This window comes from Mycobacterium sp. NGS48 (assembly GCF_059812585.1).
In genome coordinates, this window is sequence record NZ_JCALCY010000016.1 from 1 (window position 1) to 57671 (window position 57671).

Below are 57671 nucleotides of genomic sequence, written 5' to 3' on the forward strand. Positions count from 1 at the left end.
CGGAGAGCGGTATCAGCAGCGGGTTGCTCGGCGCGGTGGGCGCCGGAGCGGCGACCGCGGGTATGCCCGGTTGCACGCCGTGCGGAACCGGTAGGCCGCCCGGAGCCAGCGACGCCAGGTCGCCGGGCAGCGACACTTGCTGCGGCAGCGGCACCGGAAGGAACGGCACCTGCGGCATATCCAGCTGCGCCGTCGGCATCAGCTGCGCAGGGCCGGCCGGGGCCGCGGGCGCCGCCGGCGTGAGCCCCGGGATGCCGGTGGACACCCCGGGGTTGGTCGGAGCGGCCGCCGGGGCGCTCGTGGTTGCACCGGGCAGAAGCGAGCTCGCGCCCGGGACGGTCGACGCCGCATTGGGCGCGCCGCCGGGCTGCTGCGGGGCCCTGATCGTGGCGCCGGCCAGCGGCGGCGGGGTAGACGGCGCGGGCGGCGTGGCCCCGAGTGCCGTCGCGAGGCTCTGCAGCATCTGCGGTGCGTGGGTTGCCGTGTTGACGAGCTGTTCCCCAATGTTGGGAGCCGGCACTGGCAGCGCCGGGTCGGCGTGGGCGACACCGCCGGCCAGCAACGCGGCTGACCCGCCGGCTACGACGGCGGTCGCGCGTAACAACGTCCAAATGGTCATGGTTCTCCCTGGTTTCGACGACTGGTCGACCCGATCGTTCGCGTGATGCCAAAGTGACTCAAGTGACACGTGTGGCATTTATTCGATCGTTACGCACCCGAGTGGTTGCGGTTATCCGGCCAGACGGCGCTGACCGTTGGATAGCGCCATCGCTAGAGTCGGGCGAATAGACACGACCCCGGCCGCCCCGGCGGCACCGACCATCCGCCGGCGCGCGATCTCGTTGAACGCTGCCGCGCCGGCGCTGTTGTTCTTGAGTGTCGCCGCGCGGCTGGCCTGGACCTACTTGGTGCCCAACGGCGCCAACTTCGTCGACCTGCACGTCTACATCGGCGGCGCAGCCGCCATCGACCATCCCGGCACGCTGTACAGCTACGTCTACGCCGACCAGACCCCGGATTTCCCGCTGCCGTTCACCTACCCACCATTCGCCGCGGTCGTCTTCTATCCGCTGCACCTGATGCCGTTCGGGCTGGTGGCGTTCTGCTGGCAGGTCGGCACTATGGCCGCGCTCTACGGCGTAGTACGGATCAGCCAACGACTGCTCGGCGGGGCGGCCGGTGAAGGGCATCGTGTCGCGATGTGCTGGACCGCCGTCGCCATCTGGATCGAACCGTTGCGCAGCACCTTCGACTACGGGCAGATCAATGTGTTGCTGGTGCTGGCCGGCCTGTTCGCGGTCTACACCACCCGGTGGTGGCTGTCGGGTCTGCTTGTCGGTGTGGCGGCGGGCGTGAAGCTGACCCCGGCGATCACCGGTCTGTACTTCGTCGGAGTCCGGCGGTGGGGCGCCGCGGTGTTCTCAGCGGTCGTGTTTGTGGCCACCGTCGCGGTGTCGTGGCTGGTCGTCGGCGATCAAACCCGCTACTACTTCACCGTGCTGCTGCGCGATACCAGGCGGGTTGGTCCGGTTGCGACGTCGTTCAATCAATCGTGGCGCGGGGCCATCTCACGCCTTGTCGGCCACGACGCCGGCTACGGCCCGCTGGTGTTGGTCGGGCTTGCGGTCACCGCCCTGCTGGTCATCCTGGCCTGGCGAGCGCTGAACGACGACCGGCTCGGCCGGCTGCTGGTGGTCGAGTTGTTCGGGTTGCTGCTCTCGCCGATTTCCTGGACTCATCACTGGGTGTGGTTGGTGCCGTTGATGATCTGGCTTCTGCACGGACCGCTGTCCGGCCAGCGCGGCGCGCGGATCCTCGGATGGGGCTGGCTGGTGCTGACCCTGATCGGCGTGCCCTGGCTGCTGAGCTTCGCCCAGCCGACGATCTGGCAAAGCGACCGGCCCTGGTATCTGGCCTGGGCCGGGCTGGTCTACATCGTCGCCACGCTGGCGACGCTGGCGTGGATCGCGGCGACCGGCCGCCGACGCGAGCGTCACGCCAGCGTGACGCTCGGCGAGCCGGGGCGGGTTACTCCCCGATGATCCCGTTGATGTCGCGCGCCATCGCGATGTCGTTCTCGGTAATCCCGCCCTCGGAATGCGTCACCAAGGCGAAAGTCACCGTACGCCAACGGATATCGATATCCGGATGATGATCTTTGGACTCGGCGTGCTCGGCGACCCGGCGTACGGCGTCGATACCGGCGAGAAACGCCGGAAACTTGATCGACCGACGCAGGGCACCGTCGGAACGCTGCCATCCGTTGAGTTCGGGCAGTTCGGCGTCGACTTGCTCATCGGTTAACACAGCCATACTTACCGAAGGTATACCGTCACTCGCGATGTCGAACCAGATCGTGGTCGCCGGCGCCATCGTCTCGGATGCGGTGCTGCTGGTGGCCCAGCGCTGTCGGCCGCCGGAACTGGCCGGGCGGTGGGAGTTGCCCGGCGGCAAGGTGACGGACGGAGAAACCGAGCCCGACGCGCTGGCCCGTGAGTTGGCCGAGGAATTGGGCGTCGACGCTGACGCTGTCGCGGTCGGCGAACGCCTGGGCGCCGACATTGCCCTGAACGCCACGACGACGCTGCGGGCGTATCGGGTGGTTCTGCTGCGCGGTGAACCCCACCCGCACGACCATCGCGCGCTGCGTTGGGTGACCGCAGCCGAGCTGCACGACATCGACTGGGTCCCCGCCGATCGGCAATGGTTGCCCGCACTGATTCGGGCGCTCGTCGCGCACTGAAGGGGTTTGGCTCAGCTCGGCAAGAGCCTGCTCGAAACGCGCACAGCGGTTTGCCAGGAAAGCCACAGAACTGTCGTAGGAACGCGTCGTAATCGGCTTTTTACAAAGCTAAACGGGATATTAACCTTCGCCTGCCATGCTGCTGCCAGCCCGAATGGTTTGGTGTAACCCGTGGATACGGCGTTTTCGATCGGCAACGGTGCACACCAGGCCGGCCACCCAGCATCGCCTATCAACAGCCCGCCGGTTGTCGGCGTGCTCGGCGTGCCCGCGAGCACTTATGCTTGTGAGCGGTTGCTGCCCAGCGCGTGGGCCGCCGATGGTGATGGCCTCGTCGGGGCTGGTCAAACAGGTCGGCGCGATCGCCGTCGGGGCGCTGGCCAATCCCAAATACGCGGCGCTGGGGCTGCACGCATACGGCACTGATGAGGAGGTCTTCGCGTTGACTGTGACGCCGCGTGTCGGAGGTCGGATCGAGGAGTTGTTGGAGCGCAGCGGTCGCTTCTTCACTCCCGGCGACTACTCCGCGGACCTGCGCACGGTCACCCGGCGGGGCGGCCGGGAGGCCGACGTGTTTTACCGCGATCGGTGGAGCCACGACAAGGTGGTGCGTTCGACGCACGGGGTCAACTGCACCGGGTCGTGCTCGTGGAAGATCTACGTCAAAGACGGCATCATCACCTGGGAAACGCAGCAGACGGACTATCCGTCGGTGGGGCCCGATCGGCCGGAGTATGAGCCCCGCGGCTGTCCCCGCGGCGCCTCGTTCTCCTGGTACAGCTATTCCCCGACCCGGGTGCGCTACCCGTATGCGCGCGGTGTGCTGGTCGAGATGTTCCGGGAGGCCAAGGCCCGGCTGGGCGACCCGGTACTTGCCTGGGCGGACATCCAGGCCGATCCCGAGCGCCGTCGCCGCTACCAGCAGGCCCGCGGCAAGGGCGGGTTAGTTCGGGTCAGCTGGGCTGAAGCCACCGAAATGATCGCTGCGGCCCACGTACACACCATCAAGGAATACGGTCCCGACCGCGTCGCCGGGTTCTCACCGATCCCGGCGATGTCGATGGTGTCGTTCGCCGCGGGATCGCGGTTCGTCGAGCTGCTCGGTGGCGTGATGACGTCGTTTTACGACTGGTACGCCGACCTTCCGGTGGCTTCGCCGCAGGTGTTCGGCGACCAGACCGACGTGCCGGAATCCGGGGACTGGTGGGATGCGGCGTATCTGGTGATGTGGGGCTCCAACGTCCCGATCACCCGCACCCCGGATGCGCACTGGATGGCCGAGGCCCGCTACCGCGGCGCCAAAGTGGTAACCGTCAGCCCCGACTACGCGGACAACACCAAATTCGCCGACGAGTGGATGCCGTGCGCTGCAGGCACCGACGCGGCGCTGGCGATGGCGATGGGCCACGTGATCCTGTCGGAATGCTATGTGCAAAAACAGGTTCCGTTCTTCATCGACTATTCGCGCCGCTACACCGACTTGCCGTTCTTGATCAAGCTGGAAGAGCGCGGCGACACGCTGGTGCCGGGCAAGAACCTGACGGCCGCCGACATCGGCCAGCACGGCGAAAACTCAACGTTCAAACCGGTTTTGCTCGACGAGGTCACCGACACCGTGGTCGTGCCGCACGGGTCGCTGGGTTTCCGCTATGGCGAAGAGGGCGTCGGCAAGTGGAATCTCGACCTCGGTGACGTGGTGCCGGCTCTGAGCGTGGATCGTGCGCACGCCCTGAACGGTGATCGCACCAGCGCTCTGGTGTCACTGCCCAGTTTCGACACCAACGACGGCCACGGTGAGATGGTGGCGCGCGGCGTGCCGGTGCGACGGGTGGGACAACACTTGGTGTGCACGGTCTTCGACCTGATGCTGGCGCACTACGCGGTGGCACGACCCGGGCTGCCGGGAGAATGGCCGACCGGCTACGACGACGCCACGATCCAGAACACGCCGGCGTGGCAGGAGCCGATCACCGGAGTGTCGGCCGCGCAGGCTATTCGGGTTGCCCGTGAATTCGCGCGCAGCGCAGAGGAATCCGGCGGGCGGTCGATGATCATCATGGGCGGCGGCATCTGTCACTGGTTCCACAGTGACGCCATCTACCGCGCGGTGCTGGCACTGCTGATGCTGACGGGGTCGATGGGCCGCAACGGCGGCGGGTGGGCGCACTACGTCGGCCAGGAGAAGGTCCGGCCGCTCACCGGCTGGCAGACCATGGCGATGGCCACCGACTGGTCGCGTCCGCCGCGGCAGGTGCCCGGCGCCTCGTACTGGTATGCCCACACCGACCAGTGGCGCTACGACCATTACGGCGCCGACAAACTGTCCAGCCCGGTGGGCCGGGGTCGGTTCGCCGACAAGCACACGATGGACGTGCTGAGCTCGGCGACGGCGATGGGCTGGAGTCCGTTCTACCCGCAGTTCGACCGCTCCAGCCTCGACGTCGCCGACGAAGCGCGGGCAGCCGGCCAAGATCCCGGCGAGTACGTGGCCGAGCAGTTGGCTGCGCGAAAGCTCAAGCTCTCGGTCACCGACCCGGACAATCCGGTCAACTGGCCACGGGTGCTTACCGTGTGGCGCGCCAACCTGATTGGCTCCTCGGGTAAGGGCGGCGAGTATTTCCTGCGCCACCTGCTGGGTACCGACTCCAACGTGCAGGCCGATCCGCCCAGCGACGACATCCCCGAGGGCAAGCTCGACCTGATGATGTCGATCGACTTCCGGATGACCTCGACAACGCTGGTCTCCGACGTGGTGCTGCCGGCGGCCACCTGGTACGAGAAGGCCGACATATCCAGCACCGACATGCACCCCTATGTGCACGCATTCAGCGCCGCGGTCGACCCACCGTGGGAAACCCGCAGCGACTACGACGCTTTCGGCGCCATCGCCCGCAGCCTCAGCACGCTGGCCAAGCGCCATCTGGGCACCCGCAGTGACGTGGTGCTCACCGCACTGCAGCACGACACCGCCGACGCGATGGCCTATCCCGATGGCACCGAACGTGATTGGCTGCAAACCGGCGAGACGCCGGTGCCAGGCAAGACCATGGGCAAGCTCACCGTGGTGGAGCGCGACTACACCGCGATCTACGACAAGTGGATGACGCTGGGTCCGCTGGTCGACAAGTTCGGCTTGACGGTGAAGGGATACACCGTGCACCCCTTCGAGGAGGTCAGGCAACTGGCCGCCAAGTTCGGGGTGATGAATTCCGGTGCGGGAGCGGGCCGTCCGGCTATCACTAAGGCCGATCGGATGGTCGACGTGATACTCGCGCTGTCCGGAACGTCCAATGGCCGGCTCGCCGTCGAGGGTTTCCGGGAACTGGAGAAGCGCACCGGCCAGCAGTTGGCCCACTTGGCTGAGGGCAGCGAAGAGCGCCGTATCACCTACGCCGACACCCAGGCCCGTCCCGTCCCGGTGATCACCAGCCCGGAGTGGTCCGGGAGCGAGACCGGCGGCCGCCGCTACGCACCGTTCACGATCAACATCGAACACCTCAAGCCGTTCCATACCCTGACCGGGCGGATGCACTTCTATCTCGCGCACGACTGGATTGAGGAGTTGGGGGAGCATTTGCCGGTCTACCGCCCGCCGCTGGACATGGCCCGGCTGTTCGACGCTCCCGAGCTCGGCCCGACAGGTGATGGAATCGGCCTGACGGTGCGGTATCTGACCCCCCACTCCAAGTGGTCGTTCCATTCCACCTATCAGGACAACCTGTACATGCTGTCGCTGTCGCGCGGTGGCCCCACCATGTGGATGAGTCCGGCCGACGCAGCCAAAATCAGTGTGCGAGACAATGATTGGGTCGAGGCGGTCAATGCCAACGGTGTCTTCGTGTGCCGTGCGATCGTGTCGCACCGGATGCCTGACGGCGTGGTGTTCGTCTACCACGTGCAGGAACGCACCGTCGACGTTCCGCGCACCGAGACCACCGGCAAGCGTGGTGGTAACCACAACGCGCTGACCCGGGTGCGGATCAAGGCGAGTCATCTGGCCGGCGGGTACGGCCAGCATGCGTTCGCGTTCAACTACCTGGGCCCGACCGGCAACCAGCGCGACGAGGTGACCGTGGTGCGCCGCCGCAGCCAGGAGGTGAAGTACCAGTGAAGGTAATGGCGCAGATGGCGATGGTGATGAACCTCGATAAATGCATTGGCTGCCATACCTGTTCGGTGACCTGCAAGCAGGCCTGGACGAACCGCTCCGGCACCGAATACGTCTGGTTCAACAATGTCGAAACCCGCCCCGGGGTCGGCTATCCCCGCACCTATGAGGATCAGGATCGCTGGCGCGGCGGCTGGATACGTGACAAGAAGGGCCGGCTGCGGCTGCGCGACGGCGGCCGCATTCACAAACTGTTGCGGATTTTTGCCAACCCGAAACTGCCCGGCATCGGCGACTACTACGAGCCGTGGACCTACGACTACGAGAACCTGACGTCGGCGCCGCTGGGCGACACGTTCCCGGTTGCGCAACCGCGCAGCCAGATCAGCGGCAAGCCGATGAAGATCGAGTGGGGGGTCAACTGGGACGACAACCTCGCCGGCTCAACGGAAACACTGCGCGATGACCCGGTGCTGAAGAAGGTCAGTGACGAGATCAAGCTCAAGCTCGAAGAAACCTTCATGTTCTACCTACCGCGGATCTGCGAGCACTGCCTCAATCCGTCCTGCGTGGCATCCTGCCCATCGGGCGCGATGTACAAGCGCAGCGAGGATGGCATTGTGCTGGTCGACCAGGACCGCTGCCGTGGCTGGCGGATGTGCGTGTCGGGATGCCCTTACAAGAAGGTGTATTTCAACCACAAGACCGGCAAGGCCGAAAAGTGCACCTTCTGCTATCCGCGCATCGAAGTCGGCTTGCCGACGATCTGCTCAGAGACCTGCGTGGGGCGGCTGCGCTATCTGGGGCTGGTGCTCTACGACGCCGACCGGGTGCTGGAGGCGGCGTCGGTGGAACGGGACACCGACCTCTATGAGGCGCAGCGCCGAATCCTGCTGGACCCCAACGATCCCGAGGTGATCACCGCGGCGCGCGGCGAAGGCATATCCGACGAGTGGATCGAGGCCGCCCAGCGGTCGCCGATCTACGCGCTGATCAACACCTACAAGGTGGCGCTGCCGCTGCATCCGGAATACCGCACCATGCCGATGGTTTGGTACATCCCGCCGCTGTCTCCGGTGGTCGACGCCGTCAGCCGAGACGGGCACGACGGCGAAGACGTCGGCAACCTGTTCGGCGCCATCGAAGCGCTGCGCATCCCGATTCAGTACCTGGCCGAGCTGTTCACCGCCGGTGACACGCAAGTCGTCGACGAGGTGCTGCAGCGGTTGGCCGCGATGCGCTCCTATATGCGCGACATCAATCTCGGACGCGAGACCCAGCCGCACATCCCGGCGGCGGTCGGGTTGAGCGAGGAACAGATGTACGAGATGTACCGGCTGTTGGCCATCGCGAAATACGAAGAGCGGTACGTGATCCCGACCGCCTACACCGGCGAGATCCCCGCAGCGGCAGCCGACATGGACTGCTCACTATCGGGCGACGGCGGCCCTGGCATGTACGAGTCGGGTCCGTTCGCCAACCCCACCGAGGGCCCGGTGCCGGTCGCGGTGGAATCCTTTCACGCGATGCAGAAGCGCACGCCGGACGGCAACGGCAAACGTGCTTCGCGGGTGAATTTGTTGGACTGGGATGGCGGAGACGTGCCGTCGGGGATGTTCCCGGAAGAGCAGAAGCAATGAAACTGCTGACCAGATCGCGCGGTCCGGCTCTGGCCGATCGATTGGTCTGGCAGGCGGCCTCCCTGCTGCTGGCCTACCCCGATGAACAGCGCGACGAGCGCCTCGACACCGCGGAGGCACTGCTCGCCCATGTCGACGGGACCGCGGCGCAGCTACTGGGTCGCACCGTCGCGGCGTTGCGAGCCACCGATCCGTTGGCCGCCGCCACCGAGTACGTCGAAACCTTCGATATGCGGCGCCGCTCGACAATGTATCTGACGTACTGGACCGCCGGGGACACCCGCAACCGCGGCCGCGAAATGCTGGCATTCGCCAGCGCCTACCGGGAGTCGGGGGTGGAGCCGCCGCGCAGTGAGGCCCCCGACCACTTGCCGGTCGTGCTCGAGTTCGCCGCCACCGTCGACCCCGAAGTGGGCCGCCGGCTGCTGATCGAGCACCGGATACCGATCGACGTGCTGTTGGGTGCGTTGAACCGGGCGCAGTCACCGTATGCGCACGCCGTCTCTGCGGTGTGTGAGACGCTGCCGCCGGTGACCGACCAAGAAGTGCAGCGGGCTCACCGGCTGGCCGAAGCGGGGCCGCCCGCCGAATCTGTTGGGCTGCAACCATTCACATTGACCGTGCCACCGCGACGCGAAGGAGGCGGCTGAGTTGGACCGCGCCGCAATTTTCTGGGACATCTCGCCGTACGTCACATTGGCGATCCTGATCGTCGGCACCTGGTGGCGCTATCGCTACGACAAGTTCGGCTGGACGTCCCGCTCGTCACAGCTCTACGAGTCGCGGCTGCTGCAGATCGCCAGCCCGATCTTTCATTTCGGCATCCTGACGGTTTTCGCCGGGCACGTCATCGGTTTGGTCGTCCCACCGACGGCCACCAAATGGTTGGGAGTCGGCGAGGAGACCTACCACGTCCAGGCGGTCGTGTTCGGGCTCATCGCCGGTCTTTCGACGCTGGCCGGGATCGGGTTGCTCATCTACCGCCGCGCGACCCGCGGGCCGGTGCGGATGGCCACCGCCCGCAGCGACAAAGTGATGTATGTGGTGCTGATGCTGGCGCTCGTCGTCGGCTTGTACTGCACCTTGCAGGGCACCGGGATCGAAGGCCACGCCCACGTGTACCACTACCGCAATACCGTCGGCGTGTGGTTCCGCGGCATCTTCATTTTCCGGCCGGGCGGGGAAAACATGGTCGGCGCGCCGCTGGACTACCAATTGCACGCGGCCATCGGGATGGTGCTGTTCTGCTTGTGGCCGTTCACCCGATTGGTGCACGCATTCAGCGCACCGATCGGATATTTGTTCCGGCCCTACGTCGTCTACCGCAGCCGTGACGCGGTTCGCAGCCGCGAAACGGGGGACAAGAACCAGCTGGTGGGGTCGGCACCCCGTCGTCGCGGCTGGTAGGCCGGCGATCGTCATATCGTGGCAGACATGGATCTGCCCGATGACGTCTACGCGCGGTTGTTGCGGCTGCGGACCGATCTGCGCCGCTTCGAGCGGTGGAGCGCCGAGCAGGCCCGGGCCGCCGGTCTGACACCCATGCAGCACCAGTTGCTGCTGGCGATCCGCGGCCACGCCGACCGGCGTGGACCCACGATCGGCGAAGTCGCGGACTACCTGCTGCTGCGCCACCACAGCACCGGCGAACTGACCCAACGAGCCGAGGCCGCGGGGTTGGTCCGGCGCGTCCGCGACAGCGACGATCACCGGGTGATCCGACTACAGCTCACCGCCGCGGGCTCCGGTCGGCTGGATGCGCTGACCGCGATACACCTCGAAGAGCTGGAACGGCTCAGCCTCGCATCGCTGGGGCGGTAACGCCGGAGGTGTGGTGGTTCTCACTCGCGCCGACGGGCGCGCCGGTAGACCTTCTGCAGCTTCTTGCCCCGAGTTCCGTCCTGACGCGCCTTACGCACCGCGTGAATCACCACCGGACACCGCTGACACCGCGGCGAGCTGCGGCAACACTTCTTCTTCGGCTTGGCATCGGCGAGCTTGCTGAGCTTCACAGTGGGTGGCGGTCCTGCTGAGTCACAGTGGGCGAGTTTCGCGAACTGGCCTCCACACTGCCAGAATCACCCGGTGCAGTTCCGTAACGTCGCCATCGTCGCCCACGTCGACCACGGCAAAACCACGCTGGTCGACGCGATGCTGCGGCAGTCCGGAGCGCTGCACGAGCGCGGTGGGGCCACCGAGCGGGTCCTGGACACCGGCGACCTGGAGCGGGAAAAGGGCATCACGATTCTGGCCAAGAACACCGCCGTGCACCGCCATCACAGCGACGGCAGCGTCACCGTGATCAATGTCATCGACACGCCGGGCCACGCGGACTTCGGCGGCGAGGTCGAACGCGGGCTGTCGATGGTCGACGGCGTGTTGCTGTTGGTCGACGCGTCGGAGGGGCCGCTGCCGCAGACCCGCTTCGTGCTGCGCAAGGCGCTGGCCGCGCACCTGCCGGTGATCCTCGTCGTCAACAAAACCGACCGGCCCGACGCACGCATCGCGGAGGTCGTCGACGCCAGCCACGACCTGCTGCTCGACGTCGCAGCCGATCTGGACGACGAAGCCGCCAAGGCCGCCGAAGAAGCACTCGGGTTGCCCACGCTGTATGCGTCCGGCCGCGCCGGGGTGGCCAGCACGGTCCAACCCGACGACGGCCAGGTGCCCGACGGCGACAACCTCGACCCGTTGTTCGACGTCCTGCTGCAACACATTCCACCGCCCACCGGCAACCCGGATGCGCCGCTGCAGGCGCTGGTCACCAACTTGGACGCCTCGGCGTTCCTGGGCCGGCTCGCGCTGATCCGGATCTACAACGGCCGGTTGCGCAAAGGCCAGCAGGTGGCGTGGCTGCGCGAGGTCGGCCCCAGCGCCGCGAAGATCACCGAGCTGCTGGCCACCGAGGGCGTCGAGCGTTCACCGACCGAGGAGGCCATCGCCGGCGATATTGTCGCGGTTGCCGGCATCCCGGAGATCATGATCGGCGACACTCTCGCCGACCCCGCGGATCCTGTTGCGCTGCCGCGGATTACCGTCGACGAGCCGGCGATCTCGGTGACCGTCGGCACCAACACCTCGCCGTTGGCGGGCAAGGTGGCCGGGCACAAGTTGACCGCGCGGATGGTCAAATCGCGGTTGGACACCGAGTTGGTCGGCAATGTGTCGATCCGGGTGCTCGACATCGGCCGGCCCGATGCCTGGGAGGTGCAGGGCCGCGGCGAATTGGCGCTGGCGGTGCTGGTCGAGCAGATGCGCCGGGAGGGTTTCGAGCTGACCGTCGGCAAGCCGCAGGTGGTGACCAAGACCATCGACGGCAAACTGCACGAGCCGTTCGAGGCGCTCACCATCGACTGCCCCGAGGAGTACGTCGGCGCGATCACCCAGCTGATGGCGGCCCGCAAGGGGCGGATGGTCGAGATGGCCAACCACGCCACCGGTTGGGTGCGAATGGATTTCGTGGTCCCCAGCCGGGGGCTGATCGGGTGGCGTACCGACTTCCTGACCGAGACCCGTGGCACCGGTATCGGCAACGCGGTGTTCGACGGCTACAAGCCGTGGGCCGGTGAGATCCGGTCCCGGCACACCGGCTCGCTGGTATCCGACCGGTCGGGTGCGATCACACCGTTCGCGTTGATTCAGCTGGCCGATCGCGGACAGTTCTTCGTTGAGCCCGGACAAGACACCTACGAGGGCATGGTTGTCGGCATCAATCCGCGCGCCGAGGATCTCGACATCAACGTCACCCGGGAGAAGAAGCTCACCAACATGCGTTCGTCGACGGCCGACGTGATCGAGACGCTGGCCAAGCCGATCGAACTCGACCTCGAGCAGGCCATGGAATTCTGTGCGACCGACGAGTGCGTCGAGGTGACACCGGAGGTGTTGCGGGTGCGCAAGGTGGAACTCGACGCCACCACCCGGGCCCGCAGCCGCGCGCGGGCCAAGGCCCGGGCCTGAGTGCCGGCAATGATGCCCGCCGAGCGTAACGCTACGGCGAGAAATCGGCCGCAATCCCGCAGTGGCGTTACGCTCGCCGTCGACCGGACCCGGCAAGTAACCCCCGATACCCTGTTGGGCGTGCCGAAACCAGCCCGCCGCGCCCGCTTGGCGATCGCCGCGCTGGTCGTGGTGCTGGCCAGCTGCACCGTCAGCCCGCCGCCGGCGCCGCAGAGCACCGAGACGTCGAAGAGCGCACTGCCCCCGCCGCCGCGCATCACGCAGATCATCATGGGTATCGACTCGATCGGCGCGGGGTTCAACCCGCATCTGCTGTCGGATCTGTCGGCGGTCAACGCCGCGATCAGCGCACTGGTGCTGCCCAGCGCGTTTCGGCCGGTGCCCGACCCCAACACCCCCACGGGGTCGCGCTGGGAGATGGATCCGACGCTGCTGGTGTCAGCCGAGGTGACCAGCGAAGACCCGTTCACCGTCACCTACAAGATCCGGCCGGAGGCACAGTGGACCGATAACGCGCCGATTGCCGCCGACGACTTCTGGTACCTGTGGCGGCAGATGGTCGGCCAGCCCGGTGTGGTGGATCCAGCCGGCTACGACCTGATCACCGGTGTGCAGTCGATCTACGGCGGCAAGCAGGCCGTCGTCACGTTCGCCCAGCCCTATCCGGGGTGGCGGGAGTTGTTCAACGACATCCTGCCCGCCCACATCGTCAAGGATGTGCCGGGCGGCTTTCCGGCCGGGCTGGTGCGTGCGTTGCCGGTCACCGGCGGCCAATTCCGGGTGGAAACCATCGACCCGCAGCGCGACGAGATCCTGCTCGCCCGCAACGACCGCTATTGGGGGCCGCCGGCCAAACCGGACCTGATCCTGTTCCGGCGGGCCGGCGCGCCGGCGGCATTGGCCGACTCCATCCGCAACGGCGACACCCAGGTGGCTCAGGTACACGGCGGCTCGGCGGCTTTTGCGCAACTCTCGGCGATCCCGGATGTGCGAACCGCCCGGATCGTGACACCGCGCATCATGCAGCTCACGTTGCGCGCCAACGTGCCCAAGTTGGCCGATTCCCAAGTGCGCAAGGCGATTCTGGGGCTGCTCGACGTCGATCTGCTGGCCGCGGTGGGGGCCGGCAGCGACAACACCGTCACGCTGGATCAGGCGCAGATCCGCTCGCCCAGCGACCCCGGCTACGTGCCGACGGCGCCGGCGGCGATGAGCGATGCCGCGGCGTTGGGGCTGCTGCAGAGCTCCGGGTATCAGATCGAAAGCGACGCATCGGCGTCCGTGCCGCCGCCGGCAGCGGATTCGCCGACCACCCCGCTGGGCGCCGGGCCACCCGAAATCACCCGCGGCCGGGTCAGTAAGGACGGCAAGCAGCTGTCACTGGTTATCGGGGTGGCCTCCAACGACCCGACGTCGGTGGCCGTTGCCAACACCGCTGCCGACCAGTTGCGCAACGTCGGTATCGCCGCGACGGTGCTGGGGCTGGATCCGGTGGCGCTCTACCGCGAGGCGTTGGTCGACAACCGGGTGGACGCCATCGTCGGGTGGCGCCAGGCCGGCGGGAATTTGGCGACGCTGCTGGCCTCGCGGTACGGCTGCCCCGCGCTGGAGGCGACGGCAGTGTCGACCGCGGCGGCGCCGACGTCCAACGCTGACGAGTCCCCGCCATCCGAGGCGGCGCCGGGGACGCCGACGCCGCCACCGACGCCACCGAGCCGGGCGCCGGAGCCGGGCGCGCTGGTGCAGGCGCCGTCGAACATCACCGGAGTCTGCGACCGCAGCATCCAGTCCAATATCGACGCCGCGCTCAACGGCACCAAGAACATCAACGACGTGATCAACGCGGTCGAGCCGCGGCTGTGGAATATGTCCGCCGTGCTGCCGATCCTTCAGGACACGACGATCGTCGCAGCCGGACCCAGCGTGCAGAACGTGAGCCTTTCCGGTTCGGTGCCGGTCGGGATCGTCGGCGACGCCGGGGAGTGGGTCAAGACAGCCCGGTAGGCCCTGTGCCACAAAGCTATTCGCTGCGCAGCGGGATTACCGTGTCGACGATGCGCATGAGTTGGCGTTTGTTCGGCGGAGCGCCGGTGAGCAGCAGATGCTGATTGATCAACGCAGGTCCGACTCGGGCGGTCAGCGGCGTGAGCGCGTCTGTATCAACGTCGCCGTTGCGTTCGCCGGTCCGCAGAATGGATTCGATGATCCGCAGTCGAGGCGCTACCACGGCGTCGGCGAAGATGGCGCGGAGTTCAGGTTCGTGAATGAGCTGGCCGATGATGGCGAGGCTGGGAAACGCGGTCTTGCCCGCCAGCACATCGCAGTGCGCGGTGAAGACCGCCAGCAGATTCTCGCGTGCCGACTGGTCCGGGCGCGGCTCGGCCAGCGGTGGCAACGCGTACTGCATGGCGGCCTGCACCAGGTCATGCTTGCTGGACCAGCGTCGATACAGAGCGGCCTTGCCGGTCCGGGCCCGCGCGGCGATCCCTTCCATCGTCAGACCGCCGTAGCCCACTGCCGCCAGCTCGGCCAAGGCCGCGTCGTACAGCGCGTGCTCGAGTTCTCGGCCACGCCGTCGGCTGCGGACTGCGGCGCGCTGCTGAACCATGCTCTGATAGTAGTCACCAGCGTTTCTCAGCGGCGTCAGTTGGTGCGGTTGTTCGTGCGGCCCAACCGTTTCCGCTATCCCACCGCGGATGTGCCGCGGCTGGCGCGACGGTAGCGTCTGCTAACTATTCACGATGCAGCGCACCCGTGGGTATCGTGCGTTCATGCAGGAGACGCCGCGGCTGCTGTTCGTGCATGCGCATCCCGACGACGAAAGCCTCACCACCGGTGCCACCATCGCCCACTACGCCGCTCGAGGGGCTCAGGTCCATGTCGTCACGTGCACGCTCGGGGAGGAGGGCGAGGTCATCGGCGAGCGCTGGGCCCACCTCGCCGTCGACCACGCCGACCAACTCGGTGGCTACCGCATCGGCGAGCTCACCGCGGCGCTGCATGCCCTGGGCGTCGGTGCGCCGATCTTTCTCGGGGGCGCGGGACGCTGGCGTGACTCGGGCATGGCCGGGACCGCGCCGCGGCATTGGCAACGATTCATCGACGCCGACGAACGCGAGTCGGTCGGCGCGCTGGTCGCGCTCATTCGGCAATTGCGCCCACACGTCGTGGTGACCTACGACCCAAACGGCGGCTACGGGCATCCCGACCACGTGCACGTCCATGTCGTCACCACAGCGGCGGTGCGGGCCGCGGCCACCGAGGACTATGCCGGCACGCCGTGGACGGTTCCGAAGGTGTACTGGACGGTTATGGCCAAAAGCGCCATCGCGGCCGGACTCAGCGGGCTTGAACCCGACGATTTGCGACCCGATTGGGCAGTGCCGACGGATGCCGGTGAATTCGACGCGCTCGTCTACTCCGATGACCAGATCGACGCCGTCGTCGACGCCCATGACGCACTGCCCGCCAAACGAGCGGCGCTGGCCGCGCACGCCACCCAGGTCACCGTCGGACCCACCGGACGGGCGTGCGCGCTGTCGAACAACCTCGCCTTGCCCATTGTGGGGCAGGAGCACTACGTTCTCGCCGCCGGCGCGGCGGGGGACCGCGATCAGCGCGGCTGGGAAACCGACCTGCTGGCCGGACTTTCAGTGAACGACGCGGCCACGCGGTAGGCTTTCCGGCGAGGCCGCCGCGGAAGGAACTGATATGGATCCCGACCTGGACTACAACCAGCAGCACTGGCAGGACCGGCTCGACAGCTTTCAGTGGGTGATCGGTTCGCTGGTTGCCCAGCTGGACAGCGTTCCCACCTGATCGCTACCAAGCCGAGCGCCGGGTCGGCTGAGAACACCGGTGCGACGGATCCCGCTATTCGGATTGTCGTTCTGACGCTGCTGGCTGTCGACGGCATCCTCTCCGCAATCGTTGGCGCGCTGCTGCTACCCGCCTATATCGGTTCTATTCCATTCCCCATCAGTGCATTGATCTGTGGCCTGGTCAACGCGGCTCTGGTCTGGGCGGCCCGGCGGTGGACACAGTCGGCGCAGGTGGCGGCACTGCCGCTGTGGACGTGGTTGCTGACGGTCGCGGCGATGTCGTTGGGCGGCCCCGGCGACGATTGCATCCTGGATACCTGCACCGGGAGGTTCGTGCGCCCGCTGCTGCTGATTGTGCTGGGTGTGCTGCCGCCGGGCTGGGTGCTCTGGCGACAGCGAACCCGTCGCTCAGGGGACCAGCCTTAGCGGCATCGGCTGCCGCTACTGTTGCGCGTATGGCATATGCCGGGATTTCGGATTGCTGGGCGCGGATGAAATCCGGCCGGAGGGAAGTTACACCACCGTGCCGTTGATCTCCGGCGACGAGCCGACCGTGCTGCCCAGCCCCGCAGTGCCGCCGAAATCCAGCACGTCTGCGTTGCGGCGGGTGTTGCGGCGAGCCCGCGACGGGGTGGCGCTGAACATCGACGAGGCTGCCATCGCGATGACCGCGCGCGGTGAAGATCTGACTGAACTGTGCCGCAGCGCGGCGCGGGTACGCGACGCGGGTCTGCAATCGGCTGGGCGACGCGGTGCGCACGGCCGGCTGCCGGTCAGCTACTCGCGCAAGGTCTTCATCCCGGTCACACATCTGTGCCGCGACACCTGTCATTACTGCACATTCGTGACGGTGCCGGGCAAGCTGCGCGCTCACGGCGCCGGGATGTATCTGGAACCGGACGAGATCCTCGACATCGCTCGCCGCGGCGGCGAATTAGGCTGCAAAGAAGCACTATTCACCCTTGGTGACCGGCCTGAGCAGCGCTGGCCGGAGGCACGCCAGTGGCTTGACGAACGCGGGTATGACAGCACGCTGTCCTACGTGCGGGCGATGGCGATCCGGGTGCTGGAGGAAACCGGGCTGCTGCCGCACTTGAACCCGGGCGTCATGAGCTGGTCGGAGCTGTCGCGACTGAAGCCGGTGGCGCCGTCGATGGGCATGATGCTGGAGACGACGTCGCGGCGGCTGTTCGAAACCCGGGGGCTGGCGCATTACGGCAGCCCGGACAAAGATCCGGCGGTTCGGCTGCGCACGCTGACCGACGCCGGTCGGCTGTCGATTCCGTTCACCACAGGTCTGCTGGTGGGCATCGGCGAGACGCTGCCTGAACGCGCCGACACCTTGCATGCGATCCGTAAGTCGCACAAGGAGTTCGGCCACATCCAAGAAGTGATCGTGCAGAACTTCCGGGCCAAGGAACACACCGCGATGGCGTTGGCGCCAGACGCGGGCATCGACGACTTTTTGGCCACCGTGGCAGTCGCGCGATTGGTGCTCGGACCGGGAATGCGGATCCAGGCGCCGCCGAATTTGGTGTCGCGGGCCGAATGCCTGGCTCTGCTCGCCGCGGGTGTCGACGACTGGGGCGGCGTCTCCCCGCTGACCCCCGACCACGTCAACCCGGAGCGGCCGTGGCCCGCCCTGGACGAGCTCGCCGCCGTCACCGCCGAAGCCGGTTATGACCTGGTGGAACGGCTGACCGCGCAGCCCAAATATGTGCAGGCCGGTGCGGCGTGGATCGATCCTCGTGTCCGTGATCACGTTGCGGTGCTTGCCGATTCAGAGACCGGCCTGGCCCGCGACCTCAAGCCGGCCGGTATGCCGTGGCAGGAGCCCGACGACGTGGGATCGTCGGGCCGGGTGGATTTGAACGCCGCGATCGACAGCGAAGGCCGCAGCACCGAGGCCCGCAGTGACCTCGACAGCGCGTTCGGGGATTGGGATGCCATCCGTGCCCATGTCAAAGAGCTGGCTGCGCGCGCACCCGAGCGCATCGACACCGACGTACTGGCCGCCCTGCGCGCTGCCGAACGCGACCCCGCCGGCTGCGCCGATGACGAGTATCTGGCGTTGGCGAACGCCGATGGCCCTGCGTTGGACGCTGTTGCCGCACTGGCGGATTCGTTGCGCCGTGATGCCGTCGGTGACGACGTGACGTTTGTGGTGAACCGCAACATCAACTTCACCAACATCTGCTACACCGGGTGCCGGTTCTGCGCCTTCGCCCAACGCAAGGGCGACGCAGATGCCTATTCGCTGTCGACGGCGGAGGTCGCCGACCGGGCCTGGGAGGCCCACGTCGCGGGCGCCACCGAAGTGTGCATGCAGGGCGGTATCGACCCTGAGTTGCCGGTCACCGGCTACGCCGACCTGGTGCGGGCCGTCAAGGCGCGGGTGCCGTCGATGCACGTGCACGCATTTTCGCCGATGGAGATCGCCAACGGGGTGACCAAGAGCGGGCTTTCGACCCGGGAGTGGCTGATCAGTCTGCGGGAGGCCGGCCTGGACACCATTCCGGGAACCGCCGCCGAGATTCTCGACGACGACGTGCGCTGGGTGCTGACCAAGGGAAAGCTGCCGACGTCGGAGTGGATCGACATCGTGACGACCGCCCACCAGGTGGGTCTGCGGTCGTCGTCGACGATGATGTACGGCCACGTCGACAATCCGCGGCACTGGGTTGCGCACCTGAACGTGTTGCGCGGCATTCAAGATCGCACCGGCGGTTTCACCGAGTTCGTGCCGCTGCCGTTCGTGCATCAGAGTTCGCCGCTATATCTGGCCGGCGCGGCGCGGCCCGGGCCCAGCCATCGGGACAACCGCGCTGTGCATGCCCTGGCCCGAATCATGTTGCACGACCGTATTTCTCATATCCAGACCAGCTGGGTGAAGCTCGGTGTGGAGCGCACGCAGGTCATGCTCAACGGCGGCGCCAACGACCTGGGCGGCACGCTGATGGAGGAGACCATCTCGCGGATGGCCGGCTCGGAATACGGGTCGGCGAAAACAGTGGCCGAGCTGGTGGCAATCGCCGAGGGCATCGGCCGCCCCGTACACCAGCGCACCACCACGTACCTCCCTGTTTCTGCGCGAGCGTGCGTGTCCCCGGCCGACACGCCGGGCTGAGGACCGGGAACACGCACGCTCGCGGCGTGATGAACCGTTCGGAGGGACTATCCGCACTGTGCAGTCAAAGATCGACGCCGACCGATTCCCCGAGTGGCTACCCTTCCGCGACGCCGTGCAGCGGCGACGCCCGGACGCCGGAACCTGGTGTGAGGCGTGGACTGTGCGCGACATCGTCGTCCATCAAGCCGGCAACGCCGAGGAGCTCGCCCGGGTGCTCAGCGGGCATCTCGCGGGCATACCCGTCGAGACGCGCAGCTTCGAGGAACGCGAGGGACCGCTGCGCGCGATGAACGACACCGAGCTGTGGGATGCGCTGCAGGCAAGAATGGCAACGCTGAACGAGGTCGCACAAGCCGCCGACGACATACCCGCCGATACCGATGTCGCCTGGACCGGCCGGACGATGAAAGTCCCCTGGTTCGCCGAGCACATGCGCGAAGAACTCGTCTTACACAGCTGGGACATCACCGGCGACGATGCCGCAGCGCAAAACCAACTGGCTCAACCGTGGATGACTACGCATAGCGTGGTCGCGGTGGGAAAGCCGTTGCTGGCCAAGGGCGCTCAGCTGCTCAATCCCGGCGAACGCATCGAGGCGAGGCTGCGGGTTCCCGGCGCCGATGACATCGCCGTGACCGCCGAGGCGGGGTCGGTCACTATTGCGCTCGTCGCGCCGGACGGACCCGCCACGCTGGAAACCGATGCGGCGGCCCGGGTGCTGCTGTTGTGGGGGCGGCGCCCCGCCGATCCCTCGCGAATCCGGAGTACCGCCGGTCCGCAAGCCTTGAGCCGGGTGCGGCGTCTGCTGGCCGGGTACTAGTTCCGCCTTGCCGCGAGCGTGCGCAGATCCGGTTTTCCACACGGCGTGTCGGCCGGGGACACGCACGCTCGCGGCAGAGGCGGGGCTACAACCGCGCGGCCAACTCGGTGCCCTGGCGGATCGCGCGCTTGGCATCCAGCTCGACGGCCAGGGCGGCGCCGCCGATGATGTGCGGGTTCATCCCGCGGTCCCGTAACCCCTCTTCGAGGTCACGTACCGGCTCTTGGCCCGCGCAAACGACGACATTGTCGACCGCGAGCAGCTGTGGGCGCCGCCGGTTCGGCCCGAAGCTGATGTGCAGGCCGTCGTCGGTGATGCGTTCGTAGTTGACTTCGCAGAGCTGGTGCACGCCTTTGGATTTCAGCGACGCACGGTGTACCCAACCACTGGTCTTGCCCAGCCCTTTGCCCTGTGGGGCCTTGCTGCGCTGCAGCAGGTAGACCTCGCGCGCCGGCGGCGCAGGAATCGGCGTGGTCAACCCGCCGCGGCCGTCGGTCGGGTCCGCAACACCCCATTCGGCCTTCCAGTCCTTGAGGTTGAGCGTGGGTGAGGAGTCGGTAATCAGGAACTCGCTGACGTCGAAGCCGACACCGCCGGCGCCGATCACCGCGACGCACAGGCCGACCGGTTTGGCGCCGCTGATGGCCTCGGCGTACGTCAGCACCATCGGATGGTCGATGCCGGGGATCGCCGGCACCCGCGGCGCCACCCCGGTAGCCAGTACGACGTCGTCATAGTCGGCCAATTCGTCGGCCGATACCCGGGTGCGCAGCCGCACCGTGACGCCGTGCCGGTCCAGCATTGTCGTGAAGTACCGGATGCTTTCGTTGAATTCTTCCTTGCCGGGAATCCGCCGGGCGAGGTCGAATTGGCCGCCAATAACGTCACCCGCCTCGAACAGCGTGACGGCGTGGCCGCGCTGCGCGGCGTTTACGGCGGCGGCCAGTCCGGCCGGGCCGGCCCCGACCACCGCCACCGAGCGGGCGTGCCGCGTCGGCGACAGCACCAACTGCGTCTCGTGGCCGGCCCGCGGATTCAGCAGGCACGACACCTTTTTGTGCGCGAACGCGTGATCCAGACAGGCTTGGTTGCAGGCGATGCAGGTGTTGATCTCGTCGGCGCGATCGGCAGCGGCCTTGAGCACCCACTCCGGATCGCTCAGCAGTGGTCGCGCCATCGAGACCAGCGCTACGTCGGTGTCGGCCAAAATCTGCTCGGCGGCCTGCGGCATGTTGATCCGGTTGGACGCCACCACCGGAATGCTGACGTGACCGGCGAGGGCATGGCTGATGTCGACGAACGCGCCGGCCGGCACCGAGGTGACGATTGTCGGTATCCGCGCCTCGTGCCACCCGAAACCGGAATTGATCAGCGTGGCACCGGCGGCTTCGACTTCGGTTGCCAGCGCAAGGGTTTCGTCCCAACTCTGGCCTTCCTCGACGTAGTCGGCCAGCGACATGCGGTAGCAGAGGATGAAGTCGGGGCCGACGGCTGCGCGGGTCTGGCGGACGATCTCCACGGGGAAGCGGCGGCGTTTCTCTGGGGTGCCACCCCAGTCGTCGGTGCGCTTGTTGGTCCGTGGCGCCAGGAACTGGTTGATCAGATACCCTTCGCTGCCCATGATTTCGACGCCGTCGTAGCCGGCTTCGCGCGCCAGTACAGCGCAGCGGGCGAAATCTGCGATCGTGCTCCGAACGCCGCGCGACGATAAAGCCCGCGGCCGAAACGGATTGATCGGCGCCTTGATCGACGAGGCGCTCACCGACAGTGGGTGATATGCATAGCGTCCGGCATGCAGGATCTGCAACAGGATCTTGCCGCCGGCGTCATGGACCGCATCGGTGACGCGCCGGTGCCGTCGCGCCTCGGCGGAGGAGATCAGCTGCGAGGCGAATGGCAGCAACCACCCGGTCCGGTTGGGTGCGTAACCGCCGGTGACGATCAGCCCGACACCGCCGCGGGCGCGCTCGGCGAAGTATTCAGCGAGCCGGTCGATGTGGTGAGACCGATCTTCCAGCCCGGTGTGCATCGATCCCATGACCACCCGGTTGCGCAGCGTAGTGAAGCCGAGATCCAACGGCGACAACAGGTTTGGATACGTCATAACGCTTTCGTCACCTCGTCGAGCCAGTCGATCGCGCTTTCCTCGGCGCGGATGCCGCCGCGCAGCACCAAGTACTGATGAAGTGCGGTGCCGCGTAACGCCGACGGATCGGGAAACTGGGATTTCTCGAATCCGCGGTAGGTGTCCAGCAATTCGGCATGCTCGGCGCGCAGCGCTGCGATCTGCGCCCGCAGCGCCGTCACGTCGCCATAGGCCGCGCCGCGCAGTTTGACGGCGACATCACGGGTTCGGGTGTCGGACAACGCACTGCCCCGCCCAGTGAGCGGTTCGGCGATCCAGCGGGCCAACTCTGCGCGTCCGGCATCGGAGACCGTGTAGACCTTCTTGTCGGGCCGCCCCTGCTGGGCCACCGGCGTCACCCGCACCCAGCCGTCGTCCTCCATCGTCCGCAGGGTGCGGTAGATCTGCTGGTGGGTGGCGGTCCAGAAATACCCGATCGAGCGATCGAATCGGTGCGCCAACTCGTAGCCGGAACCGGATTGTTCCGACAGGGAGACCAGGATCGCGTGCGGCAATGCCACTCGGGCAGCCTAGGAGCGACAACCCTTTATATGCAACTAGTTGCACTGCACCTAGGCGCATAGCGGGGTGGCGGTGGTTGCTTTGTATATGCAACGTCTAGTATCAGTAACCAACAGATCCGCGTCATTGAACAGCATATGGAGGAGACCTTCGTGACGTACACGATCGCCGAGCCCTGCGTCGACATCAAAGACAAGGCATGCGTCGAGGAGTGCCCGGTCGACTGCATTTATGAGGGTGCCCGGATGCTGTACATCCACCCTGACGAATGCGTGGACTGCGGCGCCTGCGAGCCGGTCTGCCCCGTCGAGGCCATCTACTACGAAGACGATGTGCCCGAGCAGTGGAGTAACTACACGCAGCTCAACGCCGACTTCTTCGCGGAGCTCGGATCACCGGGTGGCGCGGCCAAGGTCGGTATGACCGAGAACGACCCGCAGGTGGTCAAAGATCTGCCGCCACAGGGCGAGGACGCCTGAGCGAGATCACTCGCCGGCGGCCGGTGTCGGCGTCGTTGCCGGTGTTCCCCTGGGACACCCTCGATGAGGCGCGTGCGCTGGCCGACGCTCACCCCGGCGGCATCGTCGACTTGTCCGTCGGCACCCCAGTCGACCCGGTGGCGCCGCTGATCCGTGAGGCCCTGGCCGCGGCCAGCGCGGCGCCGGGTTACCCCACCACCGCCGGCACTCCCCGGTTGCGGCGATCGGCCATCGATGCGCTGAGCCGCCGCTTCGGCGTCACCGGAGTGACCGAAGCGGGCGTGCTGCCGGTGATCGGCACCAAAGAACTCATCTCCTGGCTGCCGACATTGTTGGGATTGGGCGCAGCCGATCTCGTGGTGGTGCCCGAACTGGCCTATCCCACCTATGACGTCGGTGCCCGGCTGGCCGGGACGGAAGTGCTGCACGCTGACTCGGTGTCCCAATTAGGTTCGCAGTCGCCGGCGCTGGTGTATGTGAACTCGCCGAGCAACCCGACCGGACGGGTGCTCGGAGCAGACCAGCTGCGCAGCGTCGTCGAGTGGGCGCGGGAACGCGGCGCGCTGGTGGCGTCCGACGAGTGCTACCTCGGTCTGGGCTGGGACGCCGCACCGCTGTCGATCCTTCATCCGTCGGTGTGCGACGGCGACCACACCGGCCTGCTGGCGCTGCATTCGCTGTCCAAGAGTTCGTCGCTGGCCGGCTACCGAGCCGGTTTCGTCGCGGGGGACCCGCTCGTGGTCGGCGAACTGCTGGCCGTGCGCAAACACGCCGGGATGATGGTGCCCACACCCGTGCAGGCCGCGATGGTGGCGGCGCTCGACGACGACGGCCACGTGCGCGAGCAGCGCGACTGCTACCAGCGTCGGCGCAGCGCGCTGCTGCCCGCGTTCCGCTCGGCCGGCTTCACCGTCGACCATTCCGAGGCCGGGCTGTATCTGTGGGTGACCCGCGGCGAGCCGTGCCGCGACACCGTGGCATGGCTGGCACAGCGCGGCATCCTGGTCGCACCCGGCGAGTTCTACGGCCACGGCGGCACCCACCATGTGCGGGTGGCGCTCACTGCCACCGATGAGCGGATCGCGGCCGCGGTCGCGCGGCTCTAGCGCCGAGTTTGGACTTGTGTGACGCGAATTCGCCCGCGGCGTGCATTGAGTCCACACTCGGCGTCGAATTACTCGAGCGCAGGCCCACAGCCGCTCCGAAGGATCCGGCCGATTGCATCGTGCTCTGCCTGGGTGACCCAGACCCCGTAGGCGGCTTTGACGTCCACGATCCGCGACGCGTAGGTGCACCGGTAGGACTTGTTGGGTGGCAACCATGTTGCGGCGTCGCCGTCGCCTTTCTGCTCGTTGGCCGGCCCGTCGGTGGCCTGGAGGTTGAGCGGGTCGTTGGCGAAGTTACGGCGCTGGGTCTCGTCCCATTGCTGGGCGCCCTTCTGCCATGCATCCGACAACGCCACGATGTGATCGATCTGCACCTGCCGGGAGGTGCCCCGGCCACGTTGAAACTCGATCGTCGTGCCGGTGTAGGGATCGTTCAGCGTCCCGGTCAGCACGACACATCCAGACGTCCCCGGTTTGATCGTGATGTCCACCAAGTCGCGGCGCAGGATGTCGTTTCGGGTGTCGCAGCCGTTGTGGCCGTCGGCCACCGTCACGTCGTCGCTCCACGCCTGCCCGAACAGGTCGCGGTTGTACCCGGTCTTGGGCGCACGCCCCTTGATGGCCAACGCTTCCAGCTTCGCGACGGTGTCCGCTTGGACCGCAGGAACCCCCGCGGGCCGGTTCGGAACGGGCGCCGGCACCTCCGTCGACGGCAGCGCCATCACCGACGGGCTGGATGCGTTGCCGAGCATGACGAGGCCCAGCACCGTCAGCGCACAGACGAACGCTCCGGCAGCCTTGACCGGATACGACTGTTTCATCACAGCAGCCTCTTTAATTACATCGAGGGATCGTGGCGGAGGCTATCAGTTCGTGGTTGTAGCGCGGCTCAATTCCCAGCGTCGTGTAATACCGTCACACCATGAGCCAGTACGACCTGGAGGCCGTGGACCGATTGCCTTTTGCCACGCCCGAGAAGTCCGACCGGTACCGCACGGAGAACTACCGGGGAGCCGTCGGGCTCAACTGGTACCAAAGCGATCCGAGCCTGCAGTTCACCATGGCCTACTACCTGCAGCCCGAGGCATTGGGCGTCGCCGAAAAGCACCTGACACGCATCGGCGAACTGATGGGCGGGCCGGTGGCGCGGTGGGCCGAGGAGACCGACCGCAACCCGGCGCGGCTCGAGCGTTACGACCGCTGGGGACATGACGTCAGCAGGGTGATCCAGCCGACGTCGTTCACGGAGTCCAAACGCGCAGTGCTGGACGCGAACCAGGCTCTCAAAGACGACGCTCGAAAAGCCGGCGTCAGCGCGTCGCTGCCGTTGTTCGCGGCCAACTATCTGCTCAACCAGGCGGACATCGGAATGGGCTGTGCGCTGGGCACCGGCGCCGGGATGGTCAAGTCGCTGGTCGCCGCGTATGCGCCGGCCGATGTGCGCGAGCACGTGCTGGCCAAGTTCGAGACCGGCGCTTGGGAGGGCGAGACCGCACAACTGTTGACCGAACGCACCGGCGGTTCGGATCTCGGCGCGCTGGAGACGACCGCGACGCGCCACGGTGACGGCTGGCTGCTCAACGGGTTCAAGTGGTTCGCATCCAATTGCGACGGCCAGGTCTTCGTCGTACTGGCCAAACCCGAGGGGGCGCCCGACTCCAGTCGCGGCGTGGCCACCTTCCTGGTGTTGCGGACGCGGCGCGACGGGTCGCGCAACGGCGTGCGCATCCGCCGGCTCAAGGACAAGCTCGGCACCCGCTCGGTGGCCTCCGGCGAGATCGAGTTCGTCGACGCCGAAGCATTTTTGCTCTCCGGCGAACCGCCCGGCGAAGGCTCGCACGACGGCAAGGGGCTCGGCCGGATGATGGAGCTGACCAACGCCGCGCGGCTGGGCATCGCTTTGTTCGCGGTCGGCAACGCCCGTCGCGCGCTGGTCGAGTCGCTCTGTTATGCCCGGCCAAGACAGGCGTTCGGCGACGCGCTCGTCGACAAGCCGCTGATGCGCCGCAAGCTGGCGGAGATGATCGTCGACGTCGAAGCCGCCCAGGCGCTGGTGTTCGACGGCACCGGCGCCGTCAACCACCGCCAGCCCAGACCGGTGCGTCAGCGCATCGCGGTGCCCGTCACCAAGCTCAAGGTTTGCCGGCTCGGCATCACCATGGCCTCGGATGCGATTGAAATCCACGGCGGCAACGGCTATATCGAAACCTGGCCGGTGGCACGGCTGCTGCGCGACGCACAGGTCAACACCATCTGGGAGGGCCCGGACAACATTCTGTGCCTGGACGTGCGGCGCGGCATCGAGCGCATCGAAGCGCAGACGCCGCTGCTCGAGCGGCTGCACGATGCGGTGTCGGTATCGGACGACGACGACACGACGCGGTTGGTAGCGCGGCGCGTCGAGGACCTCGAGGCGGCGGTCACCGCCTGGACCAAACTGGACGGCGAGGTGGCCGAGGCACGACTGTTCGCGCTCACCCAGTTCATGGGCGACGTGTACGCGGGCGCCTTGCTCGTCGAGCAGGCGGCCTGGGAGCGGGAATCCCGTGGGGCGGAACGCAAAGCGCTGGTCGCCCGGTTGTACGCCCAGCGCTATTTGGCCGATCGCGGTCCGCTGCGAGGGATTGACGCCGACGGAGACGAGGCGATCGAGCGGTTCGACGAACTCGTCGACGGCGCGCTGGTCACGTGACGACCCCGACTCGTCCGCTGCGCATCCCGCTGTCGATCGGCGACGTGTGCAAGCGCATCTTCCTCGGCAAACCCTTGATCACCGAGGAGCTGAATTCCGAGCGGCTATCGAATCCCGTTGCACTCGGCGCTCTCTCACCTGACGCGATCTCGTCGACCGCTTACGGCCCAGAGCAGATTCTGGTGGAGTTGCTCCCGCATGCCGGCCTGGCCGCCTTCGTTTTATTGCTCCCAATCACCGGCGTCATCCTGCTGATTCTGGTGTTGGTGGCAGCGTCCTATCGCCAGGTGGTGATGGCCTACACCCGGGCCGGCGGCTCTTATGTGGTGGCCCGGGAGAACTTCGGGCCGCGGGTGGCGCAGATCGCCGCCGCTGCCCTGCTGATCGACTACGTGGTCACGGTCGCAGTGCAGTCCGCGGCGGGGACCGTTGCGGTGGTCTCGGCGATCCCTTCGCTTGGCCCCTACAGTCTGGAAATCACCGTCGGCGTGGTGCTTGCCATCTGTTATGCGAATCTGCGCGGATTACGCGAAGCCGGACTGCCTTTCGCGGCGGCCACTTACTCCTTCGTGATCATGATTACGCTGACGATTGTCACCGGTGTCGTAAGAAAGATCTTCTGGGGATTACCCGTTTACGATTCCGAGCACCTTGCCGGGGCGGTCCCGGTTCACCACACCAACGGGCTGGTGATGGGTGCGACGATTCTGGTGGTGCTACGCGCGTTCGCCAACGGTGGGTCGTCGTTGACCGGGGTGGAGGCGATCTCCAACACCGTCACCGTCTTTCGTAAGCCGCAGGGCCACAACGCACGCCGGGTGCTCACCGCAATGGCCTGCACCCTCGGTTTCTTACTGGCCGGTGTCGCCTATCTGGCCCACGCAACCCATGCCACTCCCTATCTCGACGAGTATCCGTCGGTGCTCTCGGAGGTGGCTCGCGCGGTATTCGGCGACGGGCTGATTGGGCACGGTCTTTATCTGCTCGTGCAGACGGCGACGGCGGCGATCTTGTTCACCGGCGCCAACACCAGTTTCAACGGGTTTCCCGCGTTGGCCAGTTTTGTTGCCGAGGACCGTTTTCTGCCGCGTCAGTTGATGAAGCGCGGTCACCGGCTGGTGTTCTCCAACGGCATCATCGCGCTCACCGCGCTGTCGGTGGCGCTGTTGATCGTGACCGGCGGCTCGGTCAATGCGCTGGTGCCGTTTTATGCGATCGGCGTGTTCACCGGGTTTTCGATGGCCGGCTACGGAATGACCAAGCACCACCTGACGCACCGGCAGACCGGTTGGCGCCACAAGCTGGCGATCAATCTTTCCGCGGGAATCCTGTCGACAGCGGTGGTGGGCATCTTTGCGGTGGCGAAATTCACCGAGGGTGCATGGATGGTGGTGGTGGTCTTCCCGCTGCTGGTGTTCGCATTGACCCGCCTGAACCGCGAATACCGCGCCGAGGCAGCCATTCTCGAGATGTTTCGCACCGACCGACCGGAATTGGTCAAATACGCCCGTCACCGGGTGTTCGTCTTCGTGAACTCCGTTGACCTGGCGGTCATCGAGGCGCTGCGATATGGCCGGGGATTGCGGTCCGACGAGCTGATCGCGGTGCATTTCATGGTCGACGCTGCTCTTGCCGCGCAGTTACGGAAACGGTGGGAACACTTCGATCTCGACACCCGGCTGCGGGTGGTGGACTGCCCGGACCGGCAGATCACCCGCGCCGCACAGGTACTGGTTGCCAAGGCCGGCAGCGAACACCCCGACACCAACGTGACGGTGCTGTTGCCGCGCCGGACCTATGCGCCGCTGCTGGGACGACTCCTGCACGACCGCACCGCCGACAAGATCGCCCGCGCCGTCAGCCGCATCCCGGACGCCGCCGCGACGATCGTCCCGTACGACGTGCAATCCCGGATCAGGGAAGCCTTTCCGGACTCGCTCGAGCAGCGCATCGCGCGCGAGGTCGACAAGCTGCAGGCGCGGGTGTCACGCGGTGAGCAACAGAACGTCGACGACTACGAGCATCCGGAGCGGCCGTCGGCCGTGATCGCCGTGGAGGGCTTGATTCCCGGGCAACGCGCCACCATCGAAGGACGGGTCAGCCAGGTCGAAGACATCGCCAAACGGCGACGGACGTTGCGGTGGATCGTCGTCGGCGACGACAGCGGCGACGTCCGCGTCACGTTCCGTCCCGGGGGAGGAGGCGCCGACATCCAGCCGGGACAACTGCTGCGCATCACCGGGAAAGCGCGGCAGAGCGGCAACAGGCCGGTGTCGATGGTCGACCCGACGTACGTCGTGCTGGAGCAGCCGGAGGAAGTGCACTAGCCGCCGTCACCTGGTGAAGAGGTAATCCTCGTCGCGGGGCTGCGTCAGCATGCCCGTGAGGCGTCTGCGGGTGAACGGCCAGAGGTCGATGTGGTTGTCATCGGCGAAATACCAAGAGTTGCAACCAGAATTCCACACGGTCGGCACCATCGCTTCGGCGACGTCGTCGGCGAACCGGTTGGTGGCTTCCTCGGTGATTTCGACGGTGCTGATTTCGCCGGCACGGAATCGCCGCAGCCATTCAATGATGTAGCGGGCCGTCAATTCGGCGACGAGTTGCATGGAGATCGATCTGGTGGGGGAGTTGGGGCCCAAGACGGTGAACAGGTTGGGGAAACCGGGGATGGCTGTCATCGGCGGTAGTCACCCGCCACCGGTTGTCGCCGAACACAGCCGAGATGACCTCGCAATCCAACCGGAGATGGTGGTCGAGCTGAAGACTTCCAACAACGTCGCGGTGGTACTGCTGGATCTCCTCGCCGGTAGCCCAGAAGTCCTTCCAGTCGGGCTTCGGCGCGAACGCAAACTGGTAGCCATGTGACATCACATCGCACCGCAAGCCGGGGTAGCGGTTCCAATGCCAAACCCCGCCGACGTCGGAACCCTTCTCCAGAATCACGAAGTCATTGAAGCCAGCTTGCTTGAAGGTGTGGGCGGCGGCGATCCCCGCCATGCCGGCCCCGATGATCACGATGCGAGGTTCCCGGTGGCGAGTGTGGGTCATCACGCTGCTCCGAACACAATGCCGACCAGTAATGCGTTTGGGTATTCGAACCCTATGCGTGCCGGAACCGAGCCCGCAACCCCAGTTCGGCTCCGGCTAGGGCACCTCGTCGTCGTCTGCCCGGAGGATTCTCTCTGGGTGGTGGTAGGTGTTGGTCCTTGGTTGGCCGTGGTCGAGGTGGGGCGGTGGGATCCATTCGGTGTCACCGTTTTTGAGTTTGCGGGTGGTCCATCCTTGTTCGGTCAGGGGGTGATCGCCGCCGCAGGCGAGGGTGAGGTCGTTGATGTCGGTGGTGTGACATTGGGCGTAGGGGGTGCAGTGGTGGGCTTCGCAGTAGTAGCCGGGCACGGTGCAGTTGGGGCGTGTACAGCCGCGGTCTTTTGCGTAGAGCACGATGCGTTGCCCCGGTGAGGCCAGGCGTTTGGTGTGGTAGAGCCCGATGGCTTTGCCCTTGTCGAAGATGGCCAGGTAGTGATGCGCATGCGATGCCATGCGGATCACATCGGACATGGGTAGCAGGGTGCCCCCGCCGGTGAGCGCCTTGCCGGCGCCGGTTTCGAGCTCTGCCAGTGTGGTGGACACGATGATGGTGGCCGGTAGGCCGTTGTGTTGGCCCAGCTTTCCGGACGCTAGTAGCGCGCGCCCGGCGGCGTTGAGCGCGTCGTGGTTGCGTTGGCCGGTGCTGCGGGTGTCGTGATCGATACCCTGCTGCGGCGGGGCGCCGTCAACGCACGGGGTCAGATCCTCGGGGTTGCACATCCCGGGGGCAGCCAACTTCGCCAACACCGCATCGATGGTGGCGCGGGCTTCGGGAGTCAGGTATCCGGTGATCCGGCTCATCCCGTCGATGTCTTGCTTGCCCAGGAGCAGCGAGCGCCGTCGCGCCCGGTCGGTGTCGGAAAAATCGCCGTCGGGGTTCAGACAGTCGGTGAGTCGGTCGGCCAGCTTGTGCAAGTCGTCGGGGCGATGCTCGCCGGCCAGTTGTGCCAGGTGGGCTTCGGCTTCGATCCGGGTCTCCACATCCACGGCATCAGGCAGCCGGTGAAAAAAGCTGCGGATCACCGCCACATGCCCGGCCCCGATGGTCCCCGCGCGCTGCGCCTCAGCCGTGGCGGGCAACACCGGCTCCAACGGTTCGCCGCTCAACGCCCGGCGCGGGCCCAGATCGGCAGCCTCACCAATGCGCCGGGCGGCGTCGGCGCGGGTGATCTGCAACCGCTCGGCCAACGCGAACGACAGCGTGCCACCCAACTCGGCTTCATCGGCCTGCTCGCCAAGTTGGTTGATCAAGGGATGTTCGACGGCGGGCAGTTGGCGGCGCAGCGTTTCGGTGCGCTGCAGCATGACCAGCCGCTCAGGCGTGGCCAGCCCGTCAAAGCACAGGTCCAGGGCGCGTTTGAGGTATGCCGCCAGCCCATCGAAGACCTCATCGATCTCTTCCCGGCTACTCGAATGCATGTTCGAATCATAGCTACGCCTACCGACAACACTCCGCCAGATGAGGTCATTGAAGCCAAAGTGGCAGAAGTGATTTCGGTGGAACCCGCCGCCAGGGTCCCCCACTCATCGATGAACCGTCCAGCGGATGGTTAAGTGACCATTGTGAAGCGATTGCTCGCCGTACTGGCTCCGCTAACCGGACTGGCATTCACCCTCAACGGCTACCAGCCACTGAGCAAGCGGGGCTATCCCTCGATTTTCGCGTTCGCCTACGGAGTGTTCGCATCGGAGCTTCCGCTGCCGATCGTGGGCGGCCAGGCGACGATCCTGGCCGCTGCGACCCGCTGGCTCACCCCGCGGCTGCGCTGGTTCGCCTGGCTGGTGTCCGCATTGTCATGGCTGGGCCTGGTGGGGATGTATCGCATCGGCCGTCAGGCTGACCGGCCCCTGACCGCCGCCCTGGACGCGGGGCTGGGCGTGGGCCGTCGCACCGAGTCGGGTGATCTGTGGAAGCTTCCAGCCGGCGCGGGCACCGCCAAAACCCCCGGCCTGGTCCGGATGATGCGGATCTATCGCGACTATGCGCACGACACCGACATCAGCTACGGCCCGTATGGCTCGCGCAACCACCTCGACATCTGGCGACGCCCCGATCTGGACCCCAATGGTCGGGCACCCGTGCTGTTGCAGGTTCCCGGCGGCGCGTGGATGGTGGGCAGCAAACGCCAACAGGCCTATCCGTTGATGAGTCATCTGGCAGAGCTCGGTTGGGTGTGTGTCGCGATCAACTACCGCCTTAGTCCGCGCTCGACGTGGCCCGACCACTTGATCGACGTCAAACGTGCACTGGCCTGGACCAGGGAGCACATCGCCGAATACGGCGGCGACCCCGACTGGATCGCGATCACGGGCGGCTCCGCGGGCGGGCACCTGTCCGCGCTGGCGGCGGTCACGGCGAATGATCCGCAGTTTCAACCCGGTTTCGAGGGTGCCGATACCAGCGTGCGGGCAGCGGTCCCGTTTTATGGCGTCTACGACTTCACCGCAACCGATGCGTCGATGCACCCGCTGATGGTGCCGTCGCTGGCGAAGTACGTGTTCAAACTGTCGCGCAACGAGACCGTCGACGCCTTCCGTGCTGCCTCACCGATCAGCTACGTTTCCCAGGATGCGCCACCGTTTTTCGTGCTGCACGGACGCAACGACTCGCTGATCCCGGTCGGGCAGGCCCGCGTCTTCAGCTCACGACTGCGTGAAGTCAGCCGCAACCCGGTGGTCTACGCCGAATTGCCGTTCGCGCAGCATGCTTTCGATATCTTCGGATCTGCGCGCGCCGCGCATGCCGCGGTGGCTGTCGAGCAGTTCCTCGCGGAAATCTACAGTCGCGCCGAAATCCGGCAAGCAGGTTAACTCAGGCGTCGGGCGGCGACCCGCTGCACCCGGCTTCGCCAATTGTGGCGACCCGCTTCGCCCGGCTCCCGCCGCGCTCGCGATCGCCACGGCCGCGCTTGCGATCGCCGCTAGGCGTCGATCACGACGCGGTCGCTTTTCGCCCGCGACACGCAGACCAGCATCTCGTCCTCGCCTTCGACGGTGCGCCCGCGGCGATCGACGTCTCCGGCCAGTACCTTGACCTTGCAGGTTCCGCAAAACCCTTGCTGGCACGAATACGCGGTCGTGCGGTCGTGGTCGAGCATGACGGCGAGGGCCGACCGGTTGCCCGGAATGCTGAGCACCCGTTGCGAGCGGGCGAGTTCCAGCTCGAACGGGACGCCATTGACAACCGGTGGCGGGCTGAACCGTTCGTAGTGCAGCGGCGCGTTGGCGTGTCTATCGCGCGCGGCGCGCACCGACTCCAGCATGCCGGTCGGGCCGCACACGTAGACAGCCGTCGTGGGTCCGGCGTCGGCAAGCAACTCCTCGGCGGTGGCGAACCGGCCGCGCTCGTCGTCGGCCCACACCGTGACCCGATCCGGCGCCACTGCCACCACCTCGTCGAGCAGTGGCATGTACTGGCGGCTACGGCCGGCATACACGGCGTGCCAATTGATCCCGTGCTGCGCAGCCAGCTGAATCATGGGCAGGATCGGCGTCACCCCGATGCCGCCGATCACGAACAACACCTCACGCTCGTCGGTGACGAGGTAGAACGCGTTGCGGGGGCCTTCGAAGACCAGGGTGTCGCCGACGTCGAAAGCGTCATGCATCTCGATCGAACCGCCACCGCCGTCGGCGATCCGGCGCACCGCAATCCGGTAGTCGGTGCGCCGCCCGGGCGGCCCGCACAGCGAGTACTGCCGGCGGCGTTCGGCGCACAGCCGAACGTCGATGTGCGCGCCGGGCGTCCAGGACGGCAGCAATCCACCGTCGGGATCAGCCAATGTCAAACCGACGACGTCGGGTGAAAGCAATTGGCGTTCGGTGATCACAGCGGTGTTGGCGCGCCGCACTGGCGACACCCGTGACGGCGTCCAACGCGACGCCGACGCGAAGCCGCCGAACAGTGCGCCCACACCGACCAGCGCGGTGTAGATCCGGTCGCGCTTCCGCCGGCCGTAGAGGTCTTGGGGTCTACTAGCCCAGATGCTCTGTGTCACTTCGTCTTTCATGTCTGTCTGATGTCGAATCGCGCGATCAGTCGGACCAGCGAAGGGCTGATGCGCCGCATGGCGTAGCCGACGCGGGACTCGGCCGCGATCGGCAGCACCGGCGACCCGGTCCGCACAGCCTTGACGATCGCCTTCGCGACGGCCTCCGGTTTGTAGTTGCGCCGCCGGTAAGCCGCGTCGGCCTTGTGCCGGGCCCGCTCTTGTTCGTCGGCCGACATACCGGCGTAGATGGTGCTTTTGGCGATGTTGGTGTTGACGAAACCCGGGCACACCGCAGTGACCGTGATGCCGTCGTCGGCGAGGTCCGCACGCATCGATTCGCTCAGCGCCAGCACCGCAGCCTTGGTGGTTCCGTAGGCCACCATGGATTTCGACGGCAGAAACGCCGCCGCCGATGCGATGTTGATGATCGTGCCGCCCTGGCCGCGCTCGACCATCTGATCGCCGAACGCCCGGCTGCCGTTGATGACGCCGCGCACGTTGACTCCAATAATGGTGTCCCACTGCTCCGACGTTGTCTCCAGGAACCGGCCAGCCATCGCGATTCCCGCGTTGTTGACCAGGATGTCGACCACACCGTGCTTGTTGTGTACTTGTGCGGCAAGGTCGTCCATCGCCGCTTCGTCGGTGACGTCGAGTTGATAGACCGCGGCCTCGGCACCGGCCGCCCGGACCATTTCTGCAGTGTCGTTGGCAGCAGCGTGATCTCGATCGACGAGCACGACGGTGGCTGCGCCCTGACGAGCGAACTCCACCGCGGTGGCCCGGCCGATCCCGGAGCCCGCCCCGGTCACCAGTACGAGTTTGCCGCGCACGTCACGACGGCCGGCGCCGGAAACGGATTGCCCGACCGGAGCTGCGCCCTCGGTGACCAGGTCGACCCACTCGCTGGTCAGCCGGGCGATGACGTCGGGACGTGAACTGACCACCCAGTGTCCGCCCTCGATCGTGATGACCCGGCTGCCGTCCGGAATTGCGCCGGTGAACCGCTGCAGAGGAGGCGACACGAAATAGTCCTTGCGCGGTACGAGTACCTGCACCGGGACGCAGGTCTGCGGCAACTGCTCGCCGGGGGACACCAGCGGTCCAGGCATGTTGGCGCGGTACAGGTTCAGGCCGTTGAGGTAGTCGTGTGTCGATCGCGGCACCGCACCACGTTGGCTGCGGGTGCTTGATCGGCCGATACGCGCAACCGCCTCAAACACTTTCGCCGTCGCCCGGGACCGGATCGCCAGCTCCGGCGCGCCCGGGCACAAGAAGAACCAGATGTAGGTAGAGGCCAAAAATTGCCTGGCGACATCAGCGACGGCCCGTGGTGTACGCGCTGACCGCAGAAACCTGCCAGCGTAATTCAGGTGCGGCCCCGAGATGGAGGTGAACGAGGCGACCTTGCCCATCACCGACTCGTCAGTGACCGCCGCCCAGCCCTGGATCGAACCCCAGTCGTGGGCCAGCAGGTGAACCTCGTCGACTCCGAGGCTGTCGATCACCACGCCGATATCCGAAACAAGTTGGGGCAACCGGTATCCCGACCGGGCGGCCGGCACCGACGATCCGCCAACGCCGCGCACGTCGTAGGCCACAAAGTTGTATCGGCCAGTGAGGTTTTCGGCGACCCCGTCCCAGACATGGTGATTATCCGGGTAGCCGTGAATCGCAAGGATGGTCGGGCGCCGCTGGTCGATCTCGGTGTAGGCGTGGACCGCCAGCGAAACGCCGTCGGATGCGGTGACCGTCGTCCTCAATGCGACGCCCTAGCGGCAGGTGATCGAGCCAGGTAGTCGACCGCGCGACCGACCCCGCCCAACTGGGACGGATGGAAACTCGGCGTGTAGTAGGCGAGGATGACGCGCAGGAATTCGAACGGTCCTGGCACCAAACCCCGACGCGCCGAGACGAAGTAGTCGCGCCAGCGCGGCTTACTTCCGGGCGGCATGTACGGGTCGACCGAGTACATGAACCGCACGCCGCGAACGAACAACCACAGCATCGCGGGCGTCACCAAAAGCTGGGTACGTACCTGCCGCCAATACCCGCCACGGAGATGCTTCATCGTGTCGAACGCGACCGCTTTGTGCTCGACTTCCTCGGCGCCATGCCAACGCAGCAGGTCCAACATCACCGGATCGGTGCCGAGGGCGTCGTGCTGGGGTGTGTCGAGAATCCATTCACCCAGGATCGCAGTGTAGTGCTCAAGGGCCGCCACGATCGACACCCGCTCCAACAGCCAGCTCTGCTGTCGCCGGCGGCTCCACCGGGGCCGGTCGCCGACGAGTTTGTTGAACAGCCAGCGGATTTGGTCGGTGAACGGTGTCAGGTCGACGCCCTTGGCAGCAAAGTGCTCGGCCACGCCCGAGTGTGCCTGGGAGTGCATGGCCTCCTGGCTGATGAAGCCCTGCACGTCCAGCCGCAGTTGGTCGTCGCGGATCAGCGGCAACGACTTCTTGAACACCTCGACGATCCACTCCTCGCCCGCCGGCAGCAGCAGGTGCAAGACGTTGCAGAAGTGGGTGGCGAAGGGCTCGTTGGGCACGTAGTAGAACGGCAGTTTCGCCCAGTCGAACTCGACGTCACGAGGCTGAAGCACGAGTCGCTCGTGATCGAGCGCGGCTCCGCCACGAGAATAGTGCGGACCGGCTGCCTGGTCATCGACAGTGAACATCGCGAACCCCTTGCCTTGACATCCTGATACCCAAATCTAGACGGCGGTCAGGCGCTGCGCTGCGCCTCGGCCTCCGACTCGGTGATCAGACGCTCTTGCCGCAGGAACTGCACGAGGTGGTCGACCGTGTCGGTTAGCGCCGGCTCCCGCAGCCGCGCCTTGGCCAGCGCCCGAGCGTACTGGTACTGGGCGTTGTCGTAGCGCTTGTCCCGCATCGCCGAGATCTTGTCGGCCGAGCGGGTGAGGAAATCGGCCAGCGGATAAAGCGAATCGCGTGGGCCGCACCGCTGATTCACCTGCTCGGTGAACGACGCGATGTCGTGGTAGTCGAACCGGTAGCCGTACCGCTCGGACAGGATCCGTGTGACGTCCATCAGGTTGTAGTAGCCATCCGCGGTCATGTTGAAGACCGTGCCCGCCTCGGCCGGCAGACCCATCAGCGCCACGATGTGTTCGCCGATCAGGTCGGCCGGCAGCAGGCTGATCTGGTTGTAGGCTTCGGCAGCGACGCCGTGCTGGATCATGAACGCCGTGAGGCGCACCAAGATGTCCTCCTGGCTGCCGAACCCCGCGCTGGTCGGAGAGATCAGCGACGGCCGGTAGATGCGCACGTCGAGGCCCTTCTGCTGGGCGGCCAGCGTTAGCTGCTCGGCGACCCACTTGGTCTGCGAGTAACCGAAGTCCAGCCCGCTCATCTCGGTGTTCGCGTCCCACTCGCCGACCACCGGCAGGGTGCTCCAGCCGTAGATGAACGTGCTGGAGACCAGGTGGAAGGCCTTGCGGTGGGTAGTCATGGCCAGCCGAAGCAGGTCGCGGGTGCCGAGCACGTTGGCGGGCCGCAGGCCGTCGTAGGTCCGCACGTAGTCGACCAACGCGCCGTTGTGCACGATCGAATCGACGTTATCGGCCAGTCGATGGAACTCCGCCTCGCCGATGCCCAGGTTGGGTTCGGCCAGGTTCCCGCAAACCACGTTCACCCGCGACCGGACGTCGGCTTCGAGCTCCGGTGACCATAGTTGAGCTCGACGCAACGACGCGAGAATCCGGTCCAGTCCGTGAGCCGCATCGGTAGCGCGGACCAGTGCGTGGACGGTGTAGGCCGTCTGGCTGAGCAGGTTGCTCAGCAGGAACGGTCCCAGGAACCCGGTGGCGCCGGTGAACAGGATGTCGGTGGGCGCGCCGGGCCGCGCCGGCGGAAGCTCCGGCAACGACAGCTGCGCGTCGGCGCGCATCTGCTGGGCCTCGTACGCCTCATACTCAGCGGAAATCTGATCCAGCTGGTCCTGCACGGCTTGGAGCGGCAGTTCGGACCCCTCACCGAACTGCCGCATGAGCTGGAAGAACTCGGCGACCGTCAAGCGCTGAAGCAGGCGCGTGTTGACCTCGTCGGCCAACTTGCCCGCGCCGTGCTCTTCCAGAAGACGTTGGAGGTCAGTGCGGAGCTCCGCCAGCGTCAGCGAGTCGATACCGAGGTCGGCGAACGAGCAATCTTCGTCCCCGGTGAGGTCGTAGCTCTCGACGAGATAGCGGAAACGATCCAACGGACCCGCGTCGGCGTCCAGGCCCTCCTGGGCCGGATTGGTGTAGCTGGCCAACACGCGTAGCTCGCCGCTGCGCCAAAGCTTGCGGGTCTCGGCCCGCCTGATCTTCCCCGAGGTTGTCTTGGGAACGCTGCGTTGGGGGGCGAACACGATGGTGTGCGGATCGATGTGGCATTGCCTGCGGATCGCTCGAGCCATGGCCTTGCCGTCCGGAAGCGCGTTCTCGTCCCGCACCTCGGCGACAACGGCCAACACCTCTTCGTCGTCGCGCTCGATCGCGAAGGCGGCGACGCAACCTCTGCGGATCTCGGCGGCCTGTTCGACGACGACCTCGATGTCGCTGGGGTAGGAGTTGACGCCGCGGACGATGATCAGGTCCTTGGTCCGGCCGCAGCAAAACAGCTCGCCCTCATACAGGAAGCCGAGATCGCCGGTGCGCAAGTACGTGTGCTCGGCATCGCCGACGATGCGCGCTCCGAAAGTCTCTTCGGTCTTGTCGGGGCGGCGCCAATAGCCGCCACCCTTGGACGGGCCGTCCACCCAGATCTCGCCGATCCGGCCCTCGCCCAGGTCCTCGCGTGATTCGGGATCGACGATGCGGACGACGTTGCTGGCCAGCGGCTTGCCGCAGCTCACCACCGGAGCCTGGTTGCTGTTCTCGGGCAGCGCCTTTTCCACCCGCACCAAATTCTTGTCCAGTGCGCGCTTGTTCAGCGCCAGGGTCTGGCGGCCCTTGAGCGACACACACAAGGTGTTTTCGGCCAAGCCATGCGCGCCGGTCAGCGCGCTGGGTGCCAGACCGTAGGGCGCGAACCGCTCCCGGAATCGGGTGAAGCTCTTGGCTCGCAGCGGCTCCGCCCCGACCACGATGCATTCGAGGCTGCTCAGGTCGATTCCCTCCAGCTCAGAGCTGGGCAGCTTGTCCTCACGCAGGCAATACTCCAGCGCGAAATTCGGCGCCGGCGTATGGGTGGCGCGCACCTGACTGATGAGCCGCAGCCACGACGACGGCCGCACCAGAAAGTCGGCCGGCGACATGGCATGGGTGGTGCCGCCGAGGACAAGGACGAAGAAGTACGCCGAGATCAAGCCCATGTCGTGATGCTGGGGGAGCCAGCTGACGCATACCAGTTCCTCGTTGTCGAAGCCCGCGCTGTTGGCGATGGCGTTCGCGTGGCTGACGATCACGCCCTTGGGATCGTTGGTGGAGCCGGAGGTGTACTGCAGGAACAGCACTGGGTTCGGCGTGTTCGGCACGGGCCCGCCGCCGAAGTCCTGCGCACCATCCGTCGCGTACCAGGGCAGCTCAGGTGGGTGGACCGCGTCGGGCCAGCCGGCTTCTGGGTTGCCGACTAGGGAACGGAAGTCGTATTCGAACTGCTTGGTCGACAGCACCGCCTTGGCCTGGCAGTCGCGCGCGATGTAACTGAGCTTCGCGAGCCCCGCTTCGAACGCCATCGGCAGCGGAGGGCTGACCGGTACGGCGATCACGCCGATGCGCGCGCAGGCGTACAAAGCTGCCACCATTTCCAAACCTGGCGGGTAGACCAGCAGCGCCCGATCTCCCTTCCGGAGACCGGCCTCTGCGTGCAGGTAGGCGGCCAACTCACGCGTCCGCTCGGCGAAGCTGTGGTAGGTGTACTGCTCGAGTTCGTGACCGTCGACGTCGACGAACCGGTAGAGGGTCTGGTCCGGTTTGCGCGCTTCCCACATGTCCAAATAGTCGATAAGTGTCTCCATCGCAGGAGCACCCCTCTCCACGTCAGTCCTAGCCGAGATCATCAGAACAACTGTCTTTACCGGAATCGGTAAACCCGATCGTAGCGCGGTCAACGGATCTCAAGCAAAGTCCATGAAGACTTTTTCCTTCTTGCACAACAACTTCACAGGAGGCGTACAGCTACCAAGGAAGTTGCATCCTCAGCAAGACGGACGTGCCTAATAGCCCAGTCGCGAGATGACATACTGAGACGATGTCCGTAGGTACTGGAATCAGTACTTCAGTAAAGTATGATGTCCTTCTGAACAGCATAGATATCTAATACGTAGATACTGAGATACGCATTTCCGGACATCCGTATTCGATGAGCATCCGGCGAGGGCTGGTGCCGCGCATCGTCAACCGCGATTAATCCGCGAACCTTTAAGCGGTGGGCTGGCAAACATCAAATACATCAACAGCGCGCCTAATTGTCTCAACCGGTTCGTTAACCAGCAACCTTCGCTACGCCAATGGTCGACGCGTCATCCGGGCATAGCGGCGTAGGCCGGAGGCCAGCGCCCCGGGATGAGACGGCCGGCGCGCAGGCGGGGCGGGTAGACCACTCGCCGTGCATGGCGCCGTCGACGGGCCGGCGGTTCATGATCTCCGCATCTACTGAGACTGATATACTGACATACTGAACTCTTCAGCCGAGCGTAAGGGCACCACGATGAACAACGCCGACGGCGAACGGTCCCACCCACGCCTGACCCCCGCGGTCGCGGCCGCGCCAACTGAACCGTTCTCTGTCGGACGGACCCGCGTTCAGAAAACCCGGCGGACAGTCGACCTGTCACCCGCCCAGCACCGGGCCATGGACCTCTGGCAGCGCGACGCCGCCGACCGTCTCGGCCTCGCGCGCGTGACCGGCCAAGAGGTTCTCGCGGCACTCGTCGACCAACTGCTGGCTGACCCCAAGCTCGCCGCCCAGATCATTCGCACCATCCGGACCCGGCGGTGACCCTGACGAATTAGCGATGCGTCATGCCTTGGTCGTTACCTGAGCGACGCGGATCTTCGGTCCGGCGTGAGCCACCAGCTTGACGATGCCGGTGAAACGCTCGCCGTCGATGATCGGTGACAGCGGCTCGTCCTCGGCCTCGATGATCATCTCCCGACCGTTGACATCGCGTACCCGGCGGCCCCGGATCCCGCCCTTGGTCAGGGCCGCGGGAAGCTGCACGATGATCCGGGAAGGCGAGGTCTCCCCGGCTTGGAAATGCAGCGCACCGGGTTCGGAGGCCTTCGGGAAGAGCCGGAACGGACCGCCGATCCGGAGGTCGATCGCACCGGCATGCAGCAACCGGTGTGTTCGCGTCGGGACCTCCTCGCCGTCGATCACGACGCGGGCCTGCGTGGGAGCGAACAGGTGCGACGCCCAGTTGGTCCGATCGGAGTGGCCGGGCGCAACCTTGGAGGTGACGTAGTCGCCCAAAGTGTGAGCGATCGTTCGAGCGACGGCCGTTCGGTTGTGGTCTGGGTTGGCGTAGTACTTGTCGTAGAACCGGTTGCCCAGACCTCCGGCGGCCAGTCCGAAGCAGATCCGATGAAACGCCGCCCCGTCCTCGGTCTCACCGTCGAGTTGCAGCGTGTCGAGGCGGCATTCGGGCGGTGGCTGATCTTTCGCGGCGGCGCCCGCCAGCGCCCGAACAATCGCATCGGCCTGTCCCCGTACCCGCGCCTTGCGCGCGACGGCATTGACACTGCCGCCGTTGGTGGGCACGAAGGTAGGCCAGCGTTCCGGATCGGGAATGCAGTCTTGGACCTCGTTGATCAACCAGTGCAGCGCGCCGTCACCGCCGTCGCCCACAAGATGAGTGACCCGTGGATCAAGCTCCGCGATGGTCTTGTGAAGATCCTCGAGCGACGCGGTTTCGTGGACCTCGCCCCACGGGCCGAGGATGCGATGCAGTGCGGCGCTGCGATCAGCCGCCACACCACGGTTCCTGCGTGCTTGCGGATTGACGATGACGCCGAGATACATCCGCCCAGGTGGGGCTCCGCGCGTCATCCCAGCACGATACCCGCGGTATCCCCGGGCCGGACGAGCCCATGACCGGTGTCACAGGCCACATCCTTCGTCGGGGCTCCGGCACAACTCTCGGGATTAGGGTGGCTGCCATGCCTGACTGGACCGCAGCAGACCTGCCGTCGTTCGCCGGACGCACCGTCGTCGTGACCGGCGCCAATGCCGGATTGGGTGAGGTGACCGCCCGTGAGTTGGCCCGGGTCGGCGCCCACGTCATCTTGGCCGTACGCAACACCGGAAAGGGTGCCGAGGCCGCCGAACGCATGGGGGGTGACGTCGAGGTTCGGCAACTCGACCTCCAGGATCTGTCGTCGGTGCGGCGCTTCGCCGACGGGGTCGACGGAGTCGACGTCCTGATCAACAACGCCGGCATCATGGCCACCAAATACGCGCTGACCGGCGACGGCTTCGAGGGCCAGATCGGTACCAATCACCTCGGTCATTTCGCGCTGACCAACCTGTTGTTGCCCAAGCTCACCGACCGGGTGGTGACGTTGTCCTCGCTGATGCACCACTTCGGCTACATCAGCCTCAAAGACCTGAACTGGCAGTCCCGGCCGTATTCGGCGTGGCTGTCCTACAGCCAGTCGAAGCTGGCCAATTTGCTGTTCACCAGCGCGCTGCAGCGCCGCCTGGATGTCGCCGGCAGCTCGTTGCGCGCGCTGGCCGCCCACCCCGGCTGGTCGCACACCAACCTGCAAGGGAACTCCGGCCGCAAGCTGGGCGACGCGGCGGTCTTGGCCGTCGATCGTGTGGTGTCCACTGACGCCGAGTTCGGCGCCCGCCAGACGCTGTACGCGGTATCGCAGGATCTGCCCGGCAACACCTTCGTCGGCCCGCGATTCGGCCTGTATGGGCGCTCCCAGCCGACCTGGCGCAACTGGCCGGCCAAACGCGCAACCACCGCCGAGGCGCTGTGGGAGCTGTCCGAACAACTGACCGGCGCCAAGTTCCCGCTTTGAGCGGCGTTTAGATTGTTCACGTAAGTATGGGTGGTTTCGGTGCGGCGCCTGTTGAGCATTCTTTGCACACCGCAGATGAAACAGCCCAGGTGAACAGCGCGCGGGCGTAGCGGCTACCGGGCTGAACGTCGGCGAGGAGGTCACGCCATGTCGAATACGGATATCGCGGGCTTTCTTGCCCTCTGCGCCGCACTGGCAGCTGCGATCGGCAGCGTGGTGCGTCAGCGCTGCGCGCAGGAGATCACCGACAAACAGGTCGGGCACCTGGAGCTGTTCGGCATGTTGGTCCGCGACGGTCGGTGGTGGCTGGGCGGCATTGGCGACATCGCCAGCTACTGTCTGCTTGCTGCGGCCCTCGACAAGGGCTCGGTCATGTTGGTCACGGCCCTGCAGGTGACGGTGCTGCTGTTCGCGCTACCCATCTATGTGCGGTTCAGCCGGCATCGGATAACCCGCCGGGAGTGGAGTTGGGCGGTAGTGCTGGCCGTAGCGTTGGCGGTGCTCGTCACGGTCGCGGATCCGACGGAAGGCCAGTCCCGTGGCCCGCTGGAAACGTGGATTCTGGTGGCCGCCGTGATGGGCCCGGCGTTAGCCGTATGTGTGCTGGCTGCCCGGGTTTGGTCGGATCGCCCGGCCTCAGCGGTGTTGCTGGCGGCTGTGTCGGGGTCATCGTTGGCGCTGTTTGCGGTGCTGACCAAGGGCGTGGTCGACGTACTCGAACACGGCGCCGGCGAATTAGTGCGAACACCTGAGCTGTACGCCTGGGTGCTCGCGGGAGTGGCCGGGATGATCTTTCAGCAGTCGGCTTTTCGTGCCGGTGCGCTGACCGCGTCATTGCCGACGATGACCGTCGCGAAGCCGGTGGTGGCCACCACGCTGGGAATCATCGTGCTCAAGGAAACGCTGGAGGCCGATGGGCCAGAGTGGCTATTGCTGGTGGCGTCGGCGGTGTCGGTGATCGTCGCGACGGTGGCTCTGGCGCGCGGCGAGGCCGCAAGCATGGCGGCCGGCGCGGGGCATGATGCGCAAATCGCCGGCCGGCCGGAGGCGCCGTCGCCACACGTGAGCGGCTGACCCGCGCGATCATCCCGAGTGCTCGGTGGCCCGCAGGCTCAGCGAAAGGACCAGCCGCACATCAGGATCGGCCAGCGACGTCGACAGCAGCTGTTCAATCCGGCGGATTCGGTAGCGCACGGTATTGGGATGCACGTGCAGCCGTTGCGCTGCCGCACCAACATCGCCGAAGCCGTCCAGGTAAATCCGCAGTGTTTCGGCCAGCCCCGGCTGGCGGGCACGCAGATCGCGTACCCGCGCGTCGATGAGCCGGTCGTCGGCGCGGACCATCGTGACGATCTCGTCGAGCAGCACGGTGGTGCGCGCTTCGGCAACCGAGGTGACTGAGCCGATCGAATCCGGGTGGCGCTCAGCGCTATCCAGTACCCGGTCCACGTCGGCGCGTGCCGCGGAGGCCTCAGGCAGTCCGCTGACCGGCGCTGCGACGACAGCCCGCAACTGCAGACCCAGCTCCGCACGCAGCCTTCCGATCATGCCGCGAATCCATGAGGTGAGCGAAGCCGGCTTCGCGATGTGCGGAAACAACACATATATTCGCGCCGCGCTCGAAGTGACTTGGGCGTCGGCCCGAAAAGCGCTGGCGCTCAACGCGACTATCTCAGTCAGCCGGGCATGGCGGTCCGCAGCGTCCAGCCCGATGAGCGCGGCGCAGCCGTCTGCGGCGATGCCCAGCTCGCGGGCGAGGTCGCCGGTATCGAGCCGATCCGTGTCAGCCAGGCCCAGCAGTTGCTGCACCCGCAGCGCATGCGCCGACGGCCGGGCCGCCAGCCGCGACATGATGCCCGCGGCCATCACGGCCGCGCCGCGCAACACCTCCTCGGCGTCCTCGGCCAACGCGCTCGAACCTTGCTGCACCCAGATCGCACCGGCGAACCCGGGTGCCCGCCGGGTGTCGGCAGGCGGCCGGTGGATCCCGATCGCCAGGCGTGACCGCAGGCCCAACTCCGGGCGTTCCGTGACGTGAACCACCTGCTCGCTGGTCCGCAAGGCGTCGAAGATGCCCCATCGGCTGATCCACTCCAGGTGCTCGGGCGGCCCGGCGCGGCCGAGGATGGAGAGCCGCCGCAGCTCGTCGGCCTCGGCATTGGACGCCGAATACGCGAGCACGTGCGATTGCTCGTCCTCGATGCTGACCATGCCATGGATGCGGTCGGCGACCGCTTGGGCCAGGCCGAACAAGTCGGTGCCCGAGTCATAGTGTGGGTCGGCCGGCGAAGGAGCGTGGTGTTCGAAGACATGGTTGACCAAGCGGTACAACCGTTCCCAGCGCGCCCGCGGATCCACCGCCACCACCGCCGTCCCCGACCGGACGGCATGGGCCACCAGCGCGTCGGACGGCTCCTTGGCGAAGACGGCCACCGGCGCGCTCGCCTGCTGGACTTGCCCATCCAGCCACCGCACTGCCTGCTCGTCGCCGACACCGAGCAACAAGAAGACGTCGGCCCGATCCGCGTCGGTCGCCAAACCCAGTCGGACATCGTCGGAATCGATCAGCGCCGCCGAGGCCACCGGCAGATCCAGCCCGCGCGGAGCGTCGACCAGGCTCACCATGGTCGCGTCCAGCGCCAGCAGCAGCTGGCCCAGCCCCACGCCGGCCACCCGCATATTGTCCGATTCTACTATTCGGAGTGATCCTTCTTGTCTGATCGACCAAGCATGTCGGGCCCGTCGGCGAGCATTCTGAGACCATGGACGCGATCACCGATGTTCCGCTGCCCGCCAACGAACCGGTTCACGACTATGCGCCGAATTCCCCCGAACGGGCGCGGCTGCGCGCTGCGCTGAACTCGCTGGCCGCCGACCCCATCGAGTTGCCGCATGTCGTCGGCGGCGCGCATCGACTGGGCGCCGGTGAGCGAATCGACGTCGTCCAACCGCACCGGCACGCCGCCAGGCTCGGCACGCTGACCAACGCCACCCACGCCGATGCCGCGGCGGCCATCGAAGCCGCCGTGGCGGCCCGGACACACTGGGCAGCAACCCCATTCGACGAACGCGCCGCAATCTTTTTGCGTGCGGCCGATCTGCTGGCTGGGCCGTGGCGGGAAAAGATCGCCGCCGCAACCATGCTCGGTCAATCCAAGACCGCCTATCAGGCCGAGATCGACGCGCCGTGTGAGCTGATCGACTTCTGGCGGTTCAACGTCGCATTCGCCCGCCAGATCTTGGCGCAGCAGCCGATCAGCGGGCACGGCGAATGGAACCGCACCGACTACCGGCCGTTGGACGGATTCGTCTACGCGATCACGCCATTCAACTTCTCGTCGATCGCCGCCAACTTGCCCACCGCACCGGCGCTGATGGGAAACACCGTGGTGTGGAAGCCGTCGATCACCCAGACGTTGGCGGCATACCTGACCATGCAGCTGTTGGAGGCCGCCGGACTACCGGCGGGCGTGATCAACCTGCTCACCGGCGACGGTCACCCGGTTTCCGATGTGGCGCTGGCAGATTCGCGGCTGGCCGGCATCCACTTCACCGGGTCGACCGCAACCTTCCAGCAGCTGTGGCGTGAGGTCGGAACCAACATCGAGCACTACCGGAGTTATCCCCGGCTGGTCGGCGAGACCGGTGGCAAGGACTTCATCGTCGCCCACGCCTCGGCGCAACCCGAGGTGCTGCGCACCGCCTTGATCCGCGGAGCGTTCGATTATCAGGGCCAGAAATGCTCGGCGGCGTCGCGGGCGTTCGTCGCGCACTCGGTATGGCAAAAGATGGGCGACGACTTCCTGGCGGCAACCGCTGACATCCGCTACGGCGATATCACCGACTTCGCCAACTACGGGGGCGCGCTGATCGATCGGCGGGCCTTCACCAAGAACGTCAACGCGATCGAGCGGGCCAAAGGCGCGGCCGCCGTCACAATCGCGGTCGGCGGCGAATACGACGACAGCGTCGGGTATTTCGTGCGTCCGACAGTGCTGCTGTCCGACGACCCAGCCGACGAAGCGTTTTCCACCGAGTACTTCGGCCCGCTGCTGTCGGTCCACGTCTATCCCGACGACGCCTACGAACGGATCCTCGATGTGGTCGACACCGGATCTCGCTACGCGCTGACCGGTGCGGTGATCGCCGACGACCGGGACGCCGTGCTGGCCGCGCAGCACCGGCTCCGGTTCGCGGCCGGAAACTTCTACGTCAACGACAAACCGACCGGGGCGGTAGTAGGGCGCCAGCCGTTCGGCGGATCCCGCGGATCGGGAACCAACGACAAGGCCGGCTCGGCGCTGAATCTGCTGCGCTGGACGTCGGCGCGCACGATCAAGGAGACCTTCGTCGCGGCCACCGACCACAACTATCCGCACATGGCAGCCCCGTGATATCGCTCTTCGGGGCGTCGGTACGCCCGGCGATCCTGGCCGCCAGTCGATCAGCTGGGTTGCGCCGCGACGTCGAGCGGCTACCGCTCACCCGCACGGTGGTGCACCGGTTCGTGCCGGGGGAGACGCTGGAGCAGGCGCTGGACAGTGTTGCCGGCCTGCGGGCTTCGGGTCGCATGGTCACCGTCGACTACCTGGGTGAGGACGTCGTCGATGCCGATGACGCCACCGCGACCATGCTGGTCTACCTTGATGTGCTCGACGCGCTGGGCCGGCGATTCGACGCGACGCGCGACGGTGTGCGACCGCTCGAGGTGTCGGTCAAGCTTTCGGCGCTGGGGCAGGCCCTGGAGCGCAATGGCGAGAAGATCGCGCGGGAACATCTCCACACCATCTGCGCACGCGCGCAACACGCCGGCGCCTGGGTGACGGTGGATGCCGAAGACCACACCACCACCGAGTCGACATTGTCGATCGTCGCTGACCTGCGCCCGGACTTCCCTTGGCTGGGCGTGGTTTTGCAGGCGTATCTGCGGCGAACGCTGGGGGATTGCCGGGACTGCGCGGCGGTCGGGGCCCGGGTTCGGTTGTGCAAGGGCGCCTACGACGAGCCGGCGTCGGTGGCTTACCGCGACCGCGACGCGGTCACCGATTCGTATCTGCGTTGCCTTCAGGTGCTGATGGCAGGATCGGGCTATGCAATGGTCGCTTCGCACGACCCCGTGATCGTCGAGACGGTTCCGGTGCTGGCACGCGAATCTGGCCGGGATGTCGATGATTTCGAGTACCAGATGCTCTATGGCATCTGCGATGCCGAGCAGCTTCGGCTGGCTCACACCGGTAACGGGGTGCGGGTGTATGTGCCGTTCGGCACCCAGTGGTACGGGTATTTCATGCGGCGTCTGGCCGAGCGCCCAGCCAACCTGGGGTTTTTCCTACGGGCGCTGGCGCAGCGTTGACGGCTGACGGAACCTGTGCCACAGCCGAAGTGGCAGCAGTCCGATCAACGGCGCCCGCTTGCCCAACTCGTTGCCACGATCAAAGGCAGTGGCGTATCGCTGCGCCTGCTGGGCGGTCGGGTACGTTTTGCAGCCGCTGGCTTGGCCGCAGTCGCGTTCGCATGTCCAGTGCATGGTGCGGCCCTCGGCATGGAAGCGCGGTCGATGGCCCATCACTCGACATGCCCACGACATTGCCGTCACGCGTCCGCAGCGGTTAGCGGCTGTGCGAGGTCCTCTAGCTTCTGGCCTTCGGCCTTGACGCCGAGGAACAGTTCGACCACGCCCGCGATCGCCATGACGACCGCGCCGATCAGAAATGACAGGACAGCCAGATGGCGCTCTCCGGATCCGATGAGTTGTCCGAACAGCACTGGGCCGCTGATGCCGCCGATGGCTGTTCCGACTGCGTAGAAAAAGGCAATCGCCAGCGCGCGGGTTTCCATCGGGAAGATCTCACTGACCGTCAGGTACGCGGCACTGGCACCGGAACCGGCCAGAAAGAAACACGCCATCAGCACGGCGAGGAACGTCCACACACCGCCGAGTTGGCTCACGAAGACGCCGGCCAGAACCGCTGTCAGGACGGCCGAGCCCAGGTAGCACAGCGAGATCATCGGTTTGCGCCCGACCGTGTCGAAGAGCGGCCCGAGCAGCACTGGCCCGGCGAAGTTGGACAGCGCCCACAGGATGAAAAACACCGGGACCATGCTGGAGGTCACCGAGTAGAACCCGTGCAACAGCGTGCCGAGGTTGAAGGTGACCCCGTTGTACATGAACGCCTGCCCGATGAAGAGCGCCAAGCCCAAAACCGCCCGCCGGGGATAGAGCTTGAAGGCCACCTTGGCGATCTCTGCAACAGAAATCGTCTTGCGCTGACGGACCGTCAGCGATCCCTCCGGCTGCGGCAGCGGTTCGTTCTGCTGGCGCTCGATGTCCTCCTCGATGCCGCCAACGATGCGCTCGGCCTCCTCTTCTTGGCCGTGAATGAAAAGCCAGCGCGGGCTTTCCGGAACACCGCGGCGTACGAGCAGTACGGCTAACCCGAACACCGCGCCGATGCCGAACGAGATTCGCCACCCGATGTTGACCGGAAAAAGAGATGTGTTCAGCAGCAGCAACGCGCCGGCGGCGCCCAGGGCTGACCCCAGCCAAAAGGAGCCGTTGATCGCCAAATCGACCCGGCCACGAACCCGGGCGGGGATCAACTCGTCGATCGCCGAATTAATCGCGGCATACTCGCCGCCGATGCCGGTGCCTGCGAAGAACCGCGTCGCGAAGAAGTACCACGGCGCGAACGAGAAGGCCGTCGCCGCAGTGGCCGCCAGATAGATCACCAGCGTGAGGACGAACAGCTTCTTACGGCCGAAGCGGTCGGTCAGCTGACCGAAAAACAACGCGCCGGTGCACGCACCGGCGATATAGAAGGCTGCGGCCACCCCGATCTGCGCGGCGCTGATCGTGATCCCGCTGCCGGGCTCGGTGAGCCGGGCCGCGACATTGCCCACCATGGTGACTTCCAGGCCATCCAGGATCCACACCCCGCCCAACCCGATGACCACCCGCCAGTGGAAACGCGACCAGGGCAGTCGGTCCAGCCGGGCCGGCACCTGCGTGGTGATGGTGCCGGTCTGTACGTCGCTGCCCATCGCGGCGGCATACCCAGAAAAGCGGCGGCATACCCAGAAAGGGTGAGTGGCGAACTGGCCGCGCGAAGCGGTGAAGTGGTGGCAGGCTGACATTTATGCGCCGCGCTGGCGACGATGCAGAGCGAAGCGATGAGGAGGAGCAGCGCAGTTATGTCTGAGCCGATGTTCGAACCCGTCGAGCCCCCGCGGCGCTCCGGCGCTCCGGCATGGTCGCTGTCACTGACCGATCCTGCCCGCGCGGCGGTCGAATTCGGACTGCTGCTCAGTTCGCTACCCCTGCGGCGCATGTTGCCGACCGGCGACGGGCATCCGGTGTTGGTGCTGCCCGGCCTGTTGGCCGGTGACGGATCGACGTTGGCGTTGCGGCGCCTGCTGCGCGACCTGGGGTACCGGGTGCACGGCTGGCGGCTCGGCCGCAACATCGGTCCGACGGCCCAAGCGGTCGCCGGCATGGGCGATCGCCTGGATGACTTACACCAGCGGTACGGCAGTCCGGTGAGCGTGATCGGCTGGAGCCTCGGCGGCATCTATGCGCGCGCGATGGCCCGCCGGCGCCCATCGTCGGTGTGCCAGGTCATCACGCTCGGCACGCCCTTTCGGCTCACCGACAGAAATCAAACCCGGGCCAGTGCGGCTTTCAACCGTTTCTCACACCTGCATGTCGAGCGGGCCTCGGCGCCGCTGGAGCTGGAAACCGAAGCCCTTCCCGTGCCGGCGACCTCGATCTATTCCCGATATGACGGCGTGGTCGCCTGGCAGGCGTGTCTCGATCTTCGCTCGGCACAAGCTGAAAACATCGCGGTGATCGGCAGCCACTTCGGCTATGGGCACAATCCGGCAGTGGTCTTTGCCGTCGCGGACCGATTGGCGCAGCCATCCGGCGAGTGGGCGCCATTCCGGCCGCCGGCGGGCTTGCGGCCGCTGTTTCCGCGCCCCGACACCCCACGCGAGCGGTCGGCGCGGGAGAGTTCGCGGACGCGGCGGGATCCCGCTTAAGGAAGCCGGATGGCTGACGCACGCTCGCTGATCGACAGCTACGGGCTTTACATCGACGGACGTTGGGCTGCCCCGGAAGACGGTCGCTACGACGACATCTGCCCGGCCACCGAAGACAGGATTGCCCCCGCGCCCGACGCAAGCATCGGCCAAGTGACGGAGGCGATTGCGGTTGCCCGGCGGACGTTCGACTCGGGCCCGTGGGCCGACACCACGCTCGGGGAGCGCGCAGCATGCCTCGTCCAACTCGGCGACGCGCTGCAGCAGCACGCCGACGAGTTCCTCGCGTTGGCACAAATCGAATGGGGTTGCGTCGCCAACGAACGACAAATCCAGGTCGACAACGCCGCCTACTTGCCCACTCGCGCTGCCGAACTGGCGCTGCAGCTGACCGAAGAACAGAACGGGAACGCGCTGCTACGCCACGAACCACTGGGCGTGGTCGCGATCCTGACGCCGTGGAACTTCCCGCACATGCTCAACGTGATGAAACTGAGCGCGGCACTGGCCGCGGGCAACACCGTCGTGCTCAAGCCGTCACCACTGACACCGCTCGCCGGCCTTGCCCTGGCGCGAATCATCGACGAGCACACCGACATTCCGCCTGGTGTGGTCAACGTCGTCACGCCGAGTGGGATCGCGGCCAGCAAGTTGCTGACCACCGACCCGCGGGTGGACATGATCAGCTTCACCGGCAGCTCGGCGGTCGGCCGCGAGGTGATGTCCGCCGCTGGTGCCAATATGACCCGAATCTTGTTGGAGTGCGGCGGGAAATCAGCCAACATCGTGCTCGACGACATGGTCCTCGACGATGCTGCACTGAAGCGAATCCTGTTCGATGCGTGTACATTTCACGCCGGGCAGGCCTGCATCCTACAGAGCCGGCTGCTGCTACCAGAACACGTCCACGACGACGTCGTCGAGCGACTGGTGGCACTTGCGCGCGGGGTCAAGGTGGGTGACCCGGCCGACCCGGCGGTGCAGATGGGCCCGCTGATCAGCGGTATGCAATACGACCGGGTAGCAGCACATGTCGCCGCGGCCGTCGACGACGGGGCCAAACTGGTGACCGGAGGACGGCGCCCGGCCGGCTTGGACACCGGCTTCTACTTCGAGCCGACGATCCTGACCGAGGTGGACCCCAACGCAACCATCGCCCAGGACGAGGTATTCGGGCCGGTGCTGACCGTGCTGCGCTACCGCGACGACGACGAGGCCGTCGCGATCGCCAACAACTCGCGGTACGGACTTTCCGGTGCGGTATGGGGCGCCGACGTCGATCGTGCTGTCGGCGTGGCGCGTCGCATCCGCACCGGCCAAATAGCGATCAACGGCCGCGGGCCGGGCGACGCGCCGTTTGGCGGCTTCAAGCAAAGCGGGCTCGGTCGCGAAGGCGGCGGAATCCGCGGCGTGCACCAGTACATGGAGCCCAAAGCCATCGGCCTTCCCGGCTGACGGCGACTCCGATGACCTAGCCGTTGTGGCGCGAGTGTCGCAGCGGGCTTAGGCACCCCCCGGCTCGATGGCTAAGGGGAGGCCGTCGGTGCCGGCTGCTTCGTCGGAAATGTTTTTCCGCGGCGGCCGAGGCGCCCGGCGTGTTTCGAACGGTTAGCGATGAGGGCCGCAACGATCAGCAGGGCGGCATAGACGATCAGGTGCAGATTCACCAGGGGCTGCCATCGAACCCACGTCGGCGCGAACAGGAACAGACCGATGCGCGGCTCGGCAGGCACACAAAGTGGGCATCGGTCGCCCGGAAATGAATACGGCCATGCACCCATCACCGCGAGCAAGGTTGCGACCCCGACCCACCACCACGAGTTGGACAACGCCCGATTTACGAGGTAAACGATCATCGGTACCAACCACACCCAGTGGTGGTGCCAGGTAAACGGTGCCACCGCGCAGGAGCTCAACCCTGCAACGGTGATCGCGAGCAGGGGTTCTCCGCGGCGGTACAGCCGCACGGCGATCCACATGCTGACTGCCACCACGCACGCACTGGCCAGGCCCCACAACCAGGGCGAGGGGGCCTCTCCGGTGAGACGGGCAATGGCTCCGCGGACGGACTGGTTGCCGGCGTCGAAGAGGTGCTTGTCGAGCCAGTCGAGCCAGCTGGTGTCGAGGAACTGTCCGCTCCAGTACTGCCACGAGTCGTTGTGAAACACCAGCCATCCCAGCCCGATTGACGCGGCGAACGTGGCGACGGCGACCCCGGCGGCTCGCCACTGGCGTAAGAGCAGGTAGTACAGCACAAAGTAGGCGGGCGTGAGCTTGATGCCTGCCGCGAGGCCGATGCCGATCCCTTTGACGTGGCTGCGCTCCCCGCGCGAGGCGTCCCACAGCACGATCAGCATCAGCAGCAGGTTGATTTGCCCATAGAACAGCGTGGTGCGAACCGGTTCCAGAAACGCGCAGGCAAGCGCGAGCAGTGCGGAGACGCCGGCCAGGTACGGGGTGATTCGGTAGCCCAGTATCCGAAAGCACAGCATCACGCTCGCAATCAGCAGCACGACGTTGATGGCCAGCCAGATGTGAATGTCTGCGCCATCGGGCAACCAGGCAAGCGGCACGAAAATAAGCGCGGAGAACGGCGGGTAGATGTACCAGAGCTTGCAGCAGCCGAGGGGCGTGGCATACAGCGGCAGGTCTTGGAGCAGATGGCGACCGCCGTCGCGGTAAACCAAGAAATCCGCCCCACCTACCAGCAGGCCGAAGGGGGCTCGCAGCTTCACGAGGGTGGTCAGCAGTACCACGGAAGCGGCCGCCGCGACGAGGAGGATCACCAGCGTCGACCACCGAAAGTCGAGCTGTTGACGTGCGGACTGAACGTCACCATCCGGTGACTGGGCAGCTACTGAAATCGTGAAGGCCGTAACGACAGGCGCCGGGACCCTCGGCCAAGCGGCGGGAAAGTCAGAAACGCCACGGCAGTCAGTGACGCCAGCACAGTATTCTGATCAGCACATCACGTCGATCTCAAAGGGCACAGGCGCTCCCACCGAGGCGGCACCTTGTTGGACCGCGATGGTGCCCACCACCGCGAAACCGCCATTGTCGGCCTTGGTGACGGCGGCGCTACCCGGTGTTCCCGCCACGCCGGGGGTGGCGACCCGGTAGTGCCAGAACTTGGGCCCTTGGGGGGTGGTGATCTCGACGCTGGTTACCTGGGTGCGGGAGGGGTCCAATTCGGCCGTCGCGAGCTTCCCGGTGGGGGTGGTGTCGGCGGCGGTGATGGTCAGGTATGTGGGGGCGACTTGGGGGTTCTCGCAGTGGGCCGCACCCTGGGCGGTGACCTCGCCGTTGTTGACGGTGAATTTATCGAAGGAGTTCTGCGTGAAGTACGGAGCGGCGTGAGCCGGGGTCAGCTGTAGAGCGATGGCGGCTATCGTGAGCCCGGCCAGGATAATCTTCATGATGTTCCTTCCGCACCGCAGATGCCCTTCCGCGGTGAATGGTTAGTGCGTGCCCGCAAGACTGGGCAACGGGTTGTAAGTTGGTGCCCGCCACGGGATCTGGCGGGCGAACCGCGGGAAGCGGCTACGGGCAGGTCGCGTCGATCTCAAACGAAACCAGCGGCCCGTTCTGCACAAACCCCGCGTCAGGCTCCCCTCCGTTGCGGGTCTTCCGGAGATGCCCGGTGATCTTGTAGTTCCCACTCTGATGGGACACAGGATCGGGCGGCCCCTGATAGTGCACGTCGCCCGCATTGCCCTGAATCGTGTCGTCGTAGCTGTATTCCGCGCCGTCGGTTTGCGTGATTCGCGCCTTGTCGATCTTCAGCGGCTGCCCATCCATGGACGGGGTGTGGCCGATCTGGACATAAGCCGAGCCTCTATCGTGGCCCGCCTGAATGACGAACCCGGTGTACTCATAGGTGCAGCTGATTTTTCCGTTAATGGGGGCAACCTGTTCCCCGTTGACGGTAATCGTGGCGCTCGCGGCGCCGGGGGCGGCGTAGGCCACACCGATGGGTAGCGCCATGCCGAGGGCCAGCGCCGCCGTCGTGCCGAGTGTTTTCTCGATGGTTTCCCTCATGAGCGTTTCCTTCCTCGTGAGAAACAATGAGCCCCACCAGCGGCTTATCTCGCAGCCGGCGTAGCTGAACCTAAGGCCCACTATCACATCATCGCGAGGTTTTCAAGACATTTCGACGAAACCCGGTGGGCGGATCCCTAGACATGCAACATCTTCCGGGAGCGCAAGTGGCACATGGGATTCGGGATGTTCCGCTCGACGCCGCGCCTCGACGTGGTGTGGAACTGAGCGCAGATGTTCAGATAACACGAGCGAAGGCAGATAGTGTGGGCATGCTGAAGGGAGACGGGACACTTGCTTCGAGATATCCGTGAGCTGGCTTCGGATCCCGCGGCGTATGCGCAGGAGCTGCAACGGCGCTGGGGCGGCCTGTTGAGCTATCGCTATATAGGGCGAAGCCATGCGTCGATGAACCTCGGTCCAGCCGACGACACAGTCACCGTGCGACACGACATGCGAAATCCCGACGGGGGCATACTCTTTGCCGTTCTCGGCATTGCCGCGCCCGAAGGTGGCCTTGTCACTGACATGGAGGCAGTGCCCAACCCGGTGATTCATTCCTGCCAGGTGCTCGATTTGGGAAGAGACGTCTCGCGCTTCGAAGTCATCACCGAAGACCTCAAACGTGGACAACGGATGGCCTACAGCCGTTCCCGCATTGTCGACGCGGACAACCACAACCGGGTCCTCGCGCTAACAGAGGGCCAGGGCGTCAGTATCGGCGTGCCCCCAGAGGGACTGGAGAGAATGACTGTCGAACCGATCGAGGTCGTCGACTCACCCACCCTTCCTCCGCTCTGGCAGGCTTTCGGTGCTCACCGGCGAGCAGACGGCTTTTGGGCACTACCCGAACTGTCGGCGGAGGTGGCATCCCCGGACGCCGCGTTGCACGTGGGGCCGCAGTTCGTGGCACTGGAGACCGCAGCGCTCGACAGTGCTGCGCAGCTCGCCGGAACCGATCGACTGCAGGGAGTTTCGTCGCACGTCATGTTTCTCGCCCGCGGCAAGGTCGGTCCATTCAGGGCCGAAGGTCAGCCGATCGCGGGCACCACCGGGATTGTGGCTGTACGAGTGTTGCTGTACGACGAGGGCGCCGAAGGCAAGCTCATCACCGTCGCGTCATACGCCTTTCGCACGGCACAGACCGCTTAACTGAGGACTTATGGCCCTGCCCCGCAGGCATCGACAGCGAGATAGTTGTACTACGCGTAGCACATGCCGTGGAGGGCCGAGCCGTGGAGCAACTGACAACACTCGATGCGGGTTTCTTGAAGGCCGAAGACTCCGATCCGCGGGTAAGTCTGGCGATCGGCGGCCTCGTGGTCCTCGAGGGGCCGCCGCCCGATCGGGAAGCGCTGATCACGACAATGACCGAGCGCATCGCCGCCTGCCCCCGGTTCATGCAACGGTTGCGGCTACGCCCGTTCGACCTCGGCGCACCCGAATGGGTCGACGATCCCAAGTTCGATATCGCCCGCCACCTTCGTCGCATTGCCGTGCCGCATCCCGGCGACGACTCGGAGGTATACCGGGTGATCGCCGACCTGATGGCGCGGCGGCTGGATCGCAGCCGTCCGCTGTGGGAGATCTGGGTCATCGAAGGGCTGGCCGGCGATCGGTGGGGGATGCTGATGAAGGTTCACCATTGCATCGCCGACGGGATCGCGACTGCACACATGCTCGCCGGACTGTCCGACGGCGGGGTGGGCAAAAGCTTCGCCAGCCATATCCGCGCAGCCACCGAACAGCCGGAACCCGGTGACAATTGGGCAGCTTCGCTGGCCGGCGTCATCAATCCGCTGAACTGGATGAACGGGCTATTCACCACGTCGGCCGCGGTTACGGTGGCCGCTGCCCGCGCGGCCCGGGGGGCAACCGAAATCGCCGCCGGCCTGCTGCGTCCGACGTCGTCGTCGCTGAACGGACCGATGGGCAATCTGCGCCGCTACAGCGCGGCGCGCGTTTCGCTCGACGACGTCCGACAGGTGTGCGAGGCATTCGATGTCACGATCAACGACGTCGCGCTGGCCGCGCTGACCGAGAGCTACCGAGCGCTGCTGACCCGGCGCGGCGAAGAGCCACTGGCCGATTCACTGCGCACCCTGGTGCCGGTGTCGGTGCGCTCCGCCGACGCGTTCGGCAAGACCGACAACCGCGTCTCGGTGATGCTTCCCTATCTACCCGTCGAGGTGGAAAACCCGATCCGCCGACTGCGGCTGGTCCATTCTCGGTTGACCCGCACCAAGTCGAACGGACAGCGCCAAGCAGGCAGCGCCGCCGTATCGATGGCTAATGTCATGCCCTTCGCGTTGACGGCATGGGCGATGCGCTTGCTGACCCGGCTGCCGCAGCGTGGGGTGACCGCCCTGGCCACCAACGTCCCGGGGCCGCGCG

General features: G+C 66.2%; 46 protein-coding genes and 1 pseudogene (1 of these 47 running past the window's edge). 27 read left to right on the plus strand and 20 right to left on the minus strand.

Translation table 11 applies throughout. The annotated features are described in order from the left end of the window. Positions 1-619: hypothetical protein (locus AC5Y42_RS20160; RefSeq protein WP_499900340.1), on the minus strand; the 619-nt coding region annotated here is incomplete at its 3' end. Between the two features lie 136 nt (positions 620-755). On the opposite strand from AC5Y42_RS20160, the gene AC5Y42_RS20165 reads away from it, so the two are divergent. Next, positions 756-2042, plus strand: a complete 1287-nt coding sequence (locus tag AC5Y42_RS20165; RefSeq protein ID WP_499900341.1) for a mannosyltransferase — start codon at positions 756-758, stop codon at positions 2040-2042. Here the strand turns inward: AC5Y42_RS20165 and AC5Y42_RS20170 are convergent. Continuing rightward, positions 2029-2313 (minus strand): 4a-hydroxytetrahydrobiopterin dehydratase, encoded by a 285-nt coding sequence (locus AC5Y42_RS20170; protein ID WP_499900342.1) that lies wholly within the window; start codon positions 2311-2313, stop codon positions 2029-2031. The genes AC5Y42_RS20165 and AC5Y42_RS20170 overlap by 14 nt on opposite strands. A gap of 28 nt (positions 2314-2341) precedes the next feature. Between AC5Y42_RS20170 and AC5Y42_RS20175 the strand changes: the two genes are divergently transcribed. From AC5Y42_RS20175 to AC5Y42_RS20200, 6 genes are all read left to right on the plus strand, one after another. Next, on the plus strand, positions 2342-2743 hold the full coding sequence (locus AC5Y42_RS20175) for a (deoxy)nucleoside triphosphate pyrophosphohydrolase (RefSeq protein ID WP_499900343.1): 402 nt from the start codon (positions 2342-2344) through the stop codon (positions 2741-2743). Between the two features lie 442 nt (positions 2744-3185). Beyond that, positions 3186-6854: a nitrate reductase subunit alpha gene (locus AC5Y42_RS20180; RefSeq protein WP_499900396.1), complete on the plus strand. Its 3669-nt coding sequence runs from the start codon at positions 3186-3188 to the stop codon at positions 6852-6854. Then, positions 6851-8491 (plus strand): nitrate reductase subunit beta, encoded by a 1641-nt coding sequence (gene narH, locus AC5Y42_RS20185; protein WP_499900344.1) that lies wholly within the window; start codon positions 6851-6853, stop codon positions 8489-8491. The genes AC5Y42_RS20180 and narH overlap by 4 nt, the downstream gene beginning before the upstream one ends. Then, positions 8488-9141, plus strand: coding sequence for a nitrate reductase molybdenum cofactor assembly chaperone (gene narJ, locus AC5Y42_RS20190; RefSeq protein WP_499900345.1), 654 nt, complete (start codon positions 8488-8490; stop codon positions 9139-9141). Before narH ends, narJ begins: the two co-directional genes overlap by 4 nt. A 1-nt stretch (position 9142) precedes the next feature. Further along, positions 9143-9898, plus strand: coding sequence for a respiratory nitrate reductase subunit gamma (narI, locus tag AC5Y42_RS20195; RefSeq protein ID WP_499900346.1), 756 nt, complete (start codon positions 9143-9145; stop codon positions 9896-9898). Positions 9899-9925: 27 nt separating this feature from the next. Further along, positions 9926-10312 (plus strand): MarR family winged helix-turn-helix transcriptional regulator, encoded by a 387-nt coding sequence (locus AC5Y42_RS20200; protein WP_499900347.1) that lies wholly within the window; start codon positions 9926-9928, stop codon positions 10310-10312. Positions 10313-10332: 20 nt separating this feature from the next. Here AC5Y42_RS20200 and AC5Y42_RS20205 read toward each other — a convergent pair whose 3' ends face one another. Continuing rightward, a complete protein-coding gene (locus AC5Y42_RS20205) occupies positions 10333-10503 on the minus strand; it encodes a hypothetical protein (RefSeq protein WP_499900348.1) in 171 nt (56 codons plus the stop codon). A gap of 73 nt (positions 10504-10576) precedes the next feature. On the opposite strand from AC5Y42_RS20205, the gene typA reads away from it, so the two are divergent. Further along, the gene (gene typA / locus AC5Y42_RS20210; RefSeq protein ID WP_499900349.1) at positions 10577-12451 is read left to right on the plus strand and encodes a translational GTPase TypA; all 1875 of its coding nucleotides are present in this window, start codon (positions 10577-10579) and stop codon (positions 12449-12451) included. A gap of 114 nt (positions 12452-12565) precedes the next feature. Then, positions 12566-14455, plus strand: coding sequence for an ABC transporter family substrate-binding protein (locus tag AC5Y42_RS20215; protein ID WP_499900350.1), 1890 nt, complete (start codon positions 12566-12568; stop codon positions 14453-14455). A gap of 16 nt (positions 14456-14471) precedes the next feature. Here AC5Y42_RS20215 and AC5Y42_RS20220 read toward each other — a convergent pair whose 3' ends face one another. Further along, a complete protein-coding gene (locus tag AC5Y42_RS20220; RefSeq protein ID WP_499900351.1) occupies positions 14472-15059 on the minus strand; it encodes a TetR/AcrR family transcriptional regulator in 588 nt (195 codons plus the stop codon). Between the two features lie 163 nt (positions 15060-15222). Here AC5Y42_RS20220 and mshB point away from each other — a divergent pair, with 163 nt between their 5' ends. From mshB to AC5Y42_RS20240, 4 genes are all read left to right on the plus strand, one after another. After that, positions 15223-16128 carry an N-acetyl-1-D-myo-inositol-2-amino-2-deoxy-alpha-D-glucopyranoside deacetylase gene (gene mshB, locus AC5Y42_RS20225; protein WP_499900352.1) on the plus strand — a complete coding sequence of 302 codons (906 nt, stop codon included), beginning with the start codon at positions 15223-15225 and terminating at the stop codon, positions 16126-16128. A 141-nt stretch (positions 16129-16269) separates the two neighbouring features. Continuing rightward, positions 16270-16698: a hypothetical protein gene (locus AC5Y42_RS20230; protein WP_499900397.1), complete on the plus strand. Its 429-nt coding sequence runs from the start codon at positions 16270-16272 to the stop codon at positions 16696-16698. A 97-nt stretch (positions 16699-16795) separates the two neighbouring features. Next, positions 16796-19399: a bifunctional FO biosynthesis protein CofGH gene (locus AC5Y42_RS20235; protein WP_499900398.1), complete on the plus strand. Its 2604-nt coding sequence runs from the start codon at positions 16796-16798 to the stop codon at positions 19397-19399. A 58-nt stretch (positions 19400-19457) separates the two neighbouring features. Further along, positions 19458-20222: a maleylpyruvate isomerase N-terminal domain-containing protein gene (locus AC5Y42_RS20240; protein WP_499900353.1), complete on the plus strand. Its 765-nt coding sequence runs from the start codon at positions 19458-19460 to the stop codon at positions 20220-20222. 85 nt (positions 20223-20307) lie between these two features. Here AC5Y42_RS20240 and AC5Y42_RS20245 read toward each other — a convergent pair whose 3' ends face one another. Together AC5Y42_RS20245 and AC5Y42_RS20250 are read right to left on the minus strand one after the other, a co-directional pair. Beyond that, positions 20308-22326: an oxidoreductase gene (locus AC5Y42_RS20245; protein ID WP_499900354.1), complete on the minus strand. Its 2019-nt coding sequence runs from the start codon at positions 22324-22326 to the stop codon at positions 20308-20310. Then, positions 22323-22868 carry a PadR family transcriptional regulator gene (locus AC5Y42_RS20250; protein ID WP_499900355.1) on the minus strand — a complete coding sequence of 182 codons (546 nt, stop codon included), beginning with the start codon at positions 22866-22868 and terminating at the stop codon, positions 22323-22325. The genes AC5Y42_RS20245 and AC5Y42_RS20250 overlap by 4 nt, the downstream gene beginning before the upstream one ends. A gap of 153 nt (positions 22869-23021) precedes the next feature. Between AC5Y42_RS20250 and fdxA the strand changes: the two genes are divergently transcribed. Beyond that, complete coding sequence (gene fdxA / locus AC5Y42_RS20255) at positions 23022-23348, plus strand: ferredoxin (protein WP_065015210.1); 327 nt, start codon at positions 23022-23024, stop codon at positions 23346-23348. Between the two features lie 23 nt (positions 23349-23371). After that, entirely contained in the window at positions 23372-24454 is a 1083-nt protein-coding gene (dapC, locus tag AC5Y42_RS20260) for a succinyldiaminopimelate transaminase (protein WP_499900356.1), read from the plus strand. A 77-nt stretch (positions 24455-24531) separates the two neighbouring features. Here the strand turns inward: dapC and AC5Y42_RS20265 are convergent. Beyond that, positions 24532-25206: pseudogene (locus tag AC5Y42_RS20265) on the minus strand (HNH endonuclease family protein); the annotation flags it as partial. Between the two features lie 170 nt (positions 25207-25376). Between AC5Y42_RS20265 and AC5Y42_RS20270 the strand changes: the two are divergent. Beyond that, positions 25377-27146, plus strand: coding sequence for an acyl-CoA dehydrogenase family protein (locus AC5Y42_RS20270; RefSeq protein ID WP_499900357.1), 1770 nt, complete (start codon positions 25377-25379; stop codon positions 27144-27146). Beyond that, positions 27143-29473 (plus strand): APC family permease, encoded by a 2331-nt coding sequence (locus tag AC5Y42_RS20275; protein ID WP_499900358.1) that lies wholly within the window; start codon positions 27143-27145, stop codon positions 29471-29473. The genes AC5Y42_RS20270 and AC5Y42_RS20275 overlap by 4 nt, the downstream gene beginning before the upstream one ends. 6 nt (positions 29474-29479) lie before the next feature. Here AC5Y42_RS20275 and AC5Y42_RS20280 read toward each other — a convergent pair whose 3' ends face one another. The 3 genes from AC5Y42_RS20280 to AC5Y42_RS20290 form a co-directional block, all read right to left on the minus strand. Then, positions 29480-29755 (minus strand): hypothetical protein, encoded by a 276-nt coding sequence (locus tag AC5Y42_RS20280; RefSeq protein ID WP_499900359.1) that lies wholly within the window; start codon positions 29753-29755, stop codon positions 29480-29482. Further along, positions 29715-30164, minus strand: coding sequence for an NAD(P)-binding protein (locus tag AC5Y42_RS20285; RefSeq protein WP_499900360.1), 450 nt, complete (start codon positions 30162-30164; stop codon positions 29715-29717). The genes AC5Y42_RS20280 and AC5Y42_RS20285 overlap by 41 nt, the downstream gene beginning before the upstream one ends. A 129-nt stretch (positions 30165-30293) precedes the next feature. Further along, entirely contained in the window at positions 30294-31655 is a 1362-nt protein-coding gene (locus AC5Y42_RS20290; RefSeq protein ID WP_499900361.1) for an HNH endonuclease signature motif containing protein, read from the minus strand. 135 nt (positions 31656-31790) lie between these two features. Between AC5Y42_RS20290 and AC5Y42_RS20295 the strand changes: the two genes are divergently transcribed. After that, on the plus strand, positions 31791-33047 hold the full coding sequence (locus AC5Y42_RS20295) for an alpha/beta hydrolase fold domain-containing protein (protein ID WP_499900362.1): 1257 nt from the start codon (positions 31791-31793) through the stop codon (positions 33045-33047). 110 nt (positions 33048-33157) lie between these two features. Here the strand turns inward: AC5Y42_RS20295 and AC5Y42_RS20300 are convergent, their stop codons facing one another. From AC5Y42_RS20300 to AC5Y42_RS20315, 4 genes are read right to left on the minus strand one after another with little or no spacing between them, the layout of a single operon-like run. Beyond that, a complete protein-coding gene (locus AC5Y42_RS20300) occupies positions 33158-34246 on the minus strand; it encodes a PDR/VanB family oxidoreductase (protein WP_499900363.1) in 1089 nt (362 codons plus the stop codon). After that, positions 34243-35991 (minus strand): SDR family oxidoreductase, encoded by a 1749-nt coding sequence (locus AC5Y42_RS20305; protein ID WP_499900364.1) that lies wholly within the window; start codon positions 35989-35991, stop codon positions 34243-34245. The genes AC5Y42_RS20300 and AC5Y42_RS20305 overlap by 4 nt, the downstream gene beginning before the upstream one ends. Further along, positions 35988-36908: a metal-dependent hydrolase gene (locus AC5Y42_RS20310; protein ID WP_499900365.1), complete on the minus strand. Its 921-nt coding sequence runs from the start codon at positions 36906-36908 to the stop codon at positions 35988-35990. Before AC5Y42_RS20310 ends, AC5Y42_RS20305 begins: the two co-directional genes overlap by 4 nt. Positions 36909-36955: 47 nt before the next feature. Next, positions 36956-40189, minus strand: coding sequence for a thioester reductase domain-containing protein (locus AC5Y42_RS20315; RefSeq protein ID WP_499900366.1), 3234 nt, complete (start codon positions 40187-40189; stop codon positions 36956-36958). A gap of 692 nt (positions 40190-40881) precedes the next feature. On the opposite strand from AC5Y42_RS20315, the gene AC5Y42_RS20320 reads away from it, so the two are divergent. After that, positions 40882-41172: a hypothetical protein gene (locus tag AC5Y42_RS20320; protein WP_499900367.1), complete on the plus strand. Its 291-nt coding sequence runs from the start codon at positions 40882-40884 to the stop codon at positions 41170-41172. 21 nt (positions 41173-41193) lie between these two features. Here the strand turns inward: AC5Y42_RS20320 and AC5Y42_RS20325 are convergent, their stop codons facing one another. Beyond that, positions 41194-42195 (minus strand): diacylglycerol/lipid kinase family protein, encoded by a 1002-nt coding sequence (locus AC5Y42_RS20325; RefSeq protein ID WP_499900399.1) that lies wholly within the window; start codon positions 42193-42195, stop codon positions 41194-41196. Positions 42196-42332: 137 nt separating this feature from the next. Between AC5Y42_RS20325 and AC5Y42_RS20330 the strand changes: the two genes are divergently transcribed. Both AC5Y42_RS20330 and AC5Y42_RS20335 read left to right on the plus strand, forming a co-directional pair. Next, positions 42333-43202, plus strand: a complete 870-nt coding sequence (locus AC5Y42_RS20330) for an oxidoreductase (RefSeq protein WP_499900368.1) — start codon at positions 42333-42335, stop codon at positions 43200-43202. A 147-nt stretch (positions 43203-43349) separates the two neighbouring features. Next, the gene (locus tag AC5Y42_RS20335) at positions 43350-44276 is read left to right on the plus strand and encodes a DMT family transporter (RefSeq protein ID WP_499900369.1); all 927 of its coding nucleotides are present in this window, start codon (positions 43350-43352) and stop codon (positions 44274-44276) included. A 9-nt stretch (positions 44277-44285) separates the two neighbouring features. Here AC5Y42_RS20335 and AC5Y42_RS20340 read toward each other — a convergent pair whose 3' ends face one another. Beyond that, on the minus strand, positions 44286-45881 hold the full coding sequence (locus AC5Y42_RS20340) for a PucR family transcriptional regulator (protein ID WP_499900370.1): 1596 nt from the start codon (positions 45879-45881) through the stop codon (positions 44286-44288). Positions 45882-45964: 83 nt separating this feature from the next. On the opposite strand from AC5Y42_RS20340, the gene pruA reads away from it, so the two are divergent. Together pruA and AC5Y42_RS20350 are read left to right on the plus strand one after the other, a co-directional pair. After that, positions 45965-47596 carry an L-glutamate gamma-semialdehyde dehydrogenase gene (gene pruA, locus AC5Y42_RS20345; RefSeq protein ID WP_499900371.1) on the plus strand — a complete coding sequence of 544 codons (1632 nt, stop codon included), beginning with the start codon at positions 45965-45967 and terminating at the stop codon, positions 47594-47596. Beyond that, on the plus strand, positions 47593-48555 hold the full coding sequence (locus AC5Y42_RS20350; protein WP_499900372.1) for a proline dehydrogenase family protein: 963 nt from the start codon (positions 47593-47595) through the stop codon (positions 48553-48555). Before pruA ends, AC5Y42_RS20350 begins: the two co-directional genes overlap by 4 nt. A 239-nt stretch (positions 48556-48794) precedes the next feature. Here AC5Y42_RS20350 and AC5Y42_RS20355 read toward each other — a convergent pair whose 3' ends face one another. Further along, positions 48795-50243, minus strand: a complete 1449-nt coding sequence (locus tag AC5Y42_RS20355; RefSeq protein ID WP_499900373.1) for an MFS transporter — start codon at positions 50241-50243, stop codon at positions 48795-48797. Between the two features lie 150 nt (positions 50244-50393). Here AC5Y42_RS20355 and AC5Y42_RS20360 point away from each other — a divergent pair, with 150 nt between their 5' ends. Together AC5Y42_RS20360 and AC5Y42_RS20365 are read left to right on the plus strand one after the other, a co-directional pair. Next, positions 50394-51239 carry an esterase/lipase family protein gene (locus AC5Y42_RS20360; RefSeq protein WP_499900374.1) on the plus strand — a complete coding sequence of 282 codons (846 nt, stop codon included), beginning with the start codon at positions 50394-50396 and terminating at the stop codon, positions 51237-51239. A 9-nt stretch (positions 51240-51248) separates the two neighbouring features. After that, positions 51249-52694 (plus strand): aldehyde dehydrogenase family protein, encoded by a 1446-nt coding sequence (locus AC5Y42_RS20365; protein ID WP_499900375.1) that lies wholly within the window; start codon positions 51249-51251, stop codon positions 52692-52694. Positions 52695-52765: 71 nt separating this feature from the next. Here the strand turns inward: AC5Y42_RS20365 and AC5Y42_RS20370 are convergent, their stop codons facing one another. From AC5Y42_RS20370 to AC5Y42_RS20380, 3 genes are all read right to left on the minus strand, one after another. Further along, positions 52766-54025 carry a glycosyltransferase 87 family protein gene (locus tag AC5Y42_RS20370; RefSeq protein ID WP_499900376.1) on the minus strand — a complete coding sequence of 420 codons (1260 nt, stop codon included), beginning with the start codon at positions 54023-54025 and terminating at the stop codon, positions 52766-52768. Between the two features lie 174 nt (positions 54026-54199). Continuing rightward, a complete protein-coding gene (locus AC5Y42_RS20375) occupies positions 54200-54655 on the minus strand; it encodes a hypothetical protein (RefSeq protein ID WP_499900377.1) in 456 nt (151 codons plus the stop codon). A 124-nt stretch (positions 54656-54779) separates the two neighbouring features. Next, entirely contained in the window at positions 54780-55277 is a 498-nt protein-coding gene (locus tag AC5Y42_RS20380) for a lipoprotein LpqH (RefSeq protein ID WP_499900378.1), read from the minus strand. A 294-nt stretch (positions 55278-55571) separates the two neighbouring features. On the opposite strand from AC5Y42_RS20380, the gene AC5Y42_RS20385 reads away from it, so the two are divergent. Together AC5Y42_RS20385 and AC5Y42_RS20390 are read left to right on the plus strand one after the other, a co-directional pair. Continuing rightward, positions 55572-56429, plus strand: a complete 858-nt coding sequence (locus tag AC5Y42_RS20385; protein ID WP_499900379.1) for a hypothetical protein — start codon at positions 55572-55574, stop codon at positions 56427-56429. Between the two features lie 83 nt (positions 56430-56512). Further along, positions 56513-57671: the 5' portion of a WS/DGAT/MGAT family O-acyltransferase gene (locus AC5Y42_RS20390; protein WP_499900400.1), read on the plus strand. 257 nt of this gene lie beyond the right edge of the window; only the first 1159 of its 1416 coding nucleotides appear in the window; it begins with the start codon at positions 56513-56515; its stop codon lies off the right edge, out of view.

Bases quoted from the DNA above. Each gene is read 5' to 3' on its own strand.
- AC5Y42_RS20170 (WP_499900342.1), bottom strand. From the start codon at position 2,313: ATGGCTGTGTTAACCGATGAGCAAGTCGACGCCGAACTGCCCGAACTC.
- AC5Y42_RS20175 (WP_499900343.1), top strand. From the start codon at position 2,342: ATGTCGAACCAGATCGTGGTCGCCGGCGCCATCGTCTCGGATGCGGTG.
- narJ (WP_499900345.1), top strand. From the start codon at position 8,488: ATGAAACTGCTGACCAGATCGCGCGGTCCGGCTCTGGCCGATCGATTG.
- AC5Y42_RS20200 (WP_499900347.1), top strand. From the start codon at position 9,926: ATGGATCTGCCCGATGACGTCTACGCGCGGTTGTTGCGGCTGCGGACC.
- AC5Y42_RS20220 (WP_499900351.1), bottom strand. From the start codon at position 15,059: ATGGTTCAGCAGCGCGCCGCAGTCCGCAGCCGACGGCGTGGCCGAGAA.
- mshB (WP_499900352.1), top strand. From the start codon at position 15,223: ATGCAGGAGACGCCGCGGCTGCTGTTCGTGCATGCGCATCCCGACGAC.
- AC5Y42_RS20245 (WP_499900354.1), bottom strand. From the start codon at position 22,326: ATGACGTATCCAAACCTGTTGTCGCCGTTGGATCTCGGCTTCACTACG.
- AC5Y42_RS20270 (WP_499900357.1), top strand. From the start codon at position 25,377: ATGAGCCAGTACGACCTGGAGGCCGTGGACCGATTGCCTTTTGCCACG.
- AC5Y42_RS20280 (WP_499900359.1), bottom strand. From the start codon at position 29,755: ATGCAACTCGTCGCCGAATTGACGGCCCGCTACATCATTGAATGGCTG.
- AC5Y42_RS20290 (WP_499900361.1), bottom strand. From the start codon at position 31,655: ATGCATTCGAGTAGCCGGGAAGAGATCGATGAGGTCTTCGATGGGCTG.
- AC5Y42_RS20300 (WP_499900363.1), bottom strand. From the start codon at position 34,246: ATGAAAGACGAAGTGACACAGAGCATCTGGGCTAGTAGACCCCAAGAC.
- AC5Y42_RS20310 (WP_499900365.1), bottom strand. From the start codon at position 36,908: ATGTTCACTGTCGATGACCAGGCAGCCGGTCCGCACTATTCTCGTGGC.
- AC5Y42_RS20315 (WP_499900366.1), bottom strand. From the start codon at position 40,189: ATGGAGACACTTATCGACTATTTGGACATGTGGGAAGCGCGCAAACCG.
- AC5Y42_RS20320 (WP_499900367.1), top strand. From the start codon at position 40,882: ATGAACAACGCCGACGGCGAACGGTCCCACCCACGCCTGACCCCCGCG.
- AC5Y42_RS20325 (WP_499900399.1), bottom strand. From the start codon at position 42,195: ATGTATCTCGGCGTCATCGTCAATCCGCAAGCACGCAGGAACCGTGGT.
- AC5Y42_RS20330 (WP_499900368.1), top strand. From the start codon at position 42,333: ATGCCTGACTGGACCGCAGCAGACCTGCCGTCGTTCGCCGGACGCACC.
- AC5Y42_RS20335 (WP_499900369.1), top strand. From the start codon at position 43,350: ATGTCGAATACGGATATCGCGGGCTTTCTTGCCCTCTGCGCCGCACTG.
- AC5Y42_RS20340 (WP_499900370.1), bottom strand. From the start codon at position 45,881: ATGCGGGTGGCCGGCGTGGGGCTGGGCCAGCTGCTGCTGGCGCTGGAC.
- pruA (WP_499900371.1), top strand. From the start codon at position 45,965: ATGGACGCGATCACCGATGTTCCGCTGCCCGCCAACGAACCGGTTCAC.
- AC5Y42_RS20355 (WP_499900373.1), bottom strand. From the start codon at position 50,243: ATGGGCAGCGACGTACAGACCGGCACCATCACCACGCAGGTGCCGGCC.
- AC5Y42_RS20360 (WP_499900374.1), top strand. From the start codon at position 50,394: ATGTCTGAGCCGATGTTCGAACCCGTCGAGCCCCCGCGGCGCTCCGGC.
- AC5Y42_RS20365 (WP_499900375.1), top strand. From the start codon at position 51,249: ATGGCTGACGCACGCTCGCTGATCGACAGCTACGGGCTTTACATCGAC.
- AC5Y42_RS20375 (WP_499900377.1), bottom strand. From the start codon at position 54,655: ATGAAGATTATCCTGGCCGGGCTCACGATAGCCGCCATCGCTCTACAG.
- AC5Y42_RS20380 (WP_499900378.1), bottom strand. From the start codon at position 55,277: ATGAGGGAAACCATCGAGAAAACACTCGGCACGACGGCGGCGCTGGCC.